Source organism: Paenibacillus sp. NN59 (assembly GCF_057597225.1).
Map to the genome: position 1 here is coordinate 2,710,298 of NZ_CP199678.1, position 57,671 is coordinate 2,767,968.

61 protein-coding genes (2 of these 61 running past the window's edge) are annotated in these 57,671 nt (G+C 45.7%); 54 read left to right on the plus strand and 7 right to left on the minus strand.

The window, feature by feature from the left end:
* Both ACT89M_RS12155 and ACT89M_RS12160 read right to left on the minus strand, forming a co-directional pair.
* Positions 1-206, minus strand: the 5' portion of a protein-coding gene (locus ACT89M_RS12155; RefSeq protein ID WP_487345238.1) for a response regulator transcription factor. It extends 1,393 nt beyond the left edge of the window; 206 of the gene's 1,599 nt are visible here — the first part of the coding sequence; its start codon is at positions 204-206; its stop codon lies off the left edge, out of view.
* Positions 203-1,963 (minus strand): cache domain-containing sensor histidine kinase, encoded by a 1,761-nt coding sequence (locus tag ACT89M_RS12160; protein WP_339838262.1) that lies wholly within the window; start codon positions 1,961-1,963, stop codon positions 203-205. The genes ACT89M_RS12155 and ACT89M_RS12160 overlap by 4 nt, the downstream gene beginning before the upstream one ends.
* A 298-nt stretch (positions 1,964-2,261) precedes the next feature.
* Here ACT89M_RS12160 and ACT89M_RS12165 point away from each other — a divergent pair, with 298 nt between their 5' ends.
* The 27 genes from ACT89M_RS12165 to ACT89M_RS12295 all read left to right on the plus strand — a co-directional run bounded on the left by ACT89M_RS12165 (position 2,262) and on the right by ACT89M_RS12295 (position 25,277).
* The gene (locus ACT89M_RS12165) at positions 2,262-3,287 is read left to right on the plus strand and encodes an ABC transporter substrate-binding protein (protein ID WP_261771630.1); all 1,026 of its coding nucleotides are present in this window, start codon (positions 2,262-2,264) and stop codon (positions 3,285-3,287) included.
* Positions 3,288-3,410: 123 nt separating this feature from the next.
* The gene (locus tag ACT89M_RS12170; protein WP_154958858.1) at positions 3,411-4,943 is read left to right on the plus strand and encodes a sugar ABC transporter ATP-binding protein; all 1,533 of its coding nucleotides are present in this window, start codon (positions 3,411-3,413) and stop codon (positions 4,941-4,943) included.
* A 4-nt stretch (positions 4,944-4,947) separates the two neighbouring features.
* On the plus strand, positions 4,948-5,991 hold the full coding sequence (locus tag ACT89M_RS12175; protein WP_154886263.1) for an ABC transporter permease: 1,044 nt from the start codon (positions 4,948-4,950) through the stop codon (positions 5,989-5,991).
* On the plus strand, positions 5,981-6,955 hold the full coding sequence (gene yjfF, locus ACT89M_RS12180; RefSeq protein WP_154886262.1) for a galactofuranose ABC transporter, permease protein YjfF: 975 nt from the start codon (positions 5,981-5,983) through the stop codon (positions 6,953-6,955). The genes ACT89M_RS12175 and yjfF overlap by 11 nt, the downstream gene beginning before the upstream one ends.
* A gap of 286 nt (positions 6,956-7,241) precedes the next feature.
* Positions 7,242-8,138 (plus strand): ABC transporter substrate-binding protein, encoded by an 897-nt coding sequence (locus ACT89M_RS12185; RefSeq protein ID WP_487345239.1) that lies wholly within the window; start codon positions 7,242-7,244, stop codon positions 8,136-8,138.
* A 112-nt stretch (positions 8,139-8,250) separates the two neighbouring features.
* On the plus strand, positions 8,251-8,829 hold the full coding sequence (locus ACT89M_RS12190) for an AAA family ATPase (protein WP_154958856.1): 579 nt from the start codon (positions 8,251-8,253) through the stop codon (positions 8,827-8,829).
* Positions 8,795-9,262: a DUF2691 family protein gene (locus ACT89M_RS12195; RefSeq protein WP_154886259.1), complete on the plus strand. Its 468-nt coding sequence runs from the start codon at positions 8,795-8,797 to the stop codon at positions 9,260-9,262. The genes ACT89M_RS12190 and ACT89M_RS12195 overlap by 35 nt, the downstream gene beginning before the upstream one ends.
* A gap of 150 nt (positions 9,263-9,412) precedes the next feature.
* The gene (locus ACT89M_RS12200; RefSeq protein WP_154959019.1) at positions 9,413-10,291 is read left to right on the plus strand and encodes a class I SAM-dependent methyltransferase; all 879 of its coding nucleotides are present in this window, start codon (positions 9,413-9,415) and stop codon (positions 10,289-10,291) included.
* A gap of 35 nt (positions 10,292-10,326) precedes the next feature.
* Positions 10,327-11,310, plus strand: a complete 984-nt coding sequence (locus tag ACT89M_RS12205) for a phosphotransferase enzyme family protein (RefSeq protein WP_154886258.1) — start codon at positions 10,327-10,329, stop codon at positions 11,308-11,310.
* A gap of 17 nt (positions 11,311-11,327) precedes the next feature.
* Positions 11,328-11,684, plus strand: a complete 357-nt coding sequence (locus ACT89M_RS12210; RefSeq protein ID WP_154886257.1) for an NIPSNAP family protein — start codon at positions 11,328-11,330, stop codon at positions 11,682-11,684.
* Positions 11,685-11,712: 28 nt separating this feature from the next.
* The gene (locus ACT89M_RS12215; protein WP_154886256.1) at positions 11,713-12,204 is read left to right on the plus strand and encodes a GNAT family N-acetyltransferase; all 492 of its coding nucleotides are present in this window, start codon (positions 11,713-11,715) and stop codon (positions 12,202-12,204) included.
* Positions 12,205-12,231: 27 nt separating this feature from the next.
* Entirely contained in the window at positions 12,232-12,699 is a 468-nt protein-coding gene (locus ACT89M_RS12220; RefSeq protein WP_154886255.1) for a GNAT family N-acetyltransferase, read from the plus strand.
* 41 nt (positions 12,700-12,740) lie between these two features.
* Positions 12,741-13,316, plus strand: a complete 576-nt coding sequence (locus ACT89M_RS12225; RefSeq protein ID WP_154886254.1) for a GNAT family N-acetyltransferase — start codon at positions 12,741-12,743, stop codon at positions 13,314-13,316.
* A gap of 36 nt (positions 13,317-13,352) precedes the next feature.
* The gene (locus ACT89M_RS12230; RefSeq protein WP_154886253.1) at positions 13,353-13,886 is read left to right on the plus strand and encodes a GNAT family N-acetyltransferase; all 534 of its coding nucleotides are present in this window, start codon (positions 13,353-13,355) and stop codon (positions 13,884-13,886) included.
* A complete protein-coding gene (locus ACT89M_RS12235) occupies positions 13,883-14,533 on the plus strand; it encodes a hypothetical protein (RefSeq protein ID WP_154886252.1) in 651 nt (216 codons plus the stop codon). Before ACT89M_RS12230 ends, ACT89M_RS12235 begins: the two co-directional genes overlap by 4 nt.
* Entirely contained in the window at positions 14,530-15,561 is a 1,032-nt protein-coding gene (locus ACT89M_RS12240; protein WP_341181971.1) for an alpha/beta fold hydrolase, read from the plus strand. Before ACT89M_RS12235 ends, ACT89M_RS12240 begins: the two co-directional genes overlap by 4 nt.
* A gap of 228 nt (positions 15,562-15,789) precedes the next feature.
* Positions 15,790-16,992 (plus strand): glycoside hydrolase family 5 protein, encoded by a 1,203-nt coding sequence (locus ACT89M_RS12245; protein WP_154886250.1) that lies wholly within the window; start codon positions 15,790-15,792, stop codon positions 16,990-16,992.
* Positions 16,993-17,210: 218 nt separating this feature from the next.
* Complete coding sequence (locus ACT89M_RS12250) at positions 17,211-17,732, plus strand: GNAT family N-acetyltransferase (protein WP_154886249.1); 522 nt, start codon at positions 17,211-17,213, stop codon at positions 17,730-17,732.
* A gap of 231 nt (positions 17,733-17,963) precedes the next feature.
* Positions 17,964-18,239: a hypothetical protein gene (locus ACT89M_RS12255; protein ID WP_487345240.1), complete on the plus strand. Its 276-nt coding sequence runs from the start codon at positions 17,964-17,966 to the stop codon at positions 18,237-18,239.
* A gap of 13 nt (positions 18,240-18,252) precedes the next feature.
* Positions 18,253-19,098 carry a phosphotransferase gene (locus ACT89M_RS12260; protein WP_487345241.1) on the plus strand — a complete coding sequence of 282 codons (846 nt, stop codon included), beginning with the start codon at positions 18,253-18,255 and terminating at the stop codon, positions 19,096-19,098.
* Positions 19,099-19,174: 76 nt separating this feature from the next.
* A complete protein-coding gene (locus tag ACT89M_RS12265; protein WP_154886247.1) occupies positions 19,175-19,654 on the plus strand; it encodes a GyrI-like domain-containing protein in 480 nt (159 codons plus the stop codon).
* Positions 19,655-19,740: 86 nt separating this feature from the next.
* Positions 19,741-20,289, plus strand: a complete 549-nt coding sequence (locus ACT89M_RS12270; protein ID WP_154958848.1) for a glutathione peroxidase — start codon at positions 19,741-19,743, stop codon at positions 20,287-20,289.
* Between the two features lie 86 nt (positions 20,290-20,375).
* Complete coding sequence (locus tag ACT89M_RS12275) at positions 20,376-21,224, plus strand: AraC family transcriptional regulator (protein WP_487345311.1); 849 nt, start codon at positions 20,376-20,378, stop codon at positions 21,222-21,224.
* 241 nt (positions 21,225-21,465) lie between these two features.
* Positions 21,466-21,711 (plus strand): hypothetical protein, encoded by a 246-nt coding sequence (locus tag ACT89M_RS12280; RefSeq protein WP_487345242.1) that lies wholly within the window; start codon positions 21,466-21,468, stop codon positions 21,709-21,711.
* A 99-nt stretch (positions 21,712-21,810) separates the two neighbouring features.
* Positions 21,811-22,410 carry a nitroreductase family protein gene (locus ACT89M_RS12285; RefSeq protein ID WP_090920855.1) on the plus strand — a complete coding sequence of 200 codons (600 nt, stop codon included), beginning with the start codon at positions 21,811-21,813 and terminating at the stop codon, positions 22,408-22,410.
* 122 nt (positions 22,411-22,532) lie between these two features.
* Positions 22,533-24,176, plus strand: a complete 1,644-nt coding sequence (locus tag ACT89M_RS12290; RefSeq protein WP_253495222.1) for an S-layer homology domain-containing protein — start codon at positions 22,533-22,535, stop codon at positions 24,174-24,176.
* Between the two features lie 186 nt (positions 24,177-24,362).
* On the plus strand, positions 24,363-25,277 hold the full coding sequence (locus tag ACT89M_RS12295; RefSeq protein WP_487345243.1) for an NAD(P)/FAD-dependent oxidoreductase: 915 nt from the start codon (positions 24,363-24,365) through the stop codon (positions 25,275-25,277).
* An 88-nt stretch (positions 25,278-25,365) separates the two neighbouring features.
* On the opposite strand, the gene ACT89M_RS12300 is transcribed toward ACT89M_RS12295, so the two are convergent.
* Positions 25,366-25,575, minus strand: coding sequence for a hypothetical protein (locus ACT89M_RS12300; RefSeq protein WP_154886243.1), 210 nt, complete (start codon positions 25,573-25,575; stop codon positions 25,366-25,368).
* Between the two features lie 222 nt (positions 25,576-25,797).
* Here ACT89M_RS12300 and ACT89M_RS12305 point away from each other — a divergent pair, with 222 nt between their 5' ends.
* The 4 genes from ACT89M_RS12305 (at position 25,798) to ACT89M_RS12320 (ending at position 28,623) form a co-directional block, all read left to right on the plus strand.
* A complete protein-coding gene (locus ACT89M_RS12305; protein ID WP_123066707.1) occupies positions 25,798-26,151 on the plus strand; it encodes a DUF3243 domain-containing protein in 354 nt (117 codons plus the stop codon).
* A gap of 284 nt (positions 26,152-26,435) precedes the next feature.
* Positions 26,436-27,002 carry a hypothetical protein gene (locus ACT89M_RS12310; RefSeq protein ID WP_090920847.1) on the plus strand — a complete coding sequence of 189 codons (567 nt, stop codon included), beginning with the start codon at positions 26,436-26,438 and terminating at the stop codon, positions 27,000-27,002.
* Between the two features lie 159 nt (positions 27,003-27,161).
* The gene (cyoE, locus tag ACT89M_RS12315; protein ID WP_154886242.1) at positions 27,162-28,019 is read left to right on the plus strand and encodes a heme o synthase; all 858 of its coding nucleotides are present in this window, start codon (positions 27,162-27,164) and stop codon (positions 28,017-28,019) included.
* 121 nt (positions 28,020-28,140) lie between these two features.
* The gene (locus ACT89M_RS12320; RefSeq protein ID WP_154886241.1) at positions 28,141-28,623 is read left to right on the plus strand and encodes a tetratricopeptide repeat protein; all 483 of its coding nucleotides are present in this window, start codon (positions 28,141-28,143) and stop codon (positions 28,621-28,623) included.
* A gap of 48 nt (positions 28,624-28,671) precedes the next feature.
* Here the strand turns inward: ACT89M_RS12320 and ACT89M_RS12325 are convergent, their stop codons facing one another.
* Entirely contained in the window at positions 28,672-29,553 is an 882-nt protein-coding gene (locus ACT89M_RS12325; RefSeq protein WP_154886240.1) for a LysR family transcriptional regulator, read from the minus strand.
* A 182-nt stretch (positions 29,554-29,735) separates the two neighbouring features.
* On the opposite strand from ACT89M_RS12325, the gene ACT89M_RS12330 reads away from it, so the two are divergent.
* From ACT89M_RS12330 to ACT89M_RS12355, 6 genes are all read left to right on the plus strand, one after another.
* Positions 29,736-30,647, plus strand: coding sequence for a DMT family transporter (locus ACT89M_RS12330; RefSeq protein ID WP_308721932.1), 912 nt, complete (start codon positions 29,736-29,738; stop codon positions 30,645-30,647).
* Between the two features lie 173 nt (positions 30,648-30,820).
* The gene (locus ACT89M_RS12335; protein ID WP_261764522.1) at positions 30,821-31,882 is read left to right on the plus strand and encodes a LacI family DNA-binding transcriptional regulator; all 1,062 of its coding nucleotides are present in this window, start codon (positions 30,821-30,823) and stop codon (positions 31,880-31,882) included.
* Between the two features lie 245 nt (positions 31,883-32,127).
* Positions 32,128-34,677, plus strand: a complete 2,550-nt coding sequence (locus ACT89M_RS12340; RefSeq protein WP_487345244.1) for a beta-mannosidase — start codon at positions 32,128-32,130, stop codon at positions 34,675-34,677.
* 203 nt (positions 34,678-34,880) lie between these two features.
* Positions 34,881-35,438 (plus strand): hypothetical protein, encoded by a 558-nt coding sequence (locus tag ACT89M_RS12345; protein ID WP_154886238.1) that lies wholly within the window; start codon positions 34,881-34,883, stop codon positions 35,436-35,438.
* Between the two features lie 117 nt (positions 35,439-35,555).
* Positions 35,556-36,260 carry a response regulator transcription factor gene (locus tag ACT89M_RS12350; RefSeq protein WP_154887357.1) on the plus strand — a complete coding sequence of 235 codons (705 nt, stop codon included), beginning with the start codon at positions 35,556-35,558 and terminating at the stop codon, positions 36,258-36,260.
* Positions 36,257-37,297, plus strand: a complete 1,041-nt coding sequence (locus ACT89M_RS12355; RefSeq protein WP_221790980.1) for a sensor histidine kinase — start codon at positions 36,257-36,259, stop codon at positions 37,295-37,297. Before ACT89M_RS12350 ends, ACT89M_RS12355 begins: the two co-directional genes overlap by 4 nt.
* Before the next feature lie 146 nt (positions 37,298-37,443).
* Here the strand turns inward: ACT89M_RS12355 and ACT89M_RS12360 are convergent, their stop codons facing one another.
* Positions 37,444-38,109 carry a hypothetical protein gene (locus ACT89M_RS12360; protein ID WP_154983784.1) on the minus strand — a complete coding sequence of 222 codons (666 nt, stop codon included), beginning with the start codon at positions 38,107-38,109 and terminating at the stop codon, positions 37,444-37,446.
* A gap of 60 nt (positions 38,110-38,169) precedes the next feature.
* Positions 38,170-38,691, minus strand: coding sequence for a zinc metalloprotease (locus ACT89M_RS12365; RefSeq protein WP_154958836.1), 522 nt, complete (start codon positions 38,689-38,691; stop codon positions 38,170-38,172).
* 227 nt (positions 38,692-38,918) lie between these two features.
* On the opposite strand from ACT89M_RS12365, the gene ACT89M_RS12370 reads away from it, so the two are divergent.
* The 5 genes from ACT89M_RS12370 (at position 38,919) to ACT89M_RS12390 (ending at position 43,358) form a co-directional block, all read left to right on the plus strand.
* Complete coding sequence (locus ACT89M_RS12370; protein WP_090920826.1) at positions 38,919-39,596, plus strand: SOS response-associated peptidase; 678 nt, start codon at positions 38,919-38,921, stop codon at positions 39,594-39,596.
* Positions 39,597-39,890: 294 nt separating this feature from the next.
* Positions 39,891-41,024 carry an NADH-dependent flavin oxidoreductase gene (locus ACT89M_RS12375; RefSeq protein ID WP_253495047.1) on the plus strand — a complete coding sequence of 378 codons (1,134 nt, stop codon included), beginning with the start codon at positions 39,891-39,893 and terminating at the stop codon, positions 41,022-41,024.
* A gap of 169 nt (positions 41,025-41,193) precedes the next feature.
* Positions 41,194-41,961 carry a DeoR/GlpR family DNA-binding transcription regulator gene (locus ACT89M_RS12380; protein ID WP_154886232.1) on the plus strand — a complete coding sequence of 256 codons (768 nt, stop codon included), beginning with the start codon at positions 41,194-41,196 and terminating at the stop codon, positions 41,959-41,961.
* Positions 41,962-42,244: 283 nt separating this feature from the next.
* Positions 42,245-42,703: an OsmC family protein gene (locus ACT89M_RS12385; protein WP_154886231.1), complete on the plus strand. Its 459-nt coding sequence runs from the start codon at positions 42,245-42,247 to the stop codon at positions 42,701-42,703.
* Between the two features lie 58 nt (positions 42,704-42,761).
* Positions 42,762-43,358: a DUF2062 domain-containing protein gene (locus ACT89M_RS12390; protein ID WP_123066692.1), complete on the plus strand. Its 597-nt coding sequence runs from the start codon at positions 42,762-42,764 to the stop codon at positions 43,356-43,358.
* On the opposite strand, the gene ACT89M_RS12395 is transcribed toward ACT89M_RS12390, so the two are convergent.
* A complete protein-coding gene (locus ACT89M_RS12395; protein WP_373323164.1) occupies positions 43,336-44,232 on the minus strand; it encodes an AEC family transporter in 897 nt (298 codons plus the stop codon). The genes ACT89M_RS12390 and ACT89M_RS12395 overlap by 23 nt on opposite strands.
* A 255-nt stretch (positions 44,233-44,487) precedes the next feature.
* On the opposite strand from ACT89M_RS12395, the gene ACT89M_RS12400 reads away from it, so the two are divergent.
* The 12 genes from ACT89M_RS12400 to ACT89M_RS12455 all read left to right on the plus strand — a co-directional run.
* Positions 44,488-45,570: a lactonase family protein gene (locus ACT89M_RS12400; RefSeq protein WP_154886229.1), complete on the plus strand. Its 1,083-nt coding sequence runs from the start codon at positions 44,488-44,490 to the stop codon at positions 45,568-45,570.
* A 672-nt stretch (positions 45,571-46,242) separates the two neighbouring features.
* Complete coding sequence (gene hxlA, locus ACT89M_RS12405; RefSeq protein ID WP_090920812.1) at positions 46,243-46,875, plus strand: 3-hexulose-6-phosphate synthase; 633 nt, start codon at positions 46,243-46,245, stop codon at positions 46,873-46,875.
* 4 nt (positions 46,876-46,879) lie between these two features.
* Positions 46,880-47,443, plus strand: coding sequence for a 6-phospho-3-hexuloisomerase (hxlB, locus tag ACT89M_RS12410; protein ID WP_253495040.1), 564 nt, complete (start codon positions 46,880-46,882; stop codon positions 47,441-47,443).
* Positions 47,444-47,625: 182 nt separating this feature from the next.
* Entirely contained in the window at positions 47,626-48,000 is a 375-nt protein-coding gene (locus ACT89M_RS12415; protein WP_145330144.1) for a winged helix-turn-helix transcriptional regulator, read from the plus strand.
* Positions 48,001-48,219: 219 nt separating this feature from the next.
* Entirely contained in the window at positions 48,220-50,022 is a 1,803-nt protein-coding gene (pepF, locus tag ACT89M_RS12420) for an oligoendopeptidase F (RefSeq protein ID WP_154886227.1), read from the plus strand.
* Between the two features lie 148 nt (positions 50,023-50,170).
* On the plus strand, positions 50,171-50,695 hold the full coding sequence (locus ACT89M_RS12425; RefSeq protein WP_253495034.1) for a DUF2500 domain-containing protein: 525 nt from the start codon (positions 50,171-50,173) through the stop codon (positions 50,693-50,695).
* 216 nt (positions 50,696-50,911) lie between these two features.
* A complete protein-coding gene (locus tag ACT89M_RS12430) occupies positions 50,912-52,408 on the plus strand; it encodes a rhamnulokinase (protein ID WP_308721929.1) in 1,497 nt (498 codons plus the stop codon).
* Between the two features lies 1 nt (position 52,409).
* Positions 52,410-53,171 carry a DeoR/GlpR family DNA-binding transcription regulator gene (locus ACT89M_RS12435; RefSeq protein WP_487345245.1) on the plus strand — a complete coding sequence of 254 codons (762 nt, stop codon included), beginning with the start codon at positions 52,410-52,412 and terminating at the stop codon, positions 53,169-53,171.
* A gap of 50 nt (positions 53,172-53,221) precedes the next feature.
* Complete coding sequence (locus ACT89M_RS12440; RefSeq protein ID WP_308722024.1) at positions 53,222-53,950, plus strand: (Fe-S)-binding protein; 729 nt, start codon at positions 53,222-53,224, stop codon at positions 53,948-53,950.
* Positions 53,947-55,467 carry a LutB/LldF family L-lactate oxidation iron-sulfur protein gene (locus ACT89M_RS12445; RefSeq protein WP_154958825.1) on the plus strand — a complete coding sequence of 507 codons (1,521 nt, stop codon included), beginning with the start codon at positions 53,947-53,949 and terminating at the stop codon, positions 55,465-55,467. The genes ACT89M_RS12440 and ACT89M_RS12445 overlap by 4 nt, the downstream gene beginning before the upstream one ends.
* Entirely contained in the window at positions 55,457-56,182 is a 726-nt protein-coding gene (locus ACT89M_RS12450) for a LutC/YkgG family protein (RefSeq protein WP_154886223.1), read from the plus strand. Before ACT89M_RS12445 ends, ACT89M_RS12450 begins: the two co-directional genes overlap by 11 nt.
* 365 nt (positions 56,183-56,547) lie before the next feature.
* Positions 56,548-57,671, plus strand: the 5' end (the start) of a protein-coding gene (locus ACT89M_RS12455; protein WP_154886222.1) for a bifunctional cytochrome P450/NADPH--P450 reductase. The gene runs 2,050 nt beyond the window's last position; the window shows 1,124 of its 3,174 coding nt (coding positions 1-1,124); it begins with the start codon at positions 56,548-56,550; its stop codon lies off the right edge, out of view.

Below are 57,671 nucleotides of genomic sequence, written 5' to 3' on the forward strand. Positions count from 1 at the left end.
ATAGAGGCCAGCTCTAAACCGTTCATAAACGGCATTTTAATGTCGGTAATGAGAATATCAGGTGCCCATTCTTCGATTAAGGGTAAAGCCAGCTCCCCATCCGGTGCATCTCCGCAGTAGTGAAAACCTTCCTTTTCCCATTGTACGCTGTTGCGTATATTCTCCCGAATCCCGATCTCATCATCGACAATCATTACCTTTTTCAATGCTGAACCTCCTTGCTTTTGGGGATGCGAATCTGAAATGTACTTCCTTCCATATACGTGCTCTCCATCTCAACACCATAGGATGGGCCAAAATAGAGACGAATGCGATCATGCACATTCAGCAGACCAAACCCGCCGTCTTGCTCATTTTCTTGAGGAGAACGGGAACCAGCAGGTTGATCTAATTTTTCTCTCAACTGTGTCAGTTGTTCGGTGTTCATACCAATGCCGTTGTCACGCACCGTGAGCACAATGCTTGTATCGTCCGAGTATCCCTGAATCGAGATGAGTCCTTGACCCCGTTTGTTTTTGATGCCATGATAGATGGCGTTTTCGATTAGAGGTTGTAGTGTCATTTTCAGAATGGGATACTCTTGAAGCTCATGTTCGACCTTGATTTCGTATGTCAAAATATCGTGATACCTCATCTGCTGAATTACCAGATAATTGCGCGCATGTTCAAGCTCCGTCTGGATCGATACCCAATCAAAGCCTTTGTTCAGACCCAACCGAAAGAACCTGGAGAGCGCTTGAACCAGCTTGATCACACTTTCCTTTTTTTCGGCTTCAGCCATCCAGATGATGGACTCCAGCGTATTGTATAGAAAATGCGGATTAATCTGCGCTTGCAACGTTCGTAATTCGGCTATTTTGACTTGTTCATTTTCTTTGATGCTTTGGTCAATCAGCGTTTTAATTTTCTCCAGCATGATGTTGAAGCTTTGTCCTAAATCCGCGATTTCGTCCGAACCGGTAGGGGTGACTTTTACCTCCAGATATCCGCTAGCCGCTTTACGCATCTTGTTCATGAGAATTTGTATGGGATGAATGAGTCTGTTATTCAGGAAAAAATATAAAGAAATCGCAAAAAATGCGCTTAATAAAACACTGATGATAATTAGCTGGCGAATGCCATTGGCCTCCGTAATAATTTCCTGAAAAGGCGCAGCTCCGATGATTTTCCATCCCGTCTGCCTGGATGTACTATATACGACAAACTGCGGTTTCGAGCCTGCGGACAAGTTGAAGCTGTCTTGCTCTGCGTGTAGAGGCACGGAATTGATCTGGTTGATGATGGCGAGAGACGCCTCGCCCGCAGGCGGTGTGAAAAGTGTTTTCCCATATTGATCGTTAATATAGAAGAAGCCGGAATCTTTAATTTTCGTCGTTGTCAAAAAATCATCAATGAATGAATCATTCATATCAATCACAATAAAACCGATGACTTCATGTGTAATGCGTTCCTTGACGGTTGTCATAATTGAAAGCGCATTCTCTTTTGGGTACGCGAATCCATCCAAACGGTTATATTCAGCATAAGGTGCAGCATGAGGAATTCGCAAAATAGCGTTTGGGTACTGTACCAGATACTGAAAATAGGGATTGCGAAGCGGGTTACGCTCCAGCTTGAATACTCCTTTTCGTTCGCTGATGCCTTTGCCATAGAAGTTAACAAATGAGATGTTGAGTACCTTATCGTATTTGTAGGTTTCACGGTAGAGATTGTAGGTCTGTAAAATAGCCTTGGCTTCGCCATACGACTCGGATTGTGCGTACAAATACTGTAGAACTTGTGGATTCTTGCCCAGTTCTAGTAGCCGCTCCGTATCTTCAAACATGATGTCAATATTTCTGGCAAGCTGGTCCGCAGCCAGTTGGGTGGAGGCTTTGTTGTGATTCGATACAACGGTATATGACTTGTGGTACGAAATTAATCCAACGATAATCAGCGGTACAGAACTGAGGATGATAAACATGCTGAGTAATTTAAGTCTGAGGCTTGAAGCTATCCACCTAACAAGTTTCAACGTATTCCACTCCATCTGAAGGAATCAGGATCTAAAGGTAGCATTATTATAACATGAATTTGAACAATGAAAGCGTATCGCAAAATAGTACACCATTCACTAAAAAAATTACACGTTTATATGACATGTCCTCCACAATTACTAAATTATTACATAAAATTCGCATCACATTCCATGTTAGTAAATGATGTAAGCGTTTTATAATGTGATCACACCACACAAGGTGAACTGAAAAAGGGAGGATCACATGATGCGAAGCAAAAAAAAGTGGGGACTCGCCATCACACTGGCGATGGTTATGCTTGTAAGTACAGCGTGTAACAACGGTAATGGGGCATCTGGTAAAAATCAAGCGAGTTCTGGAGGAGATAGCGGAAGTGCACCTGCGACTTCCAAGACGATTACACTTGGTTTTTCTCAAGTAGGAGCGGAGAGCGGCTGGCGTTCAGCCAACACCAAATCCATTCAGGACTCAGCCAAAGAAGCCGGGTATGATCTGAAATTCTCGGACGCGCAGCAGAAACAGGAAAATCAGATCAAAGCCTTGCGCTCCTTTATTCAACAGAAGGTGACTGTGATTGCTTTTTCTCCGGTGGTGGAGTCCGGTTGGGATACGGTCTTAAAAGAAGCAAAGGATGCAGGCATCCCGGTCATTCTGACGGACCGCGCCGTAGATTCACCGGATAAATCATTGTATAAGACATTTATCGGTTCCGACTTTGTAGAAGAAGGACGTAAAGCAGGCCAGTGGCTGAGCGATAAGTATAAAGATGCACAAGAAGAGATCAATATTGTTGAACTGCAAGGTACAACAGGTTCTGCTCCAGCGAATGATCGCCAGGAAGGTTTTATGGAGATCATTGGTTCCAATGCCAAGCTGAAAGTGATCGCGTCCCAATCCGGCGACTTTACACGTGCCAAAGGGAAAGAAGTTATGCAGGCTTTCCTCAAAGCTCATAAAAAAATCGACGTTCTCTATGCACATAATGACGACATGGCACTTGGTGCTATTCAGGCGATTGAAGCTGCCGGTTTAAAACCAGGTGTAGATATCACCATTATCTCGGTTGATGCGGTGAAAGACGGTATGCAGGCAGCAGCCGATGGCAAAATCAATTTTATCGTCGAATGTAACCCGCTGCTCGGACCTCAGTTGATGGAGGCGGTTCAGGCTGTGGTGGACGGCAAGGAGATTGAGCCGCGCATCGTCACGGAAGAAACGACCTTTACATCGGAGCAAGCCAAAGAAGCACTGCCATCACGGCAATATTAAAAGCAGCTGCGGTTAACACCGAAAAGTCATTTTTCGACCTCACTGTCGCTAAATGACTTTTTTCTATCCCAATCGGATGGCCGTTCGAATGCGAACGGCTTCTACAATAAAGGAGAGATGGATATGGAGGATCATCACGCACCGATCCTGCAGATGACGGGGATCACCAAACGTTTTCCAGGCGTTAAAGCACTCTCTGACGTCAGTTTTCGCCTGTTTCCAGGTGAGATTCATGCATTAATGGGTGAGAATGGCGCGGGAAAATCAACGTTGATCAAAGTACTGACAGGGGTTTACTCGATTGACGAAGGCACGGTGACGATGGACAGTCGAACGCTTGCCATATCAGGGCCGCTAGAGGCGCAAAAAGCGGGGATTAGTACGGTATATCAGGAAGTGAATCTTTGTCCGAATCTGACGGTAGCGGAGAACATCTATATCGGGCGGGAGCCGATGAAGTATGGCCGAATCAATTGGAAACAGATGAACCAGGATGCGGAGAAGCTATTACGTGAACGATTAAATCTGGTCATCGACGTGAAAGCGCCTCTTCAGTCTTATTCGGTAGCGGTACAGCAACTCATCGCCATTGCAAGAGCACTTAGCATCTCGGCTAAAGTTCTTATTTTAGATGAACCCACTTCCAGTTTGGATAAAAATGAAGTGCAGCAACTTTTCCAGATTATGCGCAAGCTGAAAAGCGAAGGACTGGCGATTCTGTTCGTCACGCATTTCCTCGATCAAGTGTACGAAATGTCGGATCGCCTAACCGTGCTCCGCAACGGGGAACTCGAAGGGGAATACATTGCTGCATCGCTTCCACGTATGGAACTCGTACTCAAGATGATTGGCAAAGAACTCGAAATACTAGAGGATCTTCCTAAGCAAACGATCGAAGGGAAGTCAGAGACAGAAGTGGAGACAGATGCAAGGGAGGTTATGATTACCGCAACGGGATTGGGACGAAAAGGAGCGATCGACCCATTCGATTTAACGATTCGTAAGGGCGAAGTTGTGGGTTTGGCTGGATTGCTCGGATCAGGTCGTACGGAGATTGCTCGTCTGATCTTTGGCGCAGATCGTGCCGACGAAGGCAAGCTGACGGTTGCAGATACAGGTAACTCGGTAAAGTCACCGCGGCATGCGATTGACCAACATATTGCCTTCTGCTCGGAGAATCGCAAAACCGAAGGCATCATCGACGATCTGACGATCAGGGAGAATATCGTTCTTGCCTATCAGGCGACACGGGGCTGGTCGAAGCCTATTTCGCGCAAAAAGCAGGATGAGCTTGCGGAGAGATACATCAATCTGTTGCATATTCATCCTAAAAATCCGGAGCAGCTGATCAAAAACCTGAGTGGTGGCAATCAGCAGAAAGTATTGCTTGCGCGTTGGTTATTGATGAATCCCGATCTGTTGATCCTGGATGAGCCTACACGCGGTATTGATATCGGGGCGAAGGCGGAAATACAGAAGCTGGTGCTCTCATTGTCGAAGCAAGGCATGGGTGTTCTGTTTATTTCGTCGGAGCTGGAAGAAGTGATTCGGGTTAGCGACCGGGTAGCGGTGTTGCGAGACCGGAAAAAAGTAAAAGAGCTCAGTGGAGAAGAGATCAATCAGCAGCAAATTATGAAAGCGATGGCAGGAGGTTGACGTCATGATGAGCAGGATGCGAAAACATCATTTGTTTTGGCCGTTATGTATGCTCGGTTTACTTTTATTATTTAACTTGATTTATTCACCCGATTTTTTCTCGCTTGTGATACGTGAAGGCAATCTATATGGCAGTTTGATCGATATTCTTAATTTCGGCGCACCGCTGATTCTGGTCTCCATAGGTATGACACTGGTCATCGCAACCGGCGGTATTGATCTGTCCGTAGGTTCGATTGTTGCGATCTCGGGGGCAATGGCTTGCATGACGATCAGCAAAGGAACAGATCAAAGTTCACTTTGGCTTGTTCTGAGTGCACTTGCGTTATCGATTGGTCTTTCGCTTGTTCTTGGTGTGTGGAACGGAGCGCTGGTATCCGTAGCTCGAATCCAACCCATTATTGCAACGCTCATTCTTATGGTGGCTGGCCGAGGTGTTGCGCAACTAATCACCGACGGACAGATTATAACGGTGTCCAATGCACAATATCAGTACATTGGCGCGGGTTCACTTGCGGCGTTACCTTTCTCAATTTTCATCGTACTGACGGTACTGCTTATTGCTGTACTTCTCACGAGAAAAACAGCACTGGGGCTGTTTATTGAGTCGGTGGGGAATAACGCACGGGCGAGCCAACTTGCTGGCATTCGTTCCAAAACGGTCATCCTTGCCGTGTACGTGTTCTGTGGTCTCTGTGCCGGGATTGCAGGACTGATTCTCAGCTCCAATGTATCCAGTGCGGATGGCAATAATGCCGGACTGTGGTATGAGCTGGACGCTATTCTGGCTGTCGTGATCGGCGGGACTTCACTGAATGGTGGACGTTTCTATCTGATGGGTACGGTGGTTGGTGCGCTGATTATCCAGACCTTAACGACAACCATCTACATGATTGGTGTACCGCCTGAGGTTACACTCGTTGTCAAAGCCTTTGTTGTGCTCGCCGTATGTCTAATCCAATCCGATGCTTTCCGCAAGACCATGGCAGATCGCCTGAAAAAGCGGAAGTTTCCAGCTGAACAAGGGGTGAATCGCCATGTATCTTAATCGAAAGCTACTCCCGGTTCTGGTCACCTTTGGCTTACTGGCTGTTATGATTGCCATTGGCTCGTTCCGTTACACGGGTTTCTTTTCCACACAAGTACTGTTTAATCTGTTGATTGACAATGCTTTTCTCATTGTGACGGCGATTGGCATGACCTTTGTCATCGTATCCGGCGGCATTGATCTGTCCGTCGGTTCGGTCATTGCACTGACCACGATTATTAGTGCGAGTTTGGTTGAAAAACAAGGCTGGTCGCCTACCGTGGTCATTCCTATGGTGCTCATAATGGGTGCGGTATTTGGCACATTGATGGGAGCCATCATTCATTATTTTAAAATTCAGCCCTTTATCGTGACACTCGCCGGTATGTTTCTGGCAAGGGGACTCTGTTATGTCATCAGTACCGACACCATTACGATTACCAACTCGTTCTATACGGACGTTGCACAAGCCAAGATTCCGTTACCTGGAGGCAGCTTCGTTTCCGTTAATGTAATCATAGCTCTGATCGTCTTATTGCTTGCCATCTTCCTTGCCCACTACACCCGTTTTGGACGTAATGTGTATGCCATTGGCGGAAGTGAGCAATCGGCCATGCTGATGGGTCTACCTGTAGCCCGTACCAAAATTTTGGTGTATACCTTCAGCGGTTTTTGTTCTGCACTGGCAGGAGTTGTATTTACATTCTATATGTTGTCGGGTTATGGATTACACGCCATGGGTCTGGAGCTGGATACGATTGCAGCGGTAGTTATCGGGGGGACATTGCTGACGGGTGGCGTTGGTTACGTAGCTGGCACGTTCCTTGGTGTATTGATCCAGGGGGTTATCCAAACTATAATTAGTTTCGAAGGCACGCTCAGCTCCTGGTGGACGAAAATTGTGATCGGTTTGATGCTGTTTGTCTTTATTTTATTCCAACGACTTCTCAGTGAACGGCGAGTATCCGCCAAATCATTGCATTAACCCACTTTATAACCATTGGCGAGTTGAATTTCTCAACACACATTTAAGAAAAGCACGTCAGATCAGATTGTAGTGAGAGGCTGGCAGACTTGGTTGGTATAAATGATGTTAGAGGGGGAGGGAATTGGTGAAAACAAATGCGATTTGGTTGTGTGTACTGCTACTGATACTGTTATGTCTTTCAAGCTGCACCCTGGTTGAGTCCGAGTCCAAACCTCTTCCTGTCCCTTCAAACGTTGAATCCCTGCCCTCGTTAGAAGAATGGATGCAATCAGCGGAATATAACTTGCCTTCCAAAGAACCCATTATATTGGGCTTTTCGCAACTGGGTACGGAGAGTGCTTGGCGTATCGCCAATTCCACCTCCATTCAGGATGCCGCCAAGGAATCTGGAATTACCCTTATTATAAAAAATGCAGAGCAGTCTCAGACGAAACAATTTGAGGCTGTTCGTTCGTTTATCAAGCAAAAGGTAGATGTAATCGCTATTGCACCCGTGGTGGAATCCGGCTGGGATGACATTCTGCAGGAAGCGAAGCAAGCCGGAATTCCCGTCATCATCGTAGATCGGTCCGTTGACGCTAAAGATACCTCTCTGTTTGTAACAACGATCGGCTCGGACTTCTATGAAGAGGGTGTGAAAGCCGGAAAGTATATTCAGGATCGACTACGGAATATGCCAGGAACGATTCGCATTGCTGAATTGCAGGGCACAAGTGGATCAACGCCGTCTATCCAGCGGGGAGAGGGCTTTCGAAGCATTTTAGGGGATAAAGCCCAGATCTTGTTCTCGCAAAGTGCCCCTGCTGATTTCACAGAAAACAAGGGCAGGCAAGTGATGGAAGGTTTTCTTCAGGTTCGGGAAGAGGAGCGACCACAAGTCCTTTTTGCGCATAATGACGAGATGGCTTTTGGTGCTATTCAGGCGATTCAGGATGCTGGCTTGAAACCTGGTGAAGACATCATCATTGTGTCGGTAGACGGCTCACGGAAAGCACTGCAGAGTTTGGCGGACGGGCAGATTAATGCCGTGGTGGAATGTAACCCGTTACTTGGACCTCAGCTGATGCAAGCTACCAAAGAAATTATGGCAGGGCGCACACTTCCCAAACGCATGGTACCCCGAGAGGATATTTTCACACAAGAAAGTGCGAAGCGTGAGATGCTTAATCGAAAATTTTGAACGGCTAGAGTTTATAAAAATCCTGTTGGACAATCCCGACGGGATTTTGCATTTTTATTGAAGATGGCATATAGTATTTACCCGATATGATTTGATGTGAAGGAGTGAGTGTATGATCATCATGATTAATGGTGCGTTTGGTTCCGGTAAGACCTCAGCAGCGAAGGCGCTACAGCCAAGAATTGAAAATAGCATGATCTATGATCCCGAAGAGATTGGTTATATGATCCGAAAGCTTCTGCCTGAGGAACATCGGGAAGACCAGGAGCGCACCGATGATTTTCAGGATATTGAACTCTGGAAAGTGTTGACGGTGAACGCTGCGAGAGAGGTGAAGCAAAAATACAATAAACATTTGATTGTCCCCATGACGCTCTACAAGAAAGCAAACTTTGATTACATTTATAGTGGGCTAAAGAAGATTGATCCGGACCTACATCATTTTTGTCTAACGGCTGAACTAGAGACGATATATAAGCGTCTTGCCAAGCGTGGAGATGAATTCGGCGGATGGCAATATCAACAGGCTCCGAAGTGTGTTGAAGCGTTCAAGGCAGATGTATTCGAAACCCGAATTGCGACAGATCATCTGGCAACAGATGAAGTGATCGATATCATTTTGCAGAAAGTGAAGGGTAAAACTAAGAGGAGGCAATATGAAAAGAGGCATACAATTTCAAATTCCAAATGAATATGGGAGCTTTTTGGGAGAAATCCTGAAACCGATCAAGATTGCGGATTATGACTGGTTTGTTGGTGGGGAAGAGTCCTATTTAGTGGTTGAGAATAGCTTGGGAGAGAGTCTTTTTCCAGACCGGGTTATGGGCATGGCAGGAGAAGAGTTGCAGACAATGATTGATGATAACAAGTATTATTTGATCTTTGCCAATCTGAAAGCCTATCCGAGAGGTACAGCAATTATAGATATAGAGACTTACGAAGACTATGTAGAGAGTGATTGTCAGCTTGCATTGCTTGTCATAGATAGCAGTTACGTTGCGGTATACATTAAAGATGCTGAAATACGGGAAGAAATGCTTGAGCATATCAAGAGAATACGATACGAAGCGCTGGATTATATTACGGATGATAATGACGTAAGAACAAAACTGTCCGTCTGGTGATAATTGCTGGAAGTTCGAGATCAGATCATCCTGAAGTTGGATAGACTATGACATATTTTAGGAGTAGAATGAGATGTGTTGAATTGTAGATGAAGTTAGATGAAGTCCTTTGGAAATGTGAATGCGTTTACAAGAAAGGTGCGTAAACTATTGTCGGATTATTATTGGGATAACCAAATAGAGTATCTGAGAAATACACGCTGGCTTTATTATAACGATGATTATCTCGAATTTTTGGTTGAACGCGTTTGGAAGATTAAACAAGCTGTACATATGATTGATTATGGATGTGGTTTTGGTTACATGGGACTGAAGTTACTCCCGCTCCTGCCTTTTGGCTCACGGTACACGGGAGTAGATCAAGGATCAGAACTGATTAAACATGCGAAAGAACTCTACGCACACACAACTTATCAGGCTGAATTCATAGAAGGTGACATTGAAACGGTGCAGGTCGAACGAACCTATGACATCGCGATAAGTCATGCTTTTTTGTTACATATGACAGAACCACGTGTGATATTGGAAAAGATGATTGGCAGTGTGGTGGATGGAGGTCGAGTGATTTGTTTCGAGCCACACTGGATTGCCAACATGGCGAGTTATGCAGTAGACGGTATGGAGCAGTCCAGTATTGTGCACCTGGGCGTACTTCAGAAGTTGTATGAGCAGGCTGCCGGAGAGAGTGGCAAAGACGGGAATATAGGAATGAAGATTCCGACACTGCTCAGTCAGCTTGGTGTTAGAGGCGTGGAATGCCGAGTAAGCGATCGTGTGAACTTTTTAGATCAACAGATGGATGAACCGGATAAACATACGTTGTATAACGCGTTAAAAGAAGAAGGGTTAGGAGCCGTCCCGGGTAACCGAGAAGAAGTCATTGCCCACCTCATTGGACGAGGATTAACTTCCGAGGAAGCCATCCATCAGTATGAGGCAGAAGAGAGATTTGCCAGGGAATTCAATGAACACACGTATATGACGTATGCTCCGAACATGAAAATTACTAGCGGGATTGTAATCGGATAAATTGAATGTATACCGAAGAAAGGCAGTGAAATTATATGGTGTCTACAGCAATACTTTCACAAGCTTCTCAATCCTTTGGCATTGCTCCGGACTCACTGGTTTTAGTAAGTCAATCCACGAATGTGGTTTACAAATACCATCAGCAAAATAAAACATATTTTCTTCGGTTATCGGAGAAACCGGCAGCTTATGAAACATCTATTCAGGCAGAAGTTCACTGGGTCCGCTATCTGGTATCCAAGGGGGTTCGTGCATCATTACCCATTCTAACAGTAGAAGGCAAGCTGACTGCTGTATGCCGTGATCAAGAGAAATGTTATGTTGCCGCGGTATTTGAAGGAGCGGCCGGATATTTTTTTGATAATGACTGGAGTGTGTGGGATACGGATTTATTTACTCGATGGGGAAGCGTGATGGGCACGTTACACCATCTAACACAGAGCTATCAACCCGATGATCCGAAGTTCACTAGAGCGGACTGGGCTCCACTGCAACTGGAGAATCCACATCTGCATACAGGTGACTATGCCTTGCTCCTAGGGAAGCTTCGAGCATTGGAGCAACAACTGACGGATTTGCCCAGAGAGGCCGAGGGTTATGGCTTAATTCATTATGATTTCCATCCTTATAATTTTTTGATTGATCAGGGTGAGCTTAATGTCTTTGACTTTGATGATGCGATACGCGGCTGGTATGCTCTGGATATTGGGATCGCGGCTGCACATGCGGTGTGGTGGGGGTCACATGATCCGAAGTGGGGAACGAAGGATGAGTTCGCGAAGACGTTTCTGACCGCTTTTCTGGAAGGGTATGTGCAACAACAGCCAATAAGTCAGGAATGGATCGCTCGGATTCCTTTATTCATGGAGTACCGAAATATAAGTTCATTCTTCTGGTGGTTGAAAGATTGGAACGGAGACGAAGGTAGCTTGTCCGATCATCAAAAAAATGCTATCTCAGCAGCTGTTGATCTGATCCAAAATGATCTAACGTTTGAAGGTTGCCGTTTTAAACTATAGAGCCGGAGGCTATGTCCGTGATTTATCGCAGAAAAACGTATATTATTGCTTCTTCTTTTGTGGAAGAATTTAATGCACTGTTCAATGATATTTTGCTGCCTGCACAACTGAAATACGGAGCGCGATTGATCGGCCGATGGCACACTCAACTGGAAGGAGAGACCAGTGAGATCTTTGCGATGTGGGAATACGATACGATGGAGCAGTATGAAGAGATTGAGCGCAAGATAAAAGCCGATCAAGAACATGTACGACGAGTACAGGAGCGTTATGATCAACTGGGAAGACATCGCTACGCCGAAGTGTTTAGGCAGGAGATACAGCAGCAGTTTTTCACCTCCACTGTGAATAGGGATCGGACTATATTACATTGAGATGTTAAAGCTAGGAGTGGTGTATAGGATGGAGACAGAAAGGCTTATATTTCGTGAATATACTAAAAATGATTTTGAACATTTATATATGATGACAAGTGAACCAAATGTGATGAAATACATTCGCCACGGAAATCCATGGACAAAAGAAGAAACGATGCAGACACTAGAGAAGTTTATTCAATGGAACAAGGGAGGCAAAGGACTTTTGCTTGCCTTTAACAGAGAAGATCAGCAGCTTGTAGGAACGTCTGGATTGATCCCGCAAGTCATTGATGGCAAGGATGAGCTGGAAGTCGGTTATTGGGTGCGAGAGCCCTATTGGAGACAAGGCTATGGGTATGAGCAAGCTGAGGCCTGGAAGGAGCACGGTTTGCAACGAGGGGAGAAACGTTTGATTTCTTTGATCCAACACGGAAATGCAGGCTCGATGCGGGTCGCGGAAAAGAATGGCATGACTCATGAGAAGGATGTCGACATCATAGGGAAACATGTTGCGGTATTTTCAATCGAGGTGTAGTGGTTAAACGTTAAATGAGGAGATTATATGAGAACACACATCATCCAGATTCATCCTGTTACAAGATATAATTGGGAACAGGCTCTAAAAATTTCGCTACATGAAAACCAAAAACATCTGGTTCCAAGTGTTACGGAGGGACTTGCTTATGCCTATATTAAACCATGGGATGAAGCATTTGATCCTTACGTTCTGCAAATCGAAGGCAAAATCATTGGATTCTTTTATATAAGTTATACGCCTGAAAGTACAGATAATTACTGGATTGGCGGCTTTCAGATCGACAAGACGTTTCAAGGGCAAGGGATGGGAAAACGAGCTTTAAGAGCCATCATCGATTTTATCACCGATAAACATCCGTTATGTCACATCATTTCTCTGACCGTTGAACGAGACAATCAGGTTGCCCAGCACTTATATACAAGTATGTCATTTGTAAGCGAGAATCTGACCAATTCGGATGATGAAATTATTTACAGATTGAAAATAAGATGAATCACAAAGTCAACATACATCGTTTAGAGAGAGGTATTTTTATGAGAACAATCGATTATAGCCAGTATTACTGGCAAGATGACAAAGTAAGGCTGAGAGCTTTTGAAGAAGAGGATTGGGAGAGTTGTTTCACCGGTGGCTTTGACTCTCCCGCGCGCATTTTGCTTGAATGTGCTGTTGAACTTCCGCCGACGATTGCTGGAGCCAAACGATTTATAGATCAGAACGTAGCATTCTCATCAACCAATGGTCGTATTATGTTTACCATCGAAAACCTGGAGGGGCAAACCATCGGTGGTATTAATCTGAACAGCATTGATGAGCGGAACGGAACGTTCAGTATCGGCATAGTCATCGATCAACCTTATCGTGGTCAGGGATATGGTACAAGCGCGATGAATATTTTGCTTGGTTACGCTTTTTTGGAGCGCAGACTTCACAAGTTCAACGATTATGTGCTGGAAGGTAACGAAGGCTCGGCTAGAATGATGCAGAAATTAGGTTGTGTGCAAGAGGGGATTCGTCGTCAGGTTGTTTATATTCATGGGAAACATATGGATTTTATTATGTTCGGATTAACGAAGGATGAGTATCTCGCTAATCGAGATACAAAGTAGGGAGACTTACTGGGCCAATAAAAAGGAGACAAAAGAATGATTACATACCAAATCTTGAACCTGGATCATGTAAAACAGTTACATGAAATTGATCGTTCTGAGTATATCGACCTCATCTATGAGGTCAGTGAACAGGGCTTAGTTGAGCACAAACAAGATCATGAGTGCGCGAATTGGGGTCAGGAACAACTGGAAGAGATGCAGGATCGTTATATTTATGAATTGCAGCAAGGGGGGATGGCTTATGGGGCTTTTGATGGTACGAGATTAGTAGGCTTTGGTGTACTTGCCCATCAATTTAGAGGGAAAGAGCAGAATCAGTTGCAGCTCGATCTCATGTATGTCTCCAGAGCGTACAGACGGCAGGGAATTGGGACACGAATTCTTGCTTTTTTAAGTGAAGAGGCAAGAAGGCGTGGAGCGCGGTCCTTGTACATCTCGTCAACAGAAACGAGATCAGCGGTTTCTTTTTATCAAAGCCAGGGCAGTGAAATGACAGGAGAGGCGGACGAAGAACTGTATACCAAAGAGCCCAAAGATATTCATATGGTAAAGGAGCTTAACGGATGACGACGGTTGGTTTGTTAGGAACCATTCATAACGCGGAACTTAGAGAGCGGTACAACTGTTCGCTGTCTCTATACAAGCGGATCATTCACGAATTCAAACCTGACGTGATTTGTGGTGAGGTGCACCCGCAGAGCTGGCAGAAGTACATGAATGATCCACAAGACAAGGGATACTGGGGAGAACCAGCCAGTGAATATTGGGAACTGATTTTTCCATTGTGTGAAGAACATCGCATTATTTTTGTTCCTATTGATTGGTTTGAACTCGATGTGTGGCATGACTTTGATCCATTTATCGGGTATGGAGCCGAAGAACGTAAGAAACTAGAGCAGCAGGATGATGCCTGGTTTATAAAGCAAATGGAAACTAGCTCGTATGGTAACATTCCGTTTAATTCGAATGAATTCGATCAAATTACTAGAATGAAATATGAATGGTTAAGTAAGGTTAGCCCCAAGTCGCAAAATATGCGCTGGCAGGTTCGTAACCAAATTATGATCCAGCGAGTGAAAAATGCGATGAAGGAGTACGCAGGTAAGCGAATTCTCTGCATTGTCGGTGCGGATCACAATTACATATTTCAGGATGAGTTACGGAAAGAGGATGTTCATTGGATTTATCCTTTGAAATTAAAGGAGAACGAATGAGGAAAAAGATAGCAAAAGTCTGTAAATATATCTTCTTTACCGTCGTAGGAATGTTCGTAGTTTTTCTCATTTTTCCTACATGGACACCGAGTATCGAAGGGGAGAACAGTATAAGCCGTATAGAGCAGATTGACATCAACGGTGAAGGGCACGAAGTGATGATCAGGGGAGCGGATCGAGCCAATCCGGTATTGTTATTTGTTCATGGTGGACCTGGGTACTCAGAGATTCCTTATGTAAGAAAATATCAGCGTGAGCTTGAGCGGTATTTTACAATTGTTCATTATGATCAACGCGGTAGCGGAAAGTCGTTCCATTTTACAGCGGATTATTCAAAGCTGACAACCGATGTACTTGCAGATGATTTAATCGCTCTGACAAAGTATGTTACTGAGGAACTTCATCAAGAGCAGGTGATCCTGGTCGGGCATTCTTTTGGGACGTATATCGGCATCAAGGCGGTTGCGAAGGCTCCAGAACAGTTTAAAGCTTATATTGGAATTGGACAGGTGGCCGACACCATTCAGAGTGAAATGGAGACGCTGGATTATACGATAAAGCAGGCAACCGCGGCAGGAAACAAAGCGGATGTGAAACAATTAGAGTTATTGCGTGATTCTGTGCAGCAAGGGAAAGGACTGACTCCTCGAACGTTTGTGCAAAAGTATGGCGGTTCAGCCAGACTCATTAACGAGAATGCTGATTATGTTAAAGGATTTCTGATAAATCCCGAGTACAACGGATGGGATGTCATTCGATTTTATACAGGGGTTCTCCAGTTGCAAGATCGGCTTGTGCGAAAAGCATTGGATCACCCATTGCCTGAGATTGTAGACGAGATCCAAGTTCCGACTTATTTCCTAATGGGGCAATATGATTATATGACGACCCTTAATGCTGCCAAGGATTACTTGCAAAAGTTGAAAGCACCCGAGAAAGAACTGGTTATATTTCATGAGTCCGCGCATTATCCTCAGTTTGAAGAGAAGGAACAATTCCTGGCTTGGCTGATTGAACATTTCAAATAGGATTGAAAAGTGTAAAAACCTGTCAAAAAGGACAAGAGAATGAACTTTATTTACCATAATTGTGTTATTATGTTGGTGCGAACCTTTTTTTCGCTCACCACTCTATTCATAGAGAAGGGAGGAATATATTTTCGTATTTCTTCAATCAATCCATTTTTTAACCATCTAGATGAATCACTAGAATAACTGCACTGCTTGTTCTAAAATAAAATAAGCGGAGGTACCGTTATGACGAAAACGTTTAAAAAATTTGGCATAGCCAGTTTGGCACTGCTTTTTATGGCCACAGCGGCGTTTGCGGGATGGGGCTCTAAAGCATCGGCCGCTGATATGAGATCATTAACCGCTGCGCAGATTACGGCGGAGATGGGTGCAGGTTGGAATCTGGGTAATCAGCTGGAAGCTACCGTGAACGGGACCCCGAATGAAACGTCATGGGGCAATCCAACGATCACACCTGAGCTGATCAAAAAGGTAAAAGCGGCAGGTTTTAAAACGATTCGTATTCCGGTTTCTTATCTGAACTATATTGGAAGCGCTCCCAATTATACAGTGAATGCATCTTGGCTTAATCGTATACAGCAAGTGGTGGACTATGCGTATAACGAAGGTTTATACGTAGTCATCAATATGCATGGAGACGGGTTCCACTCGATTCCGGGCTCGTGGTTACATGTGAACAGTGGCAATCAGAACGTTATTCGTGAGAAGTATCAAAAGGTGTGGCAACAAGTTGCCAACAAGTTCAGTAATTATAACGAACGTCTGATTTTTGAATCTATGAATGAGGTGTTTGACGGAAATTACAACAATCCGAATACGTCTTATTATGGTAACTTGAATGCGTACAATCAGATCTTTGTGGATACCGTTCGTAAAACAGGTGGCAACAACAATGCAAGATGGTTGCTTGTTCCAGGCTGGAACACAAACATTGACTACACTGTGGGCAATTATGGTTTTGTCGTTCCAAGTGATAATTTCAGATCTTCCGCCATTCCAAGCTCTCAGAAGCGAATCATGATCTCGGCACACTATTACTCGCCATGGGATTTTGCTGGTGAAGAAAATGGAAACATTACGCAATGGGGAGCTACCGCGACGAATCCTTCCAAAAGATCGACATGGGGGCAAGAGGATTACTTGGAATCTCAGTTCAAATCTATGTACGATAAATTTGTGACTCAAGGTTATCCAGTCGTTATGGGTGAGTTCGGTTCCATTGACAAATCTTCTTACGATTCCAGCAACAGTACCTATCGAGCGGTTTATGCCAAAGCCGTGACTGCCAAGGCGAAAAAATATAAAATGGTTCCGGTTTATTGGGACAACGGGTTCAACGGCCAGCATGGATTCGCGCTGTTCAACCGGTTTAACAATACGGTAACACAGCAAAATATCATTAATGCGATCATGCAAGGCATGCAATAATTGATATTGTCAGAAGGAAGAATGGGGCGGCATGTTTCTTATAACCAGGGACATGCCGCTTTAGTATGTTTTCTCAAAAAAGGTGATGCGAGTTCAGTCGTAATTTCCCATGAATTTTTACACAAGCCGCAAGTAGAATTCATTAAATGCCACACAATCATGGTTATACTTAATTTTGCTTTGATCTAGCGAACTTGAAGGATTGGGTGGTAGACAGAATGTTGAAGAAGCGTGAGATGCATGAATGTCAATCTCTGTACAGCTTGATGATGGATCCCGCAGTTTCCCCTTATGTTCGTTATGTATGTCAGTCGCAAGAGGAATTTATGTTTTTAACGAGGCAGTTGATCGCAGAAGAAGAACAGGGAAGTGTTATAACGCGTACGATTTTGAATGAAACAGGCACCGCAATTGGCACTATTGATCTGTATCACATTGTCAACCAGACTGGATTTCTGGCAACTTGGATTGGTGCTCCTTATTTCGGACAAGGATACAGTCAAAGAGCCAAGTCCGCGTTTTTGACAGAATTGTTTCTTGAACAAGATATACAGACGGTTTTTATGAAAATACGCAAACAAAATGTTCGTTCCCGCAAAGCGGTGGAGAAACTACCTTACGTTAACCTCTCCAATGACCTGTATCCAGAGGTCACGCAGTCCATATATGATTTGTACCATGTCGAACGTGCTACTTTTCTCGAAAGTCATATGGAATTGCATCACATTTTAGCTACGTAAGACAATTTGGGAGTAGTAAATGAGTATATCAGGCGCCGTCAGAGATGACGGTGCTATTTGATATACAAGGAAACGACCTTATGAAACTAGGTATAGCTTCATTTGTAGAAGCATTGGTGAAAACTCCGGGATAAAAACTACTGCATACCTCGTTTAAAGAGTTATAGAAATTCCTTAATGGAAGAACATGGATTATAATTGAGGTGAAGTGTATTGAAGGAGGTTGTTGTTTTGACAACAGAAGTATGGATTCCAATGGAGGAGATTCAGGATCAGGAGCCGATCTGGGCAGGTACCAAAATTCGAATATATCAAGAACCGCCACTGGAATACTTACTCTCATACATATATGGGAATTCGAATGAGCTTCAACTAACGTGCCTAACCCAAGGCGAGGCAGGTAATATTGGAGGCGTTATTGCTAAAGATCTGCCTAATCACTATGCACTGGCTCAAACGCTAAAGACCTTTTTGTCTGGAGTGTACAGCGAGATTTGTTTTGAATAGAGGAGGATGCAAGTTGTCTGAACAACCGGAGGAGAAGTTAACAGGTGGTAACGTGAATGAAGTTGTGCGCGTTGGTGATACGGTTCGCCGGAGTACCCATCCGAATCGTTATGTGCATGAACTGCTGTTGCATCTGGAAAAAGAGTGCTTCCATCAGGCGCCGAGGTATCTCGGCATGGATGAGAAGGGTAGAGAAATGCTCTCTTACCTTGACGGAGACGTCCCGGGTAATGATTATCCGGAGATTGAAAGTTATATGTGGTCAGACGAATCACTAATTGCCGTTGCCCATTTATTAAGAGCCTATCACGATGCAACCGTAAATTTCACCACGGTGGAACAGCCTGATAACCTTTATCCAGGTATAGGTAGAGATGAACACTCACATGAATCAGTAGATACAAATTCAGAGGATTACGAAGTGGTCTGCCATAACGACTTTGCTTTATACAACATCGTGTTCAGACAAGGTTTGCCGCAGGGCATTATTGATTTTGATCTGGCATGCCCGGGGCCGCGTATGTGGGATATTGCCTATACTTTATACACGTGTGTACCTCTTGCCAATTTTTCGCCCAAGCTTGAAGAGCAAGGGAAATCGGTTGCCTCATATGATAGCGAAAAGCACGCCAACGTCCGGAAAAAGCGAATCGAAATGTTTATGAAAGCTTACGGGATAAATGTGCCACCTGATCTGAAACACTGGGTCGTGTCCCGTATTCGCTTTATGTGCAAAACATTAGAGGATCGTGCAGCGGCAGGAGAGTTAGCCTTTGTGAAAATGGTTGAAGAAGGTCATCTGGCTCACTACGAGAGAGAAGTGATTTTTCTGGAGCAACATTGGCAAGAGTGGACATAGTTTTTGTCGTATCTTTTTCGGGTAAATGCAACGTTAAAACGGTTTGTATTCTATTTTTTCATTGGGGGAGAAAAAGATGGAAACGAAGATCGTTACATTGGCTGCATTTCATGTTGCAGGGTATCGCATTGAAGCTACGGTGGAAGAGTTTGAGGCAGGATTACGACAGAATCTTTATGATAAGTTAATAGAGAAGAGGGATCAGATCAAGCATCGGAAAAACGACCAGGTTCTCTTAATGCAGCTGTATCCGTCCTATGAGGATTTTAATGCCAAAGTAGATCCATTCGCACATGTATTATGCTATGAAGTAAACGAGCCGGAGGGCACGCCGCCTGGAATGATTATTCATCATGTGCCAGCTCGTTCATACGTTACATGTACGCACAGAGGACTAGAATCCGACATAGGTGATACATATGACTACATCTATGGACAGTGGTTAGAAGATGCTGGATACACATCTGAGTGTTATGATTTTGAAATCTGGGATGAACGTTACCAGCCGCATAGTGTCAATAACGAGATCGATATTTATGTGGCTTTGCAATCTTAGTATTCGTCATGACTGACTTCGTATATAATGAAAGATGACTCTACAAAACAAGTAACTACATACTATTGCGAGGTGCACTTCGACTTATGCCAACGATCTATGATTTCACTGTGACGAGAACGAGTGGAGAGCGTTTTCCGCTCTTTCAATATGAAGGAAAGCCTGTACTGATTGTGAACACGGCAAGCAAATGTAAATATACGCATCAATTCGATGATATCCAGAAGTTATATGATGAGTACAAGGATCAGGGATTGCAGGTCATTGGCTTCCCATGTAATCAGTTTGCGGAGCAGGAGCCAGGTAGCAGTACAGAAGCCGAGTCTTTCTGTCAGATCAACTACGGGGTGAAATTCCCGATGTTTGCGAAACTGGATGTGAATGGAGAGGAAGCGCATCCGTTGTACGACTTTTTGAAAAAGTCAGGTCCGTTTGCCGGCTTTGATGAAAGCGACATTCAGGCCAAACTGCTCAAGCTGATGGTGGCAGACAAAGCACCAGAGTGGCTGCACGGCGATGCGATCAAATGGAATTTCACCAAATTTCTGATTGATGCAGAAGGCCAAGTTGTTCGGCGCTTCGAGCCGGTGGATTCCATGGACGAGATCAAAGCAAGTATCCGAGAGTTGTTATAAAATTTAGATGAACATTAGCGGGGCAACCAAGCATAACGTTGTATCCCGCTTTCTTTTTTTGCACAGGAGGTGATGATGTGCCAAGCATGATGCAGTTTAATTCCCCACTGGCGTATACCTATAGAGCCACCAGTCAGTTTGACCCGGGTAATTCGGACGGATTTCATTCGCATCCACACTATGAGATTTATTATTTTCATGAAGGGGAATGCACTTATATTATTGGAGATCGGGTATATGCACTGGAGCCGGGGGACTTGGTGTTAATGCATGGACTGACTTTGCATCGGCCGCATCCCAAAGTTGGTAAACCTTACGTTCGCACAACGCTTCATTTCGACCCTTCTGCCATTCGTGAAAGCCTGCATCCCGAGCGCATCCATGAAGTGCTGAAGCCGTTCGATGAGCTGGGCAATTGCCGGGTGAACCTGACCGGTGAGGTTCGCGCCGAATTCGAAGCACTGCTACATGATCTGCACCAGTTATCTTCTCACTCATCCAGATTCAGACAGGAGCGTATGCATATCCGGGTCTGTGATCTGTTATATTGTGTAGCAGAGATCTGTCAGGGACATGTGCAGGAACAGCGTTCTTCATCGGAAAAAGAAAGACATGTCCAGCATATCATCCGGTATGTGGATACGAATTACATGCATGACATCGGTCTGGATGATCTCGCTCAGGAACTACATCTGTCCAAGCCCTATTTGGCAGGTATGTTCAAGGAGATGACGGGACTGACCATATTTAAGTACTTATATGACCGGCGTATTAATCAGGCGAAACTGCTATTCCAGTTTCAGCCCGAGATGAGTGTGACGGAGGCCAGTCGATTGTCTGGTTTTAAAAGGCTGTCTCATTTTAGCCGAATTTTTAAACAAAGCGTGGGCTGCTCGCCTGATCTGTATCGAAGTCAGCTGCATCGGCAACTGTAGGGTCGATAGGGATGTTGAAACGAAGTTTAGCGCTGTTAGCGTAAACGAGGAATAAATGGTTGCCATGTAGAAGCCGAACCGCAGATTCATCGTGGTCGGCTTCTTTAGCGTTATTTTTATAACCATGATCAAATAGCGACCAAGGGTCAGCACCCTTCACGTAACGCAGATGTTTAGAATGCCAAACGAACAGGTAAAGAAAGGTAACGAGAAAAAGACGATTACAGGAGGCGAAAAGTGAATGGAGAAGCAAACACCGGCGCAACAACGGGAAAATGGCAAACGAGATAAGATGCCAGACCACCCGGAGCAACATAAGACTGAACATGAAAGCGTGCTGGATCGATACGACCAGGAACAAACGGTTGACCCGATTCCAATGCAAGATTTGAATATGAAAGCGCAGGAAGAAAAGAATAAGGATCAGACGAAAAGTAATTCGTCTACGGAAGAGAAGTACCGGGCAGACTATCGTAAGAGAGATTAAAATATGTGAATTTAAAATAGTTTATTGACTAATGTATGTTACTATATTATAGTTACCTTGTTGGCAATGAACTACAAATGACTTAGGAGGCGTATACGAATGTCTACTTTTTTTGATGCGTTGAAGAACAGAAGATCTTATTATGGAATCAGTAAGGAATCCACAATCTCGGATGCTAAAATTCAGGAAATCGTCGAAGAAGCGGTAAAGTATACACCAACTGCATTTAACTCACAGACTTCCCGGGCAGTCGTATTGCTTGGTGAACAGCATGATAAACTATGGAATCACACGGAAGAAATTTTGCGTGAAGTTGTGGGCAACGAAGAGGCATTCCAATCCACAGCTGAGAAAATGGCAGGTTTCCGCAGTGGCTACGGTACGGTTCTGTTTTTCGAAGACAACAATGTGGTAGCACAGCTTCAACAAAACTTTGCTGCGTACGCAGACAACTTCCCGATCTGGTCTAACCAATCGAACGGTATGTTGCAACTGGTCATCTGGACTGCATTGGAGCAAGAAGGACTGGGAGCATCCCTGCAACACTACAATCCGCTGATTGATGAAAAAGTGAAGCAAGAATGGAATATTCCAGAGCACTGGAGACTGATCGCTCAGATGCCGTTTGGTAAACCAACCGCAACCCCAGGCGAGAAAGAGTTCCAACCGATTGAAGAGCGCGTCAAAGTACACAAGTAAGGAAGAACGCGTCAAAGTACACAAGTAATTCTTGAACATTACCAATATTTAACCACATACGGCCTCGCTTCAATTTGATACGATAATGAAGATCGTAATCTATTGAAGTGAGGCTTTTTAATGTGAAAATAGTAAATGATAATAGAGCTTTTCGAAACTTTCATCCCCTATGGAAGATCGTATTAAGCGGCGTCATTTTATTCGGTTCAGTGATTGGAAATGGAAGTATCATTAACGGGGCGGGGAGCGAGCAGCCGACCTTTCAGGATACAAGCAAAAGCTTCGCAAAAGAAGCCATTGCGCGACTGGTGCAAAAAGGGATTGTAGCAGGAACAACGGAGCACACGTTTGAACCGAAAAAAGCGGTCACACGCGCTGAATTTGCATCATTTGCGGTTCGCTTGCTCGGACTAGAGCCAGTTTCAAACAACATTAAACCTTTTGCAGATATTTCTGCGAAAGCTTGGTATTACGGTAACGTAGCTGCGATGACTAATCTATCGATTCTTGAAGGTAAAGGCCAGAACCAGTTTCAGCCGAACGCTTCCATTACACGGGAAGAGGCAGCTGCTTTGCTTGTTCGTATGCTGAAACAGCGCCCTGTGGCAAGCGATAGTATATACAATACATATGCAGACGCAGCGGACATCTCAAGCTGGGCTCTTCCATATGTACAGAAGGTGCATCAACTTGGATTAATGCGCGGAAGTAGCGGCATGTTCCGGCCAGTTGACCAAGTCACACGGGAAGAGGCTGCGGTTATGCTGGATGCAATTTTACAGAACAGAACTTGGGCCGGACAGATCCAGCGGAAGCAGGATCATGGGATTCAACTGGGATGGCAGTATAATTCATCGACAGCAGAATTTATAAGACAAGTCGACCAGTCGCCTGTGAACACGGTCGTTCCGCGTTGGTTTTTCCTGAATCAAGATATGAACGTTTCGGATCATGCCAATGCCACATTGATCTCTTGGGCATCTGCTTCGGGCAGAGCGCTGTGGCCGATGCTGGGTAACCGTTCCAATAAGGAGATGACACATCAGATGCTGTCGAGCTCAGCGAACCGGGAAGCAGTTGTCAATCAAGTGAGTGCTTATGTGAAAAAATATAAACTCGGCGGTATTAATGTGGATTTTGAAAATGTAGATCCTGTCGATCGCGAAGGCTTTACCGCGTTTGTGACTTCGTTAACGAAATCCTTGCACACACTTGGCGCTGTGGTATCGGTTGATGTATCTCCCAATCTCGGTTCAGATTGGACGGCAGCCTTTGACTACGTCAAGCTGGGGGCGATCTCAGATTATATGGTACTTATGAGTTATGAAGAGCATTGGAACGGTGACCCCAAGCCCGGTTCGGTCGCTTCGCTTCCATGGGTGGATCGAGCACTGACAAAGATGCTCTCCGAGGTACCACGTACCAAGACTATTTTGGCGCTTCCACTATATACGCGGGATTGGTCCACCATGAATCCTGCAACAGCTTCCTGGGACATTACACTGGGAGAGCAAGGAGTGCGGGCATCGGCATCAGGTTCGCTAAGAAACTGGGATACACAGCTGAAGCAGTATATGATTAACTACACGTCTAACTCGGTGGCACGAGCCATCTGGGCGGAAGAGAGTCGCTCCTTGTCTGCCAAAGTTCGGATGAGTGGTGAGCGAAAAATTGCAGGACTGGCTTACTGGTATATGGGCGGCGAAACTGCGGATGTATGGAACGCCATCACCAATGCTATGCGTTTCGAATCGTATCAGTTCTAACACTTGAAGACCGAAACCTTTCGTTTGAAACCGGAGGTTTGGGTCTTTTATTTTTGGTTTAAGCTATGGAATAAGTCAGGCCGTTTAAGCCTGTTTGTACGGTTTAATGTATAGAAGGACAAGAATCATCATGCAAAAATATACTTTTTAAAAAGAGAGAGTACTGGATATTCAGGAGGGAATAACATGCGAGAGATGGATTGTATTATTGTGGGTGGAGGGATTGCAGGGCTTCAGGCAGCCATTCAGCTGGGACGTTATTCAGCGCATCAAGTACTGGTAGTCGATGCTGGGGAAGGCAGATCAACGTTATGCCGAACCTATCATAACATTCTCGGTTATCCGGATGGGGTGTCGGGCAAAGAATTACGGGCCATTGGCAGGATGCAAGCTGAGCAGACAGGTGTTTTGTTTGAAAAGGATCGAATTGTAGAAGCCATACGTGTGCATGAGGACAAGATCAGGCTTAAAGGGTCCTCTGGAACCCTGTATCAGGCCAAAACAGTGCTGCTGGCAACCGGGTTATCGGATCGAATACCTGATATTCCGGGACTGAAGTCTACACTCGGCAGAACCGTGTATGTATGCCCTGACTGTGATGGTTATGAGATTCAAGGGAAGCGAACGATCCTGCTGGGGGCTGGCGAAGCTGGAGCGAATATGGCCATGACCTTAATTGAACGTACTAATGATCTTTTATATATCAACCACGAGCAGACAGCGATCTCGGCTGACCTTCATCGTCAAATGAAACAAGCAGGAGTCCGTTATCTTGAAGCAGCAGTACAGGAAGTACAACAGATGGAGGACGGTCATATTACAGGTGTTTTAACCGAAGATGGTCAGATTTTTGAATCAGAACGTGGATTTATCGCCTTTGGCGGGAACCGGGTTCACTATGAGCTCGCTGAGCAGCTTGGAGCCGTCATTGCAGACAATAAACATGTAGAGGCGAATCCTCGTAGTATGCAGGCGGCTCCTCACGTCTGGATTGCTGGAGATCTTGGTATACATGCCGAACAAGCGACTGTTGCTATGGGCGAAGGCGCGATTGCGGCCATCTGGATTCACAAGGCGTTACAGAGGATGGGTAAAGGTTAATAGCATATTATAAAAAACCACAAAAAAACAAGTCCTCTCTTTTCCAGTTGGTTTAGGAGGACTTGTTTTCGTGCGTTTCTTTTAAGGATTATTTACCCGGTTCATCTGTTGCATTTTTATTGGAAGAATGATCATGTCCTTTATGGGTAAAGTCTTTGCGAATGTTGTCTACAATATCTCCGACGACACCTTCAATCATGTCCGTAGGTCCCGGATTTTTTTTGTCTGGTTCAATGACGGTATTTACACCGGGTTTGAGTTCATCGGTTGTTTTGTCATGTTTAGGTTTATCATTCATGAGATCTCCTCCTTAAATTCGGTAGTAATCAATGTTTACTAACATAACCAAACATCTACATGTATATGTAAAACGTTTAACCGAACTACGATTTTTGAAACGGCTGATTAAACTTCAGCGAGACGTTTATATTATAAATGACCCAAGGTTGTGAAGCTTATTGCAAGCTCAACATAAGTCACAAAAATGAATAACGCAATTAAACTGAAGGAGGTAATAAGCATGAATGAACAAAATCATGTGATCCACAAAGACGGGCAGGTTTCCACAGATCAGGTAGACAACGCAATCGAAAAGATTGCACCGGAGGAAAGAGACCACATTTTACAAAATTTTGATGCATTCAAGGAATACCTCGGTAAACGGATTGCCATGGGCGAATCCATCGGTTTAAGTGAAGAACAAATGGCTAAAATTGCACAAAAAGTAGCAGATCATCTGGCAGCTAACGAAGAACCTCGCAACCGGGAAGAGAAGCTATTACAGGAACTCTGGAACGTTGGTAAAGAAGAGGAACGCCATATGCTCGCTCATATGCTGGTTCGTTTGGCGCAAGACACCAGAACAAGTCATTAAAGAAGTTCAGGCATAAATGGACTGTACAAGCATAGATTAATATAGATACAGCAGAAACCCCGAATGCAGCTGATTTGGGGTTTCTCCATGTAAAGCGGTGGACAAGCTCAGTAGTGATGACGCGAATTGTAACTATTTTTAATCTGGTTGATACTTTTCAGAAAGTGCTATGACGTATGATGAGTACAACATAAACGGATCGTTAATGTTTGGCGTGTCCGTTTAAGAAGAAAAGCATTCGTTTAATAATTAAAGAGACGTATGAAATAAGGAGAGATGCTGGCATGAAGAACGCGGCGAAACAATGGAGATATCGGATGATCGGTGCAGCAGTGGCTTTACTTGGCATCATCGTGCTGACTACATATTTGCTTACCCCTGCAAATGCAGAGGAGCGTACCGATGTTCAGTCACCTTCTGCTAATAAGGCCCAGTTGGCCAATTCTGAAGTATATACAGCTTATATTGACGGGATGCGTGTGGAAGACGGTAAATTAATGCTGACTGTAGATAAAATCGGCTGGTATCAGGGTGAGGAAGCCAATACGATTTTCAAACAACGTAATCCGGATGCGGGCATGGATGAGGCACCTGACGGTTACTATATTGTTAATGATAACAAAGAACAAGAACAGGTTGAGGTCAAAGCTGACGCCAACGTTCTTATGCAACTGTATGACCGAGATGGTACGGTTCAGGGGGCGGAAATTCAGTGGAACGAACCCGTAAGCTTGACCAAGTTTGAGTCGTTGTATGGGGATAAACGCATTCTGGATATGTCTGTGTTCCCTTACCACCTGACGATTCAAGATGGAAAAGTAATTAAAATTGTACAACAGTATATCCCTTAAACAGATAACATACAAATAATCCAAAAGGCATTCTTTCCGTTCAAGTAAACGGTAAAGAATGCTTTTTGTTATGACAAATGGTTGAAAGCGATTGTAATTTATTGGTGGTACATGTATCATTATAGGAATGGCGTTTTTACATCATTCAGGAGGCTTCTGATGTTTAAAGACATGATTGCATTAACCAAGCCCGGACTGTTAAGGTTGAATGTGTTTGCGGTTGCCGTCGGTTTCTGGGTTGCTTCACAATGGGATATCGCATGGATATCTCTGCTTATGGTCGTGATTGGTTCAACGCTCGTCATTGCTTCGGCATGTGTCATCAATAATTATTGGGACCGTGAGCTGGATCAAAAGATGGAACGAACGAAAAAAAGAATGGATTACATTAATCATCTGAAACCAGGATTTGTTCTTGGTTACGGCTTGGTGCTCGGAGTCGCTGGTTTAGCGATATTGTTTGTACTGGTGAATCCGTTATCCGGCTGGATGGCTTTGCTCGGTTGGTTTGCGTATATTGTGATCTATACGATGTGGCTAAAACGTACATCGACATGGAGCACATCGCTGGGCGGAATTGCAGGGGCGATGCCACCTGTCATTGGGTATACCGCCGTAACGAATGAAATCGATGCAGGAGCCTGGCTGTTGTTTGCACTGTTATTTTTGTGGCAGCCTCCACATTTCTGGTCGCTGGGTATTCGCCGTGTGGAAGAGTATCGTGCTGCAGGCTTCCCACTCTTACCGGTGGTCAAAGGTGTGAAACGTACCAAGCTACAGATGATTCCTTATGTTTTTCTGCTGATTCCTGCTGTATTCCTGTTGTATTATTTTGATTACGTTGGACTGGTGTTTCTGATTGTATCTCTGATTAGCAGCTTGATCTGGTTTGTACATACACTTGGCGGATTGAAAACACAGGATGATGAGAAGTGGGCGAAGGTTAACTTTTTGATCTCGGTCAATTACCTAATGCTCCTGTTCATCTTAATGGTAGTGAATACAACTTGGTCTTAAACAGAAGAGAGCAGGGATTCCCTCAGAGAGCACATTTTGGAATAAAACGGACAACCTCGTTGTTGGTATTATTACAAGATGTGCTTGTTTATTATTAACAGCTATTGGATGTGACAACAACATGAGTGATTTGCAACAAGCGATCTGCCTGCGACAGGAAGGCAAAGTGAGGGAAGCAATTGAGCTTTTGCACCAAATTACGGAGTTTGAGCCGGAAAATGGGGAAGGCTGGTATCAACTCGCATGGGCACATGACTCGCTAGGATTGGAACGTGAGGCTGTGCCTTATTATGAAAAAGCACTGCAGCTGGAACTATCGGCAGAAGATCGGGCTGGTGCAATTCTCGGACTAGGGAGTACTTATCGTACGCTTGGACAATACGAGCAGGCCAAAACATGGCTGCTGGCAGGAATATCGGAATTTCCCGAGCACCGGGAATTTGAAGTATTTTATGCCATGGTGCTCTATAATCTCGGCGAACACGCAGAAGCGATGGGGCGGCTGCTTGTTCAGCTTGCAGATACTTCTGGAGATCCGCGAATAATGGACTACAGCCGGGCGATACGCTACTATGCAGATCAGCTAGATCGGGTCTGGGAATAAGATAGGATCGTCTTTAAGCCTGTTCACCTGAGTGTGAGTCACGTGAAACTAAACTTCTTGATTAGAGATGAGCCATTGTTGGACTTCTTCAATGAAACGACGTGCTGCTGGTGAAATATTCCGAAGGGAAGCACAAGCTAAACCGATCATTCGGTAAGGGTCACCTGAAAGTGGCACCAGCGCGAGTGATTCCGTATGATTTTGCAGCACCATCTCGGGAAGAAGACTGATGCCAAGTCCGTTACGTACCATGGCCATAATAGCCTGATCCTCGGCTACCTCATATACCACATTTAATTTGGCAGCATGTTGACGAATCAAACGTTCAATTTCGTTGTCACCGCCCCATTTGGGAAGAATGAAAGGCTGCTCTAGCAAAACTTCAAAAGATACCGATTTCTCTGAAGCCAGAGCATGATCCAGAGGCAGGATGCACATCATCCTGTCTTTTTGTAATGTAATCGTATCAAATGGCGACGAGTCGCCAAGAGACAAGAACCCAAGGTCGATGGCCCCGCTGGCGAGCCAGTTCTCAATCTCGGCATAGTCACCCTCCCAAAGCTTAATTTCAATTCCGGGGTGGCGAAGCCTGAACTGCTTGAGAATACCCGGTAGCCACTGTGTCGATACGCTAGCAAATGTCCCGATTCGTACCGTACCAATCTCGGCACCGCGAATCAGGGAGATTTCCTGGTTCATCAGTTCGGCCCAGCGGATGATTTCACGAGTATAACCGAGAATACGCTCACCTTCCGCGGTGACCCGGACACCTGAGCGACTGCGATGCAGCAAGGAGAATCCATATTCGCTTTCCAGGCTGGCGATGGCGTGGCTGACAGCGGATTGTGTAATATTCAGGGCCTCGGATGCTTTGGTCAGACTGCCATATTCAACTACCGTGTTTAGAATTTCGTATTTAATTAGCGACATGTTATAGTACTTTCCTTCCAGATTAATCTACATTTCTATACATGAGTTTATTTCATATTAACTATTATAAATATTCATTTTTATAATGCAAAGAGATCGTTTATACTTGCCAAGGCGAGTTAGTTTAGTACATATAACCAACGTAGCTCAGACTATTATAGAAGAATGAAGGTAGAAGTTAGATGAATGGGGTACAGGGAAATCAGATTCAAGCATCACGAAGAGCAGATGTACAGATGTTGCTTGCAACCGTTATTTGGGGTTCTTCTTATCTGTTTATGAAATCGGGACTAGCTTCAATGCAAGAACTAAATTTGATTGCTTTGCGATTTGGAATCGCCTTTGTAGCGGCAGGGATACTCTTTCACCGCCGTTTGAGAAACGTTGATCGTAGAACCTTGCTTGCTGGAGGCGTGCTGGGTACAGCGTTGTTTGCTGCATTTGTATTCATCACCTATGGGGTACAGCGAACGACGGCGTCTCAGGCGGGGTTTTTGATCAGTTTGGCCGTCATTTTTGTACCAATATTAACGACAGTCTTGCGCCGGCGATTGCCGGACAAACGTCTTAGTGTCAGTATTGTGGTCGCAGTAGCAGGGCTTGGATTATTAACGCTTCAACATGAAATGAGCCTGCATCTCGGGGATTTGTTATGTATTCTGGCAGCATTGATTTATGCCGTTTATATTATGATTGCAGGTAAATTTACTCCGAATCATGATCCGCTTGCACTCGGAATCGTTCAACTTGGTGTAGCGGCTTTGTTGGGAACTGTAGCCACATTTTTGTTTGAAACACCGCAGTTACCAGATACGCCGGAATCATGGGCATCGATCTTGGGACTCGGAGTATTATGCAGTGGGCTTGGTTATATTTTGCAAACTTTTGCCCAGCGCCACGCTTCACCCACGAGAACGAGTCTGATCTTTTCGCTGGAGCCGCTGTTTGCCGCAGCGTTTGCTTTTATTTTTCAGGGAGAGTCTCTTACGTTGCAAGGATACTGCGGAGCAGCATTGATGCTGGCTGGCGTATTGATTACGGAGATCAAACTGCCGCTGCATGTGTTCAGACGCAGAAAGCGCCCGGCATTATAGTGTTAACTGAATCTCTCTGTCCATCTAAATATATATGTAGTGGAAGACAGTCGCCCATAAATAAACGGTAGATAAACGAAGTTACAGGTTATTCCGTCTTACTCCGATCTAACCTAACAAACCCCGAATGAACAAAACATGTTTTGTTCATTCGGGGTTTTATGCTACACTGGATGAAATATCAGGAAAATCGGGTGAGCAAGATGGGCAAAAGAGTGACCATGCAACAGATCGCAGATGCTGCAGGAGTATCCAAGTTCGCAGTTTCCCGTGCACTGACGGGTAAGCCGGGGGTTAGTGAGCACACGCGTGAGATGATTGTCAGAACCGCGGGGCAACTGGGTTATTTTAAAATAGAGCCAAAATATAATGCAGTGGATTCTCATACATCATTCGGTGACACAATGGGGAAGAAAAACGAAGGTACCATATTGATTTTGTTTCCGAATATACGCTCTCAAAATCGTTCCTCATTGTATTGGGGGCCAGTATTCGACGGGATTTCAGCGCGTTTGAATGAGCGGGGTATGGATATTTTGACACTGACGGAACCTTCTTCCGATCATATGTTTTCGGTTCTCAATCCCGACGCCATTCGGGGTGTTATTACGGTAGGCACGATCTCAACGCCAGTGCTGCTCGAAATATATCGCTTGCGCATTCCGCTCGTCATGGTGGACCACGAGGATTCTGCAATACATACCGATACTGTATTTACTGACAATGTGAAAGGCATGAAAGAGTTAGTCCTTATGCTTGCGGCGAAGGGATATAAACGGTTCCAGTTCGCTGGACAGCTACCTGATGCGGTTAGTTTCAGGGAACGGTGGCTCGGGTATCGGATGGGACTTGAAGTAATGCAACTACAGGCTGAACAGCATGCGGGGCTGCTCGTGCAGGAGTATAAGGAGATGCAACAAACCATCAGAGAGTTCAAGCTTGAAGATATTCCAGAGGTGATCGTCTGCGCGAATGACCACACGGCATTTATTATCATTGAGGCTTTGCGAAGTCGCGACGTTCAGGTGCCTGAACAGTGCGCGGTAACAGGGTTCGATAATACAAGGGCAGATGATCCTATTATGGCTACGGCACATATTCATAAGGAACATCTCGGAGCCCGTGCTGTAGATCAGCTGTTGTGGCGCATTAGCAATCCGAATGTTCCATATGAGCGTAAGCTTATTCATGCGGACATCATTATGCGGGACGAATATCATATGTTACGGGAGTAGCCAGGTAAAGTTTGTGGTTGTGGACACTCCTAGCAGGATGGAAACAAAATAGAAGGGAAAAGACATGGAGAAGTAAATCTCTATGTCTTTTTTTGTGATTGCAGTGATAATAGAACAATTTAATTGACCAAATGCATTGACTGTTATACGGCTAACATGTTAATTTTGTTTTGTGAATTGTTTGCTAATATAATAACAAAACCTAACAAAATACGTTGGTTACTCTAACGACATGGGAGGCTGTCATGAGCACAAAGCTATCACAACGATTTGAAAACTGGACGTTCAAGGCTAGTGAGGATCAGGAATGGACGCCGGCTCAGGTGCCTGGATGCGTACATACCGATCTGCTGAGATTAGGCAAGATTCCTGACCCATTTTACGGGACAAATGAGAAGGAAGTGCAGTGGATCGACAAGAAGGACTGGGAGTATCGTACAACGTTCGATATTGAATCTTTTTTATATACGCAGGAGCATCTCGAACTAGTTTTTGACGGACTGGATACGTATGCGGATGTATATGTGAATGACACACATGTGTTGTCTGCGGATAACATGTTTCGAGTATGGAAGGCAGATGTAAAAGCATTAGTGAAGGAACAGGGGAACATGCTTCGCATTCATTTTCGTTCTCCCATTCAGGAGGATTTACCGAAGCTGGAGAAACTGGGATATGCCTTGCCTGCATCCAATGACCAATCCGATGTGGGCGGTCTCGGGGATAAACGAGTCAGTATCTTTGCGCGCAAAGCACCATATCACTATGGCTGGGATTGGGGTCCGCGTTTTGTCACCAGTGGCATCTGGCGTGAAGTTAGGCTTGAGGGATGGACAGATGTGAAAATTAATGATTTATTTATCCGTCAAAATGAAGTAAATGCCACATCGGCACAAGTCACCGCAGTGGTAGAAGTGCAAACTTCACAGCCTATAGATACCGTTATTCGCATAGGTGCAGATGGTCAGCGCTGGGAGAAGGCCGTATCTTTACAACCTGGTTCCCATACGGTAGAGGTCCCGATCTCGATTCAGAATCCAAAGCTCTGGTGGAGCCGTGGATTGGGTGAAGCGTATCGATACACGTTTGCTGCCGAAGTACTTCAAGGTGAGCGTGCTGTCGTAACGTACGAGGTCAAAACAGGACTTCGTTCCATCCGTCTTGTGCGTAATTCGGACGAAGCCGGGGCTTCCTTTTATTTTGAACTGAACGGAGTTGCGGTTTTCGCCAAAGGAGCCAACCATATTCCCAATGACAGTTTTATTACCGAAGTGACACGGGAACGGTACATGCATGAGATCATATCGGCAGCGGAGTCCAACATGAATATGCTACGTGTATGGGGCGGTGGCTTTTACGAAGAGGATGTATTCTACGACTTGTGTGATGAATACGGTATCATGGTGTGGCAGGATTTTATGTTCGCGTGCAGCATGTATCCGGGTGATGAAGCGTTCCTGAACAGTGTCCGTCATGAAGCGATCGACAATGTGAGACGTCTGCGCAATCATCCGAGTATTGTACTGTGGTGTGGCAACAATGAGATAGATTCGGCTTGGGCGCATTATATTGAAAATGGTGGCTGGGGCTGGAAAAAAGATTACAACGCCGAACAGCGCGAACGCATCTGGGCGGATTATGAAGCGATTTTCCATGACCTTTTGCCAGAAGTGGTCGAAGCGTATGCACCAGGCATTGACTACTGGCCTTCCTCCCCCATTGTATCGCTGACAGGGGATGAAAAGCAGCATGCCCATCCGTCTACATCGGAAGGAGACATCCATTATTGGGGCGTGTGGCACAATGTGGAGCCTTTTGAGAATTACAATATATACGTAGGCCGTTTTATGAGTGAGTATGGGTTCCAGTCGTTCCCGGAATACAAGTCGGTACGCACATACGCCGAGGAAGAAGACTTGGCCTTGGAGTCAGAGGTCATGCTTGCACATCAGAAGAACGGTGCGGGTAATCGACTGATCAAGCAGTATATGGATATGTATTTGCATGAACCGAAGGATTTCCCATCCTTCCTGTATATGAGTCAGGTCCTTCAAGCGGAAGCGATGAAAACCGCAATCGAAGCCCACCGCCGCCGCAAACCTTACTGTATGGGAACGCTCTACTGGCAAATGAATGATTGCTGGCCTGTCGCTTCGTGGGCGGGTATGGACTATCTTGGTCGCTGGAAGGCATTGCAATATTATGCGAAACGTAGTTTCAATGATGTATTGGTTTCCGTGGATGGTACCAAAGAAGACGTCACAGATATCTATGTGGTTTCTGATCTATTGAAGAAGGTGGAGGGGGAGCTTCAAGTTCAATTGATTGGATTCGATGGCACGGTGCACTGGGAAGAGACTTTTGCAGTAAACGTAGCACCCAATGCAGGTGAGAAGTTGTTGTCCTTACGTAATGCAGACTGGCTTGAAGGGCATGATGCTACGACGACGCTACTGCGGATCGCTCTCCGTCAAGAGGGAGTAACAGACATTGTCCAGGAGCATTACTTCGTGCCTGCCAAAGAGCTTGCGCTTCAGCCTGCGAGCATCAAAGTCAGGGGAGGAGCGGATGAGGAGGGTGTACATCTGTTGCTGGAAAGTGATGTTCTTGCCAAGCAGGTGTGGATGTCTTCGGAAGTTGAAGGGGTCTTCTCGGATAACTTCTTTGATCTGATTCCCGGGTTTCCGGTAAAGGTGAAGTTCATCTCCAGAGAAGGTTTACAGCAAGCAGATGTCAATTCGAATCCAGGGGCGGTCGAGGTTCGATCCATGGCTGATTTTATTCGAGTGAACTAAATGTGAGGCAAGCGAAAAAAAAGACGTAGCAACGAATAAAACGGTTGAAGTCTCTCGCGGAGAGGGACTTCAACCGTTTTTTGTGACAGGATGATACCACAAATTACATCGTAATGGTTTCGTAACATTTTGCTTAGAGAATCGTAAGTTGTTTTCCTTATTGTAGTCCATGCAAGCAACTAAACCCATGGAGAGTGATAACAATGATGAAAACAAGCAAAAGCAAAAAAATGATTGCGGCAGCGGTGTTGATGATGTCTTTGACCTTTTCAGGATTGGCAAGTGCAAGCGCTACAGAGATGAAAATGATTAAAAAGGATGGCATGGAACTTGTGCAATTGAGACAGGCGGCAAAAATGTATGGTTACAGCATTATGTGGGACAGCAAAGACCGCTCGGTAACGTTAATGTATATGGACAAAATGCACGACACGATGATGAAAGACGATATGAAAATGAAAAATGACATGATGATGCACGATGATATGATGAAGCAAGATGACACGAAGATGGCTGATAACATAATGATGAAGGACGACCAAATGAATAAAAATGACATGATGATGAAGGACGACATGATGATGGAAGGTGCTATGATGCCTGCAGCTAAAACCATTAAGGTGTGGGTTGGTTCCACAAAAATGATGGTAGACGGCATGCAGGTTAGCTCGAAGTCAATGCCCATAATCCATGAGGGCAACACATATGTAACGGATATGGTCATTTCCGAATACATGATGCCGATGAAGGCTATGAAGTGAAGGTAACGAAGTAAACGTAAAAAATTGAAAGTAAGACAGATCAATAATACTGAAACATGATCCTTGCCCTGTGATATGATGATGCCAGATGCTTGTTTTGAATATGGGGTGAGTTCATTGAATGAGCGTATCATGGTTGCCGATGATGACAGTAATATTACAGACGTTTGTCGCAGGTACCTCGAAAGGGAAGGTTATTCTGTGGTGACGGCTAAGGATGGTATGGAGGCGATTGAGTTGTGGCGCACCCACACGCCAGATCTGATTGTGCTGGACCTGATGATGCCACATAAAAATGGATGGGAAATCTGTAACGAGATTCGTCAAAGCGAGGATGTACCCATTGTTATGCTGACTGCTCGTGGGGAAGAGCAGGATCGACTGATGGGTCTGACGATGGGAGCAGATGATTATCTGACCAAGCCATTTAGTCCGAGAGAACTCGTTCTGCGTGTCAAAGCGATATTGCGCAGAATACGAACGGTACAGGTGTCGCCTACCACTCATTCATCACATACGATTCGTTATGAAGGGCTGACCATTGATTTTGTGAAACGTGAGGTAGAGATTGACGGACGGCTGATTGACTTGACAGTTACTGAATTTGAGATGTTGTATTTGCTAGCCAGCCACCCGGGACAGGTGTTTTCGCGTAGTCAAATGTTAAGCAAAATCTGGGATTTTAGCTACGAGGGAGATACGACGACCGTAACTGTGCATATTCGAAGATTACGAGAGAAGATCGAGCAAAATGCTTCCGATCCAAAATATATTAAAACGGTTTGGGGTATAGGTTATAAGTTTGCAGGTGGCTCATCATGAAATTACGCACGTATCTGGTATTGTCCAGTCTTCTGGGCATCGGTGTATTGTTGATTTGTTTGTTCGTCAGTTATTCCAAAATGCTTCTCACCATCGATCAATTGTATTGGCTGTCGGGTATAACGGCCGGGGTAGGTTTACTTTCGTTTGTTCTCCAGTATGTATTAACGAAGCCATTGGAAAAATCAATAGCTCGTATTACCGAGCGTACAGTGAAGGTAGCCGAAGGGGATTTCCATACGGAAGTTCCTCTCATCGGGCCACAGGAATTTAAACTGCTGGCACAGCAGTTTAATGAAATGAGTTCCAGACTGAAGGATAGTTTTGACGATCTTCATCAATCCGAATCGGCCAGGCGTGAACTGATAGCAAATGTGTCTCATGACTTACGTACACCACTGGCCTCGATTCAGGCCTTTGTCGAAGCGCTGGAGGATGATGTGATTAAGGATGAAGCCACCTTCCGGCGTTATCTGAATACGATTCGCCTTGAAACGAAGAGGCTGGGAGGGCTGATCCAGGACTTGTTTGATCTATCGAGTCTGGAGGCCCAAGGGGAGCGATTTGATCCAGAGCCCAGTCATGTCGATGAGTTGTTGGTTAGCACACTCGAGGGCTTTTCGTTCCATCTTGCCGAGAAAGAGCTGAATGTGGAGATTGAGTTGCCTGATCAATTGCCAGCTGCCATGATGGTACCTGCACAGATGAAACGGGTGGTTTCCAATTTATTGCAAAATGCCATCCAATACTCTTCTACAGGAGGCACAATCATGCTTACTGCCACAGAGCAGGGAGCGTTTTTGCAAATTGCGGTGTTGGATCAAGGTGAGGGGATTGAAGCGGAAGAAACGACACGTATTTTTGAACGGTTTTACCGGATTGATAAATCCCGTAGTAAAAGTAGTGGTGGAGCTGGACTTGGGCTCGCGATCGCTCAATCCATTGTGGAACGGCATGGAGGCGAAATTGGAGTTCAGAGTAAGAAGGGAGAAGGAAGTTGTTTCTGGTTTACCCTTCCAGTGTGTGTCAATCGCTAGCCATTGGCACTGAGAGATTTTGATCATAGCGATAACGTAACAACGTGCCACCCGGTATTTGGGGTAGCACGTTTTATTATTCTTATGTAGAGCGGCATGTTGAGATGGACATTAAATAAGTAAGTAGGTAAAAGAGTAAATATACGTTACGGATTGGACTGTTCGTTTTTGATTTGTTGCAATTCGCTCAGGCTGAGCGTCAGATCATTCTCCGGGTTTGCACTGACAATCACTTCAGACTGGGATTGCTGGCTGGCCTGGTTTGACTTCGAAGCAGGTTTGACCACATAGAGGCTTTGAACGCTGTTTAGCAGGCTTGCAGGGGTGTCCGCATATGTTTCAAGAAAAAGTACATAATCCTTGGTCTGCATAAGCTTAAGACTGTCATCGTTGACGATTTCGGTGTTACCCAGTTGTCCGCCAAGCTGTTTGACTTCAAGCCGATCCCCGGCTGTGTAACCCCCTTTGTAGGATTCAGTCACCTGAACCGTATAGATCGTATAGATTTTGTCAAAAGAAACCTGAGCATCTGCCGCACTTCCCGCTGCATTCATATGATTCTGATCTTGGGAATCAGCTTGTCCCCTGTCATCTAAAGCTTCAACCCGGGTTTGAATGACATTGCCCTTCACAATGGTGTCGGCCCGCTCTGACAAAGCGTCTACACTTCCATAACTGGGATAATCCTCGGATGCGATGATTTTGACGGGAGTACCCGGGGGAGAAGCGGCCGGAGTTGCTGAAGAGCAGCCGACGACAGACAGGATAAAGATAGAAGAGACGAGTAAGGTAAGTACTCGATTCTTGTTCATAGATCGGAATCCTCCTTGGAAATAAAATGTAAATGATACGGAATGATGATGTACGAACGATTAGTATCTGGATCTGACATTATTGATATCGAAGGTCTGTGGTTTGGTCATGGAATTCCGGTTGCGCGTGTAAGACATAATGGAAGGACTGTTCGTTGTCGGGTTGTCACCAAGCCAGACGGAGTGACCCAGTTCATGAACGAACACGCTTTGAATAAAGTTGGATAAGTTGGATGCATCAGCGGTAATCGTGGAGGCGTTGAGTTCGATGCGGAAGTTGACAACCTGATTGCCGGAGACAGAAGCGTAGTTAACACCATAAGCGGTATTATTGAAGTTACCAGCGGTGATCGTGTTCGGAGAATTATTCGTTTTGACGAATTGCACTTTGGCTCCCGCATTGTTCCAGTTGGCAAGAGAAGCATCCATTGGACCCTGCCATGCAGAAGCGTAGTTGTAGGTCCGAATTGGAATGGTGGAACTAGGGTAGCCGTAATTCAAAAAGGTTGCTGCGTAGATCGTGCTGCCAAACATCGCGAGCGCAGAGAACAACATCAGGCTCATCAACAACTTCCTTTTCATACTTAAAACCTCCAATAAATGTATATTTTCTCTATTATAGTAACAAGTAAATGTGTACCTGAAATGAGTCTCAAGTCGTTGTTTTTGTTATGGAAAAAAGGAAAAAACCTGTGCACTAAAGGAATGTTGTCACAACAAGTCGCTTTCTGTCTGGGGAAGGTATGCATAAATTCCCTTAACTCACAAATAATACACTCAACCTTACTAGGAAAAAGGAGTGTATAGGGATGTGCGAACGTTTTTCACTCGCGGCTGATCTAGATGAAGTTCGGGATCATTTCAAGGTACAACGAGTCATGTATTACTATAAAAATCGCTATAATATCAGTCCAACGCAACATACGCCGATCATTCTACATCAGGATGGAGAACGTGTGCTGGATGAATTCCGTTGGGGATTCATTCCGTTCTGGGGGAGGGATGCGGTGAATGCTAATTTAATGACTGTGCATGAAAACCCCGCGTATTATAAGTTAGTGGAGACCAAACGCTGTGTTATTCCATGCAATGGGCTGTATTACTGGCGACAAGAAGGCAAGAAGCGTTATGCAGTGCGTGTTGTCATGCCGGATCGCGGACTTTTTGGCATTGCGGGATTGTATGAGATCTGGAAAGATACCCGCAAGCAACCGCTTCGCACCTGTACAATGCTCATGGCTGGCGCGAATCTGGCGACTCGTGAGTTTGGAAACAAGATGCCGGCTATTCTCATGGATGATGAGATCAACACCTGGCTTGATCCGGCCAATACCAGAGTTACACAGTTGTTGCCACTGCTTAAAACATACAATCGCACAGAGATGAATCTATACCCGGTCACGCCGATGGTGGCAAACGACGAACATGATTGTTATGAATGTGTGGAAGAGATGGAGCAGAAGCTGGCTTACGTGCGGAGTTACTGAGGTTGACTTAACTGAGGGATGCCTAAGGTATTACCGAGATTTTCTGAAGATGTAGCTACGTTCATGTTTATGGTTTCTAAGTTTCTGAACTCTGGAAATGGTTAAAAACAGGATGGGGCGTCTGAGGACACTCTGTCCTTTTTTAGTTGTGTCATCGTTTCCGTTGTAGGCTGACAAGGAATGGAAAAAGAAAAGTTGCAATTGAGTTGAAACGTAACTATAATAATTACAGTATTTGAATGTATATATCCATATATCTATTTAAAGAGATATAATATCAGGAGGGAACCACGAATGAATCCAAAGTATTCGAAAATGTTTGAACAAGTTTCACTGCCAAGCAGCGGCATTACACTGAAAAACCGGATCGTGCTTGCTCCTATGACTCATATGTCCTCTAATTCAGATGGTACGGTATCTGACGCTGAGCTTGCATATTATGCACGTCGCACAGGTGGGGCTGGCATGTCGGTTACAGCGGTAACACATGTTACGCCTAACGGTATCGGCTTCCCCGCACAATTCGGTTCTTATGATGACAGCTTTGTGCCTGGACTGAAACGTCTGGCTGAAACGATTAAACAGCAAGGTTCTGTTGCTGTACTGCAAATGTTCCATGCAGGCCGTCTGACTCCGGAACAAGCCGTTCCTGCGGGCCAAGTGGTTGCACCTAGTGCAGTCGCAAGTGAACGCCCAGGTTCACCGGAACCAAGAGAAATGACGGATGAAGAGATTACTTCTGTCATTCGTGATTTCGGTGAAGCGACTCGCCGTGCTATTGAAGCCGGTTTTGACGGTATTGAGATTCATGGTGCGAATGGTTATCTGATTCAGCAGTTTTTCTCTCCACATTCCAACCGGCGCGAAGATCGCTGGGGAGGCAGTGTAGAGAAACGTTTGGCGTTCCCATTAGCCGTTGTAGATGAGGTACAGCGTGTCGTTTCCGAGCATACTAAACTTCCGTTTATTGTGGGTTACCGTTTCTCGCCGGAAGAGCCAGAAACGCCAGGACTAACAATGGAGGATACGTATGCACTGGTTGATGCTTTGAAAGATAAAAATCTCGACTATTTGCATGTTTCCTTGAATGAGTTCTGGTCGAAGCCAAGACGTGGTGAAGAGGATACACGTGCCAGAATTGAATTCATTTTGGATCGTGTTGGCGGTAAAGTACCTGTAATTGGTGTTGGATCGATTCATACCGCCGATGAAGCAGCAGAAGCGCTGGAAACCGGCGTACCGTTGCTTGCGATTGGACGTGAGCTGATCATCGAGCCAGACTGGGTCGAGAAGATTGAAAGCGGACGTGAAGAGGATATTGAGACCATTCTGACGAAATCCGATCAAGAGCGTTTGGTGATTCCTGATGGATTGTGGAATGCAATTATCCACACACCGGGTTGGTTCCCTATGGCAGAGGATAAATAATTTATCGGAATGACTGGATGGAGGAGGCGAAAGCCTCCTCTTTTTACATATGCATGAATGTTTATGGACGTCAATTCTTGTAGATGTGTGAAATTCTCCTTCCAACCGCTCTATGGTATGATGGGGTAACAGGATTAACTGGTATATTAACGGTTTGGAGTGAATGAAGATGCTCGTTGCGGAACGTTATGAAAAAATTGTGGAATGGGTGGATGCGCATGGAAGCATGCGTGTCACTGAGCTTAGTGAGCGCTGTGGAGTGACCGAAGAAACGATTCGCCGTGATCTGGACAAGCTGGAACAGGCGGGCAGGCTCAGACGCTCGCATGGTGGAGCGGTGAGTGTGAAATACAAGGATGAATCGCAAACCGAGATTCCATATCCCGAGCGTGCTGTTGCATATGCCGATGAGAAGCGACGCATTGCAAGTGAAGCAGTGAAACTGGTGGAACCCGGTGACCGGATTGCTTTGGATGCAAGTACTACCGCGTGGTATATGGCAACCGGACTGCCCAATATTCCGCTGACGGTATTAACCAATTCAATTAAAGTTGCCGCAGAGCTAAGCGCGAAAGAACAGATTCGTGTCATTGCTACAGGCGGACAGCTTGCTTCCAAATCTTTGTCCTTTGTCGGGCCGCTCGCAGAGCGCTCGCTGGATGCGTATCATGTGGATAAAGTGTTTTTGTCTTGCAAAGGCGTACATCTGACCAAGGGCATCAGCGAGTCGAATGAACTACAGGCTTTGGTGAAGCAGAAAATGATTCATATTGCTGACGAGGTTATTTTGCTAGCCGATTCGAGCAAATTTAACATTCAAGCTTTTACAAGGGTAGCTGGCATGGAGAGTGTTGGAAAGGTCATCACCGACCAGGGTGTGCAGAAGGAGCATGTGAACGCGCTGAACGAACTTCAAATTCCGTGTATACGTGTGTGATCGTAAAGGACGTCAGAATATTACAAATGAATATTTATAAGTTAAACTCTTTATTTACACTTTAACGGAGGGGACAGAGAAAAACTGAAAAAGCGGAGCTAAAAGCTTTCTGAAAAGAAAGCTAACATCGGAAGCATACGCTTCGCCTTTATCACCGGATTTTTACCTTTGGAAAAGTGAATCCAAAAAATCCGGGGATAACAGCGATTGGAGGTTTATTCTGTCATTGGAGTGTCGGCGTAAAAGTATTTAGTTCGACTTATCATAGAAAGGATCGATGACAATGAAACATCCGTTTCACTTAAAGGCGGTATGGAATGGCGGACGTAACAGTGAGGGCACGATTGATGCAGGAGGTTTGAAAACCGTCATTTCGATTCCGCAGGAAATGGGCGGCCCTGGTACAGGAACGAACCCGGACGAGATGCTACTGGGGGCAGCGGCAACCTGTTACCTGATTACCCTTGCGGCGATGCTGGAGCGTTCAGACATTACTCCTGATGAGCTGACGCTGGAATCGGAGGCAACGGTGGATGTGACCAATAACATCTTTACGTATGAACGTATCGTACATCGACCGCGAATCGTGCTTCCACAAGATACATCCGAATCGGTTCTGAGTAATGCCGAGAAGCTGGCGCATAAGGCAGAAGCATCCTGTATGATCTCCCGGGCAGTATCTGGCAATGTGAGGATGGAAACCTGTCCGGTGATTGTAACCACTGGAGCTGACGCAGTGTGATATAATTGGTGGGTAGACGACATGATTCGTCATTTGTGCAAATAAGGAGAAATTCAGGATGAAAAACCAGAAGCGCAAACCCAATCGAATGGCACGTTTGACTCGTGCAATGAAACTGAATTTTCTCAAACTTTTACGTGCTCCGGGTGGTGCTCATAAGGTATCTACCGGATTTGCTATAGGGTTCGGTCTCGAACTGATCGTAATCTCGACTGCATCCCTGATTTATCTTGTGTTTTATCCGATCGTTCGTTTGTCTGGCGGCTCCATGCCAGCGGCCATTGTAGGCAACGTTGTGGGCAAGCTGACATTTCTGCCGATTATTCTTATGCCACTTGCGAAACAGATAGGTTCATGGATTTTGCCAGCGCACAGTATGGGCCAGGGTCCTATGCATGAGAGCGCATGGAGGGAACTGTTTCATGGAAACTGGTCAGCGGTAAGTGAACTGCTGCTCGGTGGACTTGATATCCTGGCAGGTATGAGTGTGCTCGGGTTAATTTTGGGATTCGTTTCGTACTTTGTCGTCAAATACTTCTATGTCAGAGCTCTTCATCGGCGGCATGAACGCCGGCTGGAGAAGCGCCGCCAAGCGGCAAACGCTTCAGGCCTTAGCACAGCTTCTGTACTGATCAGGAAGACATCACAATCATAATTGGCAGGAAGACCATGGAAACAGCGGTAGTCCACAGAATGCAGCGGGATACAAATTGCGGAGATGCACCGAACTGTTCAGCCAAAATAACAGCGTTCACTGCGGTTGGCATCGAGGCGAGGATAAGCAACACAGGGAATAATGTTCCTTCGACTTGCAGTGCTTTCAGTATAAGCCAGGCTAAAATCGGTGCTGCAACCAGCCTGACAACAAGTCCGGCCCAAAAAGCCTTACGAACATTCGATTGCCAAGGTGCTGTATCTCCTTTGGGTCGTAACATCTGAGCGCCCAGAATCGCCAAGACAATAGGAGAATAACCGGTAGCCATCATCGAAACGCCCCCATCCAGAGCATCAGGAAGGGAAATGCCCGAGCTCCGCATGATGACTGCGATCACAGCTGCGTAGATGGTAGGCATGCGGAATACGGACAGCATCGCGTTTTTTACCGTGAATTCGGATCTTGCGGCAAAGAAAATACCTACTGTATTGACGATGATCATCTGTCCAATGACGTAGACCGAAGCCTTGTCCAGTCCAAGTTGACCAAAGGCAAGCAACACAAGCGGGAGCCCGTAGTTCACACAGTTGGTAAATGTGGAGACGAGGGTCAGTCCTGCTTTTTCAGGTGCACCCAGACCAAAGATTCTGCTTATGATCTCAGCCAGAGCCCAGAGGGCGATCAAGTTGAGGATAGAGAACCAGAAAGTGCTTGTAACATCCGTCCAGGTAATCTCTGCGTGTAGCAGGGTATGGAAGATAAGCGCAGGACTTAAAATATAGAGTGAAAATGCCGAAAGCGGCCGTGTATCCCAGTCCTTGAAATGTTTTAACAATATTCCGCCAATGACGGGCAAGGAAATGGGCAGAAACACATGATAAAGCGTAATGAAAAACGAGGTAAACAATCTGTTCAGTCCTTTCTAGATGAAAAACCTATCTTATCATAGCAGGAAATGCTCGACAGTTGAATGTATAAGGACACAATCCTTCTACAGATACGCATTTCATTGCGTTAAACATGGCAGGCTCCGGTGGAGTGAGCAGGGGTCCGATTGCTATTTTGATATGGCAGATTTATTATAGAAGAGGTGCAACAAGATTACATACACATAGAGGAGGAAACTGTAATGAGTGAATCAAAACGCTTGCTCGTACTAGTCGGCTCTTATGCCGAAGCGGAAAATGAGGGCATTTACGCATATGAATTAAATGAGGATACAGGCAGTCTGGCGAAGCTGGACGGCATTGCGGGCGTGAAAAACCCGACGTTTGTTAACGTGGATGCGCAAGCAAACAAGCTATATGCGATTGGTGAAACGGCGTCTGCCGAGGGCAATAAAATGTCTGAAGCGGTAGCACTGAGCGTAGATCCTGCGACGGGTAAATTGACTTTGCTCAATCGCAAAGACTCCATCTCTGCTCCGCCATGCCACATTCAGCGTGACCCTTCCGGTAAATATTTGATCCTGTCCAGCTATCACGGTGGATTGGTAGGACTTCAAGCCCTTACAGACAATGGTGAAGTTGGAGCACTTCTGGACGAGAAGAAACATGAAGGACACGGGGCACATCCTGAGCGTCAGGACAAGCCACATGTGCACTCGGCATTCTTCAGCCCGGATGGTAAATATATGATGGTACAGGATTTGGGCGCAGATAAAATTGCGATCTACTCCATTAACGCAGACACCAATGAACTGGTGCTTCACAGTGAAACGAAAACTCATCCGGGCGCAGGACCACGCCACTTGGCCTTCCATCCGAATGGTCAGTTTGCATATGTGATCAACGAAGTGGATTCGTCTGTCACATCTTACAAGTATGATGCAGCTGCGGGTACGCTCACTGAAATCTCCAATATTTCAACGCTTCCTGACGGCTATGACGGCGCTGAGAATACTACTGCTGAGATTACGGTTTCGAACGATGGCCGTTTTGTATATGGTTCCAACCGTGGACATGACAGCATCGTCGTATTTGCAGTAGATGCAGACAAAGGTCATCTGACCCTGGTAGAGCATGTCTCCGCAGAAGGACAGCACCCGCGTCATTTCGCATTGACACCGAATGGTAAACTGCTGATTGCGGCTAACCGTGATACAAACAACATGGTTACCTTTACAGTAGATCAGGAGAGCGGTCGCCTGAAATACACAGGTCACAGTACAGGTGTGTCCAAGCCGGTATGTGTGAAACCCGTATATCTGTAAGAGGTCGATGGATAAATAGATAGGAACATACAACGCTTATGCTGCTATGAAAAATCAAGAAGAATCCTGCCTGAAAAGACAGGGTTCTTCTTTTTCTTTTTGATAAAAGACTTTATGAAAAGTGAATAACATCCATTGTAAGAAACCTACATCATTGATGTTGTACAAACAATACCCTGTTCGTAAATAGCACTGACTGTAGAATAGATGAAGATAGATGTATCTCAAGAAAGGATTCGTATAACAACGTCGAATATCCATTAGTTTCGTCCAAGTAACTACCTCACTTGAAAGTGCGTACTTCCTGAATGGATAGTCAGGCTCTACAATGAACTAGCAACCACCATTACGAGATGTTGGCCTCAGCAACGGATCATTGGCGGTAAAAATAAACATTTGGATCTATATAAGTTGAACTATTTTTTACACGTTAACGGAGAGGACAGAAAAAACCTGGAAAAGCGAAGCGCTCGCCTAAAAGCTTTCTGCAAGAAAGCTGCATCGGAAGCATACGCTTATCACCGGATTTTTCCCTTTGGAAAAGGGAATCAAAAAAATCTGGGGATAACAGCGATTGGAAGGTTCTTCTGTCATCGGAGTGGACTGTGTAAATCTTTATTTCAACTTATACAGCATCATTAATCAACCTCAAATACAAAGGAGATATAAAACATGAAATTACAACTCGCACTTGATTTGGTTAACATCCCGGAAGGTATCGCACTGGTTAAAGAAGTTGAACAATATATTGATATCGTTGAGATCGGCACACCGATTATTATCAATGAAGGATTGCATGCTGTAAAAGCAATGAAGGAAGCTTATCCTAATCTGCAAGTTCTTGCGGACCTGAAAATTATGGACGCTGGCGGATATGAAATCATGAAAGCAGCTGAAGCGGGTGCAGACTTGATCACCGTTCTGGGTGCAAGTAACGATATGACGATCAAAGGCGCTGTTGAAGAAGCGAAAAAACAAAACAAAGAAGTTCTCGTGGACATGATCAACGTGCCTAATCTGGAACAACGTGCGCGTGAAGTTGACGCTCTGGGCGTAGACTACATCTGTGTTCATACCGGGTATGACCTGCAAGCAGTTGGACAAAGTCCTTTCGAAGACCTGCAAACGATCAAAGGTGCAGTGAAAAATGCAAAAACTGCGGTTGCTGGTGGTATCAAATTGGACACATTGCCAGAAGTTGTGAAAGCACAACCTGACTTGGTCATCGTTGGTGGCGGTATTACAGGGCAAGCAGATAAAGCAGCTGTAGCATCCGAAATGCAGCGCCTTGTTCAGCAAGGGTAAGCTGATGAGCAGCAAACAATACGCCGCAGATATCCTGAAGGAACTGGAACGCACGTTAAGCCAGCTTGATGATACCGAGATGCAGGCAATGGCCGAGCAGGTGCTAGCAGCGGAACGCATTTTTGTAGCTGGCGCGGGTCGTTCAGGTCTCATGGGAAAAGCATTCGCGATGCGATTGATGCAGATGGGACTTACCGTTTATGTCGTAGGCGAGACGGTGACGCCAGGGATCAGCTCAGCAGATTTCCTGCTGCTATGCTCTGGTTCTGGAGAGACAGGCGGGCTGGTTGCCATGGCAAGAAAGGCGAATCAAGCGGGTGCACCTGTAGGCTTAATCACAATTAAGCCGGATTCCACAATTGCACAGCTGGCACAAGTGGTCGTTCGGCTACCTGCCTCTGCAAAAGAGGATGCGGCGGGAGCCGGAGCGGATGTTACCATTCAGCCTATGGGTTCCTTGTTTGAACAATCCTTGTTGCTCAGCATGGATGCATTGATCCTCACCATGATGGAGATCAAGGGCATGACCGGTGCAGATATGTTCAGCCGGCACGCGAATCTGGAGTAGTTCGATTGAAGTGCTCACGCGTTTAATATAGCTAAAAATGAAGTAGACCGGAATCCTGTGCTATTGCAAGGATTGCGGTCTTTTCTGTGAAAAAGATGAGCGAACTTTGCATTCGGTCCGTGCTATAGTAAAATGAAGTATTAGAGTTTGATATCGTACGAGATAAAGGGGGGCTTGGAGCCATGGCGTCCGAAGTCAAAGAACGCATTAATTTAAAAGAAATCAACTGTGAAAAGGAATTAACGCTGGCGGTGATTGGCGGCAAGTGGAAGCTGATTATATTGTGGCATTTGGGTCTGGAGGGCACCAAACGTTTCAGTGAGTTAAAACGCCTGATTCCCCACATTACGCAAAAGATGCTTACGAACCAGCTGCGGGAGCTGGAGGAGGACAAACTGGTGGAACGCAAAGTGTACGCCGAAGTTCCGCCCCGAGTTGAATATTCACTGACGGATCATGGGCAGAGTCTAATGCCGGTGTTGCATGCGATGTATAACTGGGGTAAAAACTACGGTGAGAATGTCATCTGGAAAGCGGATGAAATGAATATCTTATAGTACACCATTGAATATCTATAAGAATCAGAAATGAATGATCGATTAACGAAACGTTGAGTAAACTGGACACGTCCGGTGCTTGACGTTTTTTACTTTTCCAGCCGGATTGATTTCTGTAGATTTAAACCAAAAGTCTCATAATCAGGAGATGTCATGTATCGATTGGCAGAGTATGATACGATGAGAGATATTGGAAATGCAAGGAGGAGGACAATCAAAATGGATAAGATACATATACGTTCCGAGGTTTTGGAAGAAACAACCTGGGATTTGCGTGATTTATTTGCAACCGATGCGCAGTGGGAACAGGAACTTCTATCTCTACCGGATGCTGCTTCTAATATTGAAACATTCAAAGGTACACTGGGGCAAAGTGCGGGGCAATTGCTCGCTTGTCTTGATGCTCGTGAAGCTTTGCAGGAACGAATCGGTAAAACGGCAGCATATGCGCGCTTAAAACAATCCGAGGACAGCACGAATCCGGTGAATATCGAGAACGCGGCTAAAGCTGGTGATATTCTGTCTAACTTGTCGTCCAATCTGTCATTTGTCAACTCCGAGATTGTTTCGCTGCCAGAAGGCACGATAGAGAAGTATTTGAGTGAACTACCGGGTCTCGAACCGTACAAGCGTAGCCTGGAGAGACTTATTGAAGAAAAAGCTCATCGACTCTCGCCTGAAACCGAGAAAGTGCTTGCTTCACTTGGTGAAGTGCTGGATTCCCCCTATCGAATCTATCAACGCGGTAAGTTGGCGGATATGACCTTTGATGAGGTGTGTGATGGTGAGGATCAAGCACGTCCATTATCGTGGTCTTTTTACGAAAATAATTACGAGATGTCACCGGATACCAAGTTGCGTCGTTCCGCTTATGCCTCTTTTAGTGAAACGTTGAATCAATACAAAAATACCTTTGCTGAAGGATATGCTGCTGAGGTCAAAAAACAAGTGGTGTTATCCCGTCTACGTGGATATGAAGACGTGACGGACATGTTATTAGCTCCACAGCAAGTGAGCAAGGAAATGTACAATAATGTTCTTGATATTATTCAAAAAGAGCTAGCGCCGCATATGCGCAGATTGGCTGCGCTAAAAAAACGTGAGCTCGGACTCGACAAGCTGATGTTCTGTGATCTCAAGGCTCCGCTGGATGCCGAATTCAGTCCGGCGATTACCTATGATGAAGCGTGCACGTTGATCCGTGAGGCGCTCGATGTACTGGGGCCGGAATATGGGGAGATTGTTGAACGAGCCTTTAATGATCGCTGGGTAGATTACGCGGACAATGCAGGTAAATCGACTGGAGCGTTCTGTTCCTCCATCTATGGCGCGCACTCCTACATCTTAATCTCTTGGGCGAATAACATGCGCGGAGCGTTTACACTGGCGCATGAAGTGGGGCATGCGGGTCATTTTATGCTAGCTGGCAAATATCAGAGGCTTACGAATACGCGGCCGTCTCTTTATTTTATAGAAGCACCTTCGACAATGAACGAAATGTTGCTGGCGGATCATCTGTTGAATCGTTCTGAAAATCCGAGAATGCGACGTTGGGTGATTTTGCAATTGCTGAATACGTACTATCATAACTTTGTTACACATCTGCTGGAAGGCGAACTACAGCGTAGGGTATATGCACTCGCGTCGAACGATAAGCCAATTACTGCTAAGACGTTAAGTGAGCTGAAAGGTGCGATCCTTTCCGAATTCTGGGGGCCAGAGCTGGTAGTGGACGAAGGTGCCAAGCTGACGTGGATGAGACAGCCGCATTATTATATGGGCTTGTATCCGTACACGTATGCAGCAGGTTTAACGGCGTCAACAGCAGCTGCACAGAAGATTAGAGAGGAAGGGCAACCCGCCGTGGACCGCTGGCTTGAAGCGCTCAAATCCGGGGGCAGTCTCGCACCGCAGGAATTGATGAAGCTTGCAGGTGTTGATATGTCCGGTCCTGAACCAATCCGCACTGCAGTGGCTTATGTCGGCAGTCTTGTGGACGAACTTGAACGTCTGTATTCCTGATTCGGCTCATATAGTATAGGGACAAGGCAGAGCGGGTTGTCTGCCAATGTATCACGATGTGAACGGGAGAAAGAAGGAAAAAAGAAAAGAAAAGAAAAGAAAAGAAAAGAAAAGGTGTTATTTTGCGTGGGGAAAGGATCGATGCGTTATGGCGGTTACGGGCATATTTTCGTCAGTAGGCCATTTAAGTGTAGACGGCTTTGGTGGATTCGATGATATGAGTGGCGTGCCGGGTTTTGAAGGCAATCAGAGTGGTTTTTTTTCTGGGTTCAGCGAGCTTGGAGCAATGGGCACGATCGTGCCTATTTTGATCGGCATCGTGTTTCTGGTTGTGGCATGCGGCATCGTATATGCCATCTTCTCAGGTGTGCGAACCTGGTCTTCCAACAATGCTGCAGCTGTCCTTACCTTACATTCCAGAGTCGTTACAAAACGAACGGAGGTCAGTGGTGGAAGTGGGGACAGCAGTGCAACAACGAGTTATTATGCAACCTTTGAGTTCGACAATGGGGAACGACTTGAGTTAAATGTAGGTGGTCAAAATTACGGTATGCTGGTGGAGCAGGATCGAGGCATGTTAACCTATCAGGGTACACGTTTTAAACATTTTGAGCGAGATATTCAGCCTCAGTCCGGGCAAGCCGGAGCGGAGAGTGGACAGTTTTATATGTAAAAAAATAAAGCTACGGCTCCTCCCTAAAGGGAGTGAGTCGTTTTTTGTTTTGTAATGAGGAAAGCGAATTCATGGGTATTCAAACGTTTACAATGATGGTATACTCTTAAAATAAAGCAAAACAGTATTAAACAAAGAAAAACAAACAGTCATTTAGTTGTAAAATAAAGATAATAGCGAATATGAAGACAATAATAACTGGAAGGTGGAAGAGCAGTGAGTGTGCTGGCTTATGATTTGGGTGCAGGAAGCGGCAGAGCGATACTCGGTCATCTGAATGATCGAGGGATCGAAACCCGTGAAATTCACCGGTTCAAAAACGAGCCCGTGAAGATTGGTGACCGGATGCACTGGGATATTTTGCGGCTACATCATGAAGTACTGCAGGGCTTGACGCTTATAAAACAGCAAGGTGAAGTGCCAGAGAGTTTGGGAATTGATTCTTGGGGTGTAGATTTTGGTTTGCTTGGTAGCAACGGTGAACTACTTGGTAATCCCTATCATTATCGTGACACACAGTTTAACGGTGTGATGGATACGGTTTGTCAGGAGTTAACAGCTAAGCGAGTTTTCGAGCGCACGGGGATACAGTTTCTACCATTTAATACATTGTATCAACTCGCGGCACTTAAGCGGAGTGCTTCTCCATTGCTGCGCGAAGCGGAGCGTTTTCTAATGATCCCTGATTTATTAAGGTATTTTCTTACTGGAGAAGCGGTAAATGAGTTCACCAATGCTACAACAACACAGTTATACAATCCTGTACTTGGACAATGGGATCGTGAACTTCTCGCTCATATTGGTGTTTCTGACCAATGGTTCGGGGATGTAGTCCTACCGGGGAGAACTGTTGGACAATTACGCAGCAGTATATGTAATGATATCGGACTTGCGTCGATTCCCATCCTGGCTGTAGCAGAGCATGATACCGGTTCGGCTGTGGTAGCGGTTCCAGCCACGGAAACAAGCTTTGCTTATCTAAGCTGTGGAACGTGGTCCCTGATGGGTACTGAGCTGGATCAGCCCGTCATCAGTGCGGAGAGCATGGAACTGAATTTTACGAATGAAGGTGGTGCAGGTGGCACATATCGTTTACTCAAAAACATTATGGGCCTCTGGATTTTGCAGGAATGTATGCGGCAATGGGAACGTGAAGGGCAAGGGATCAGCTATGGCTCACTCCTTGCGAAGGCTGAGATAGCTCCGGCGTTTGCAAGCCTTTTCGACCCGGATGATGCGTTGTTTCTGCCTGCTGGCAATATGACAGAGCGCATTCGGCAGTATTGCCAGAAAACAGGACAGCGTGTGCCAGAGGATCAGGGCAGTATAGCCAGGGCCATTCTGGAGAGTCTTGCTTTGAAGTATAGAAGGGTTCTGGAATGGACAGAGCAGCTGTCAGAGAAAACATTCGGCGGACTGCATATGGTGGGCGGCGGCATTCAGAATGAGTTATTATGCCAGTGGACAGCGAACTCTATCGGCAAGCCTGTATGGGCAGGGCCAGCGGAGGGAAGTGCAATCGGCAATATGGCTGTGCAATGGATCGCGAGGGGAACGTTTAAGGATATTTGGGAAGCGCGCCGGGCTATTCGCGATTCATTCCCGGTAAAGGAATATGAACCGCAAGACAGGTCGGCTTGGGCAGAAGCCTATGAACGATTTTTGCGAATAACGGCCTTATCGCCGGGTACAGAAACCGGGAGTGAGGTGTAGCATGCTCGCGGCAGAACGATATGACCGGATTGTAGAACTAGTCAATATTAAGGGCAGCATGCGAGTATCTGAGCTTAGTGAACGTTGCCGGGTAACCGAGGAGACGATTCGCCGTGATCTAGATCGGTTAGAAGAGGCTGGTCGGCTGCGCCGATCACACGGCGGAGCGGTGAGTGTCAAGGAGGATCAGCCAGAGATTCCTTACCGAATACGGGAAACGACACATGCAATGGAGAAGAAACGGATTGCTGATGCGGCATTGGCGCTAATCGTGGCGGGAGATCGCATTTTGCTGGATGCCAGTACAACAGCAGGTTATATGGCGGCGAACATGCCGGATATGCCATTAACGGTGCTGACCAACTCGATTCAAGTTGCCACCGAACTCAGCAGTCGGGACAACATCGAGGTGATTTCTACTGGAGGGCAGCTGGCTGCTCGCTCATTATCCTTTGTTGGACCACTCGCAGAGCGTTCTCTCGAAACGTATCATGTGAACAAACTTTTTTTATCCTGCAAGGGCGTGTATCTTGAAAGCGGTAGCATCAGCGAATCCAATGAGCTTCAAGCCAGATTAAAACAGAAGATGGTAGGCATTGCAGATCAGGTGATCCTGCTGGCTGATGCGAGCAAGTTTGGCCTGAGGGCTTTCGCTCGTGTGACCGGACTGGATGAGGTGCACACGATTATTACGGATCAATCTTTGACCGAAGAGCAGATTTCCTTGTGCAGTAACTACCAATTGCTGATTCGCACAGTGTAACGATAACCAGGCGTTGACATGAAATAATTTGTTTATTGGAGTGTGTAATGATGAAAGTCTCCTTGTTTATAACCTGTCTCAGTGATGCCATATACCCCCGAGTGGGAGAGGCAATGGTTCGATTACTGGCCGCACATGGCATTCGGCTGGAATTTCCGCAGGTGCAGACCTGTTGTGGTCAGCCCTCGTATAACAGTGGATATTGGGATGAGACCCGGGTAGCTGCCAAGACGATATTAGAAGCGTTTGATGACAGTGATTTTGTGGTCTGTCCGTCAGGTTCATGCACATATATGATTCATCATTATCCGGAGCTGTTTGTAGATAAGCCGGAATGGCTGGATAAAGCGAAGCGCCTTGAGGCCAAGGCTTACGAGTTCACACAATTTCTAGTACAGGTGTTAGGTATAACAGATCTGGGCGCGCATTTTCCGCATAAAGTTACCTACCATCCGTCCTGCCATGGCAGTCGTCTGCTTGGGGTGAAGGACGAACCGCTAGCCTTGCTGTCCAACGTGAAAGGGCTTGAACTGGTTCCATTACCTCATGCAGAGGATTGCTGCGGATTCGGAGGTACGTTTGCGATTAAAATGTCGGATATTTCAGGGGCGATGGTGACCGAGAAGGTGGATCATGTGAAAGAAACACAAGCCGAAGTTCTCGTTGGGCTAGACATGGCTTGTCTGATGAATATTGCGGGCAATCTGCGGCACCGAAATGAACCTGTGCGAGTGATGCATCTGGCTGAACTTTTATATGAGGGGGTGCAGACACGATGAGCCAACCTGGTGTTATGGATGAAACGGTCAAATCCCGTGCGGGTCTGGCACTGAATGATGATTTTCTCCGTAAAGCGGTCAAGTTCACAACAGAACGTTTGCGTAATGGCAAGAAAGCTGCGTCGGAAGAGCACGGCAACTGGGAAGAATGGCGGGAGCGTGGACGCCAGATTCGGTTGCATACAATCGCACATCTCGATTATTACTTGAATGAGTTCGTGAACAACGCCCGTGCGAACGGAGTGCATATTCATTTTGCAGATACTTCAGCGGAAGCGGCTTCCATTGCCCTTGATATTGCCGCCCACAAGCAAGCTACAAGTGTGGTGAAATCCAAATCCATGGTGTCCGAGGAAGTACATCTGAACCATGTGCTAGAATCTGCAGGCATAGAAGCCATTGAAACCGATCTTGGCGAATACATTATACAGCTGGCGGGTGAAGCGCCGTCCCACATCGTTATACCGGCCATTCACAAAAACAGATATCAAATTGCGGAGTTATTATCCAAGGAAGCCGGAGAGGTACTGGAACCAGATACGACGGTCCTTGCCGGATTCGTCCGCAAAAAGCTGCGCGAGAAATTTTTGGAGGCTGATATTGGTCTGACAGGTTGCAATTTTGCGATTGCGGAGACCGGTTCGATGGTTTTATTTGAAAATGAAGGCAATGCCCGTATGGTATCTACCGTGCCAAAAACACAGATTACACTTATGGGCATGGAGCGCATTATTCCGTCATGGGCAGATCTTGAAGTCATGGCAACCTTGCTGCCACGCTCTGCCACTGGACAAAAGCTCACGATGTACATGTCAGGCATTACAGGTCCTCGTCGCTCGGCAGATGCAGATGGTCCGGATGAGATGCATATCATTATCGTAGATAATGGACGATCTTTACAACTCGGAGATCCCGAGTTCCAGGAACTACTTAACTGTATTCGCTGCGGGGCATGCCTTAACGCTTGTCCGGTATATCGGCACATTGGCGGTCATGCTTACGGTGGAACCTACAGTGGACCGATTGGGGCGGTGCTGACTCCTGCATTAAACGGTAACATTGAGGAGTGGAACGATATTGCGAGCGCCTCAAGTCTGTGCGGTGCTTGTTATGAAGCTTGTCCCGTTAAGATTCCACTGCATGACATGCTTGTATATTTACGGAGACGTAAGGTGGAAGACGGACATGGAAATAAGCTGGAAACGATGGGCATGAAGGGCTTTGCGGCGGTTGCGGCAAACTCCAAACGTTTCGCTCTTGCTATTCGGCTCGGACAGATCGGACAAAAAGCAGTTGTGCGCAATAATGGTATTTCACTGAAGCTTGGCCCGCTTAAAGGCTGGAATACGTATAGAGTAGCCCCCAGTCTCGCGAAAAAGTCCTTCCGACAACAGTGGAACAGTCTGGATCAAGAGTTGAATCAGCAGCAACATACTGCTATGGATACATCTGTACGAGAGCGTATGCAACAGATTGTGCGTGATCGCGGGGAGGGAGGTTCGAAGCATGGGAAGTGAACATCAGCAATGGCTTGCATCCATGGAGGAAAAGTCAAGGCGTAGACAGGAGAAGTTCATGGACGATATCGCCACCAAGTTGAAAAGACCTAGACAGCTTCATGCACCGATCCATGCTTTTCGAGGTTCCCCGGACTTCTGGAATGAACTGGAATGGGATGAGGAACAGCGAATACAGGCGTTTACGGATAACTTTGTTAGCGTCGGTGCTCATATTGCCCGAATGTCAAATATGGAAGAAGTAGCAGGGTTTATAGGCAATAAAGCACATGAATTAAGCGCTAAATATCTAATTCGCCAGAATGAGCAAGCTCTTACGGATCTGGGACTGGAGGAACAGCTTCCCAATGTACAAGTATCCGTTTGGAACAGTGCTCCGGACGTAGACTGGCGAGCCCGAGCAGCCGAAGCGGATATCGGTGTAGTCATGGCGGATTACGCCACAGCGTACACTGGCTCAGTCACTGTCCTCTCTTCCCCGGAGAAAGGACGTTCAGTCAGCCTACTGCCGACCGTGCTGATTCTGATTATTCCGCTTGAACGGCTGCATACAAGGCTTGGAGAGACACTGAACCGTTTTGACGAAGCAGGAAGAGCGCAGCTACCAGCAGGCATTCATTTTATTTCGGGTCCCAGCCGATCATCCGATATCGAAAATGATTTAACCATCGGAGTTCATGGCCCAGGGATTGTGTATGGTTTAATTGTCGGTTAGCCAGCTGATCTCTAGCCCGCCTGAAACGTAGAGCAATTGTAAACATAGAACTGTCCTTAAGGTAGATTTTCTGCTGAGGACAGTTTTTGTTTTTTTTGGAAGTGAGGATGCCGAAAGAGAAACTGAGACTTTAGGGCAGTTGAAGATTGTAACTGGAAATGATATGGTAAAGATAGACATAGAGAAATGCCCATTTTTTTTACTCGAAATTGACCGAATTACGATTCTGGTCAGTTGGTTTTGGGTATGACATATTACACACTACACACACGTGAATAAAAGATGGATTCAACTGAAATCTGATTCAACGCACTATGCTTCAGGACTCATTATTTACATTTGGAGAGAAAGAAGGAGTGAGAGCTATGTCATCTATTTCAGTGCCTCAGCCCAAAACGTACGGTCCACTGGGCAATCTGCCGCAGTTGAATTTTGATGAGCCGACCCAGTCCTTGGTTAAGCTGGCAGGCGAGTATGGGCCTATTTTTCGCATGGATTACCCTGGACGAAGTGAGCTTTATATTTCAAGTGAGAAATATGTAGCCGAAGTGACGGATGAGTCCAAATTTGATAAAAGAGTATGGGCCCCGCTTGCGAAGGTACGTGCTTTTGCCGGGGATGGACTCTTTACCAGCTGGACGGACGAGCCGAACTGGAAAAAGGCACATAATGTGTTGCTTCCAAGTTTTAGTCAACGTGCGATGCAGGGCTATCATAACAAAATGGTGGATCTTGCCGTGCAACTTGTGCAGAAGTGGTCCAGACTTAATCCCGATGAAACGGTGAATGTGCCGGATGATATGACTCGTTTGACGTTAGACACCATTGGTTTATGTGGGTTTAACTATCGCTTTAACAGCTTCTACCGCGAAGAGCCACATCCATTCATTACAAGCATGGTACGTGCATTGGATGAATCCATGAGTTCGTTGCAACGTCTGCGTTTGCAGGATAAATTGATGATCAGTAAAAAGAAACAATTCGAACAGGATATCCGTTCCATGTTCTCGCTAGTGGATCACATCATTGCAGAGCGTAAAGCGCAGCCTCAGGAAGGGGCAGATGATCTGCTCTCTCACATGCTTAGCGGCAAGGACCCGGAGACAGGCGAAACGCTGGATGATGAAAATATCCGGTATCAGATTATTACATTTCTAATTGCAGGGCATGAAACGACGAGTGGTTTGTTATCGTTTGCCGTGTACTACCTGATGAAAAACCCGGATAAGCTCGCGAAAGCCCAGGCGGAAGCAGATGCGATTCTGAAAGACCCGGTGCCAACGTACAATCAAGTTCGTCAATTGAAATATATACGTATGGTACTGAGTGAAGCACTTCGATTGTGGCCAACCGCGCCAGCATTTTCGTTATATGCAAAAGAAGATACAATGCTCGGCGGACAATACCCGCTTCAAAAAGGGGACAGTGTCAGTGTGCTCATTCCCAAGTTGCACCGTGACCGTGAGGCATGGGGGGATGATGTAGAGGA

What these genes read in the sequence shown, in the direction of transcription:
- ACT89M_RS12175 (WP_154886263.1), top strand. Translation starts at nt 4,948, where the DNA reads ATGATGAGCAGGATGCGAAAACATCATTTGTTTTGGCCGTTATGTATG.
- ACT89M_RS12365 (WP_154958836.1), bottom strand. Translation starts at nt 38,691, where the DNA reads ATGAAAAGGAAGTTGTTGATGAGCCTGATGTTGTTCTCTGCGCTCGCG.
- pepF (WP_154886227.1), top strand. Translation starts at nt 48,220, where the DNA reads ATGGATAAGATACATATACGTTCCGAGGTTTTGGAAGAAACAACCTGG.
- ACT89M_RS12285 (WP_090920855.1), top strand. Translation starts at nt 21,811, where the DNA reads ATGTCTACTTTTTTTGATGCGTTGAAGAACAGAAGATCTTATTATGGA.
- ACT89M_RS12435 (WP_487345245.1), top strand. Translation starts at nt 52,410, where the DNA reads ATGCTCGCGGCAGAACGATATGACCGGATTGTAGAACTAGTCAATATT.
- ACT89M_RS12160 (WP_339838262.1), bottom strand. Translation starts at nt 1,963, where the DNA reads ATGTTTATCATCCTCAGTTCTGTACCGCTGATTATCGTTGGATTAATT.
- ACT89M_RS12355 (WP_221790980.1), top strand. Translation starts at nt 36,257, where the DNA reads ATGAAATTACGCACGTATCTGGTATTGTCCAGTCTTCTGGGCATCGGT.
- hxlA (WP_090920812.1), top strand. Translation starts at nt 46,243, where the DNA reads ATGAAATTACAACTCGCACTTGATTTGGTTAACATCCCGGAAGGTATC.
- ACT89M_RS12250 (WP_154886249.1), top strand. Translation starts at nt 17,211, where the DNA reads ATGTTGAAGAAGCGTGAGATGCATGAATGTCAATCTCTGTACAGCTTG.
- ACT89M_RS12270 (WP_154958848.1), top strand. Translation starts at nt 19,741, where the DNA reads ATGCCAACGATCTATGATTTCACTGTGACGAGAACGAGTGGAGAGCGT.
- ACT89M_RS12215 (WP_154886256.1), top strand. Translation starts at nt 11,713, where the DNA reads ATGGAGACAGAAAGGCTTATATTTCGTGAATATACTAAAAATGATTTT.
- ACT89M_RS12370 (WP_090920826.1), top strand. Translation starts at nt 38,919, where the DNA reads ATGTGCGAACGTTTTTCACTCGCGGCTGATCTAGATGAAGTTCGGGAT.
- ACT89M_RS12335 (WP_261764522.1), top strand. Translation starts at nt 30,821, where the DNA reads ATGAAATATCAGGAAAATCGGGTGAGCAAGATGGGCAAAAGAGTGACC.
- ACT89M_RS12280 (WP_487345242.1), top strand. Translation starts at nt 21,466, where the DNA reads ATGGAGAAGCAAACACCGGCGCAACAACGGGAAAATGGCAAACGAGAT.
- ACT89M_RS12245 (WP_154886250.1), top strand. Translation starts at nt 15,790, where the DNA reads ATGACGAAAACGTTTAAAAAATTTGGCATAGCCAGTTTGGCACTGCTT.
- ACT89M_RS12415 (WP_145330144.1), top strand. Translation starts at nt 47,626, where the DNA reads ATGGCGTCCGAAGTCAAAGAACGCATTAATTTAAAAGAAATCAACTGT.
- ACT89M_RS12450 (WP_154886223.1), top strand. Translation starts at nt 55,457, where the DNA reads ATGGGAAGTGAACATCAGCAATGGCTTGCATCCATGGAGGAAAAGTCA.
- ACT89M_RS12300 (WP_154886243.1), bottom strand. Translation starts at nt 25,575, where the DNA reads ATGAATGATAAACCTAAACATGACAAAACAACCGATGAACTCAAACCC.
- ACT89M_RS12445 (WP_154958825.1), top strand. Translation starts at nt 53,947, where the DNA reads ATGAGCCAACCTGGTGTTATGGATGAAACGGTCAAATCCCGTGCGGGT.
- ACT89M_RS12310 (WP_090920847.1), top strand. Translation starts at nt 26,436, where the DNA reads ATGAAGAACGCGGCGAAACAATGGAGATATCGGATGATCGGTGCAGCA.
- ACT89M_RS12195 (WP_154886259.1), top strand. Translation starts at nt 8,795, where the DNA reads ATGAAAAGAGGCATACAATTTCAAATTCCAAATGAATATGGGAGCTTT.
- ACT89M_RS12385 (WP_154886231.1), top strand. Translation starts at nt 42,245, where the DNA reads ATGAAACATCCGTTTCACTTAAAGGCGGTATGGAATGGCGGACGTAAC.
- ACT89M_RS12390 (WP_123066692.1), top strand. Translation starts at nt 42,762, where the DNA reads ATGAAAAACCAGAAGCGCAAACCCAATCGAATGGCACGTTTGACTCGT.
- ACT89M_RS12330 (WP_308721932.1), top strand. Translation starts at nt 29,736, where the DNA reads ATGAATGGGGTACAGGGAAATCAGATTCAAGCATCACGAAGAGCAGAT.
- cyoE (WP_154886242.1), top strand. Translation starts at nt 27,162, where the DNA reads ATGTTTAAAGACATGATTGCATTAACCAAGCCCGGACTGTTAAGGTTG.
- ACT89M_RS12360 (WP_154983784.1), bottom strand. Translation starts at nt 38,109, where the DNA reads ATGAACAAGAATCGAGTACTTACCTTACTCGTCTCTTCTATCTTTATC.
- ACT89M_RS12225 (WP_154886254.1), top strand. Translation starts at nt 12,741, where the DNA reads ATGAGAACAATCGATTATAGCCAGTATTACTGGCAAGATGACAAAGTA.
- ACT89M_RS12440 (WP_308722024.1), top strand. Translation starts at nt 53,222, where the DNA reads ATGAAAGTCTCCTTGTTTATAACCTGTCTCAGTGATGCCATATACCCC.
- ACT89M_RS12205 (WP_154886258.1), top strand. Translation starts at nt 10,327, where the DNA reads ATGGTGTCTACAGCAATACTTTCACAAGCTTCTCAATCCTTTGGCATT.
- ACT89M_RS12170 (WP_154958858.1), top strand. Translation starts at nt 3,411, where the DNA reads ATGGAGGATCATCACGCACCGATCCTGCAGATGACGGGGATCACCAAA.
- ACT89M_RS12220 (WP_154886255.1), top strand. Translation starts at nt 12,232, where the DNA reads ATGAGAACACACATCATCCAGATTCATCCTGTTACAAGATATAATTGG.
- ACT89M_RS12165 (WP_261771630.1), top strand. Translation starts at nt 2,262, where the DNA reads ATGATGCGAAGCAAAAAAAAGTGGGGACTCGCCATCACACTGGCGATG.
- yjfF (WP_154886262.1), top strand. Translation starts at nt 5,981, where the DNA reads ATGTATCTTAATCGAAAGCTACTCCCGGTTCTGGTCACCTTTGGCTTA.
- ACT89M_RS12400 (WP_154886229.1), top strand. Translation starts at nt 44,488, where the DNA reads ATGAGTGAATCAAAACGCTTGCTCGTACTAGTCGGCTCTTATGCCGAA.
- ACT89M_RS12295 (WP_487345243.1), top strand. Translation starts at nt 24,363, where the DNA reads ATGCGAGAGATGGATTGTATTATTGTGGGTGGAGGGATTGCAGGGCTT.
- ACT89M_RS12230 (WP_154886253.1), top strand. Translation starts at nt 13,353, where the DNA reads ATGATTACATACCAAATCTTGAACCTGGATCATGTAAAACAGTTACAT.
- ACT89M_RS12305 (WP_123066707.1), top strand. Translation starts at nt 25,798, where the DNA reads ATGAATGAACAAAATCATGTGATCCACAAAGACGGGCAGGTTTCCACA.
- ACT89M_RS12325 (WP_154886240.1), bottom strand. Translation starts at nt 29,553, where the DNA reads ATGTCGCTAATTAAATACGAAATTCTAAACACGGTAGTTGAATATGGC.
- ACT89M_RS12275 (WP_487345311.1), top strand. Translation starts at nt 20,376, where the DNA reads ATGATGCAGTTTAATTCCCCACTGGCGTATACCTATAGAGCCACCAGT.
- ACT89M_RS12320 (WP_154886241.1), top strand. Translation starts at nt 28,141, where the DNA reads ATGAGTGATTTGCAACAAGCGATCTGCCTGCGACAGGAAGGCAAAGTG.
- ACT89M_RS12375 (WP_253495047.1), top strand. Translation starts at nt 39,891, where the DNA reads ATGAATCCAAAGTATTCGAAAATGTTTGAACAAGTTTCACTGCCAAGC.
- ACT89M_RS12345 (WP_154886238.1), top strand. Translation starts at nt 34,881, where the DNA reads ATGATGAAAACAAGCAAAAGCAAAAAAATGATTGCGGCAGCGGTGTTG.
- hxlB (WP_253495040.1), top strand. Translation starts at nt 46,880, where the DNA reads ATGAGCAGCAAACAATACGCCGCAGATATCCTGAAGGAACTGGAACGC.
- ACT89M_RS12380 (WP_154886232.1), top strand. Translation starts at nt 41,194, where the DNA reads ATGCTCGTTGCGGAACGTTATGAAAAAATTGTGGAATGGGTGGATGCG.
- ACT89M_RS12240 (WP_341181971.1), top strand. Translation starts at nt 14,530, where the DNA reads ATGAGGAAAAAGATAGCAAAAGTCTGTAAATATATCTTCTTTACCGTC.
- ACT89M_RS12265 (WP_154886247.1), top strand. Translation starts at nt 19,175, where the DNA reads ATGGAAACGAAGATCGTTACATTGGCTGCATTTCATGTTGCAGGGTAT.
- ACT89M_RS12190 (WP_154958856.1), top strand. Translation starts at nt 8,251, where the DNA reads ATGATCATCATGATTAATGGTGCGTTTGGTTCCGGTAAGACCTCAGCA.
- ACT89M_RS12235 (WP_154886252.1), top strand. Translation starts at nt 13,883, where the DNA reads ATGACGACGGTTGGTTTGTTAGGAACCATTCATAACGCGGAACTTAGA.
- ACT89M_RS12425 (WP_253495034.1), top strand. Translation starts at nt 50,171, where the DNA reads ATGGCGGTTACGGGCATATTTTCGTCAGTAGGCCATTTAAGTGTAGAC.
- ACT89M_RS12340 (WP_487345244.1), top strand. Translation starts at nt 32,128, where the DNA reads ATGAGCACAAAGCTATCACAACGATTTGAAAACTGGACGTTCAAGGCT.